The sequence below is a fragment of the Mesorhizobium sp. WSM4884 genome (assembly GCF_029625675.1).
Classification (GTDB): domain Bacteria; phylum Pseudomonadota; class Alphaproteobacteria; order Rhizobiales; family Rhizobiaceae; genus Mesorhizobium.
This window is the reverse complement of the sequence record NZ_JARTVO010000019.1, coordinates 57,178-105,424: the sequence shown is the minus strand read 5'-3', so window position 1 is coordinate 105,424 and position 48,247 is coordinate 57,178. Positions and strand designations below refer to the sequence as shown.

Annotated in this window: 49 protein-coding genes; 35 read left to right on the top strand and 14 right to left on the bottom strand. The window is 61.6% G+C overall.

Annotation, left to right across the window (positions count from 1 at the left end; all coding sequences use genetic code 11):
* Positions 1 to 457: 457 nt before the first annotated feature.
* The 5 genes from P9236_RS24720 to P9236_RS24700 all read left to right on the top strand — a co-directional run bounded on the left by P9236_RS24720 (position 458) and on the right by P9236_RS24700 (position 5,063).
* Complete coding sequence (locus tag P9236_RS24720) at positions 458 to 1,705, top strand: ABC transporter substrate-binding protein (RefSeq protein WP_278077229.1); 1,248 nt, start codon at positions 458 to 460, stop codon at positions 1,703 to 1,705.
* 19 nt (positions 1,706 to 1,724) lie between these two features.
* Entirely contained in the window at positions 1,725 to 2,696 is a 972-nt protein-coding gene (locus P9236_RS24715; protein WP_347405208.1) for a PQQ-dependent catabolism-associated beta-propeller protein, read from the top strand.
* A 77-nt stretch (positions 2,697 to 2,773) separates the two neighbouring features.
* Positions 2,774 to 3,562, top strand: a complete 789-nt coding sequence (locus P9236_RS24710; RefSeq protein WP_278077228.1) for an ATP-binding cassette domain-containing protein — start codon at positions 2,774 to 2,776, stop codon at positions 3,560 to 3,562.
* Positions 3,563 to 3,573: 11 nt separating this feature from the next.
* The gene (locus tag P9236_RS24705) at positions 3,574 to 4,434 is read left to right on the top strand and encodes an ABC transporter permease (RefSeq protein ID WP_278077241.1); all 861 of its coding nucleotides are present in this window, start codon (positions 3,574 to 3,576) and stop codon (positions 4,432 to 4,434) included.
* Positions 4,434 to 5,063 carry a hypothetical protein gene (locus P9236_RS24700; protein WP_278077227.1) on the top strand — a complete coding sequence of 210 codons (630 nt, stop codon included), beginning with the start codon at positions 4,434 to 4,436 and terminating at the stop codon, positions 5,061 to 5,063. The genes P9236_RS24705 and P9236_RS24700 overlap by 1 nt, the downstream gene beginning before the upstream one ends.
* 4 nt (positions 5,064 to 5,067) lie before the next feature.
* Here the strand turns inward: P9236_RS24700 and P9236_RS24695 are convergent, their stop codons facing one another.
* Positions 5,068 to 5,268, bottom strand: coding sequence for a hypothetical protein (locus tag P9236_RS24695; RefSeq protein WP_125001907.1), 201 nt, complete (start codon positions 5,266 to 5,268; stop codon positions 5,068 to 5,070).
* Between the two features lie 256 nt (positions 5,269 to 5,524).
* Positions 5,525 to 6,487: a LysR family transcriptional regulator gene (locus P9236_RS24690; protein WP_278077226.1), complete on the bottom strand. Its 963-nt coding sequence runs from the start codon at positions 6,485 to 6,487 to the stop codon at positions 5,525 to 5,527.
* 120 nt (positions 6,488 to 6,607) lie between these two features.
* Between P9236_RS24690 and P9236_RS24685 the strand changes: the two genes are divergently transcribed.
* Genes P9236_RS24685 through gph form a run of 10 tightly spaced genes read left to right on the top strand, consistent with a single transcriptional unit; the run spans position 6,608 to position 16,489 of the window.
* On the top strand, positions 6,608 to 7,657 hold the full coding sequence (locus P9236_RS24685; protein WP_278077225.1) for a class 1 fructose-bisphosphatase: 1,050 nt from the start codon (positions 6,608 to 6,610) through the stop codon (positions 7,655 to 7,657).
* 5 nt (positions 7,658 to 7,662) lie between these two features.
* On the top strand, positions 7,663 to 8,535 hold the full coding sequence (locus P9236_RS24680) for a phosphoribulokinase (RefSeq protein WP_278077224.1): 873 nt from the start codon (positions 7,663 to 7,665) through the stop codon (positions 8,533 to 8,535).
* Between the two features lie 10 nt (positions 8,536 to 8,545).
* Positions 8,546 to 10,552: a transketolase gene (gene tkt / locus P9236_RS24675; protein WP_278077223.1), complete on the top strand. Its 2,007-nt coding sequence runs from the start codon at positions 8,546 to 8,548 to the stop codon at positions 10,550 to 10,552.
* Positions 10,553 to 10,563: 11 nt separating this feature from the next.
* Complete coding sequence (gene fba, locus P9236_RS24670; protein WP_278077222.1) at positions 10,564 to 11,640, top strand: class II fructose-bisphosphate aldolase; 1,077 nt, start codon at positions 10,564 to 10,566, stop codon at positions 11,638 to 11,640.
* Positions 11,641 to 11,675: 35 nt separating this feature from the next.
* A complete protein-coding gene (locus P9236_RS24665) occupies positions 11,676 to 13,136 on the top strand; it encodes a form I ribulose bisphosphate carboxylase large subunit (protein WP_278077220.1) in 1,461 nt (486 codons plus the stop codon).
* Between the two features lie 10 nt (positions 13,137 to 13,146).
* A complete protein-coding gene (locus tag P9236_RS24660; RefSeq protein WP_278077219.1) occupies positions 13,147 to 13,566 on the top strand; it encodes a ribulose bisphosphate carboxylase small subunit in 420 nt (139 codons plus the stop codon).
* Between the two features lie 24 nt (positions 13,567 to 13,590).
* Complete coding sequence (gene cbbX, locus P9236_RS24655; protein ID WP_278077218.1) at positions 13,591 to 14,529, top strand: CbbX protein; 939 nt, start codon at positions 13,591 to 13,593, stop codon at positions 14,527 to 14,529.
* Positions 14,526 to 15,212, top strand: a complete 687-nt coding sequence (gene rpe / locus P9236_RS24650; protein ID WP_278077217.1) for a ribulose-phosphate 3-epimerase — start codon at positions 14,526 to 14,528, stop codon at positions 15,210 to 15,212. Before cbbX ends, rpe begins: the two co-directional genes overlap by 4 nt.
* Before the next feature lie 21 nt (positions 15,213 to 15,233).
* Positions 15,234 to 15,791, top strand: a complete 558-nt coding sequence (locus P9236_RS24645; protein ID WP_278077216.1) for a thioredoxin family protein — start codon at positions 15,234 to 15,236, stop codon at positions 15,789 to 15,791.
* Positions 15,788 to 16,489 (top strand): phosphoglycolate phosphatase, encoded by a 702-nt coding sequence (gene gph / locus P9236_RS24640; protein WP_278077215.1) that lies wholly within the window; start codon positions 15,788 to 15,790, stop codon positions 16,487 to 16,489. Before P9236_RS24645 ends, gph begins: the two co-directional genes overlap by 4 nt.
* Before the next feature lie 118 nt (positions 16,490 to 16,607).
* On the opposite strand, the gene P9236_RS24635 is transcribed toward gph, so the two are convergent.
* Positions 16,608 to 16,988: a cytochrome c family protein gene (locus tag P9236_RS24635; RefSeq protein ID WP_278077214.1), complete on the bottom strand. Its 381-nt coding sequence runs from the start codon at positions 16,986 to 16,988 to the stop codon at positions 16,608 to 16,610.
* Between the two features lie 266 nt (positions 16,989 to 17,254).
* Between P9236_RS24635 and P9236_RS24630 the strand changes: the two genes are divergently transcribed.
* The 4 genes from P9236_RS24630 (at position 17,255) to P9236_RS24615 (ending at position 20,006) form a co-directional block, all read left to right on the top strand.
* Positions 17,255 to 17,464 carry a hypothetical protein gene (locus tag P9236_RS24630; protein ID WP_278077212.1) on the top strand — a complete coding sequence of 70 codons (210 nt, stop codon included), beginning with the start codon at positions 17,255 to 17,257 and terminating at the stop codon, positions 17,462 to 17,464.
* A gap of 25 nt (positions 17,465 to 17,489) precedes the next feature.
* On the top strand, positions 17,490 to 18,479 hold the full coding sequence (locus P9236_RS24625; RefSeq protein ID WP_278077211.1) for an ABC transporter substrate-binding protein: 990 nt from the start codon (positions 17,490 to 17,492) through the stop codon (positions 18,477 to 18,479).
* 71 nt (positions 18,480 to 18,550) lie between these two features.
* On the top strand, positions 18,551 to 19,297 hold the full coding sequence (locus P9236_RS24620; RefSeq protein ID WP_278077240.1) for an ABC transporter permease: 747 nt from the start codon (positions 18,551 to 18,553) through the stop codon (positions 19,295 to 19,297).
* Positions 19,266 to 20,006 carry an ABC transporter ATP-binding protein gene (locus P9236_RS24615; RefSeq protein ID WP_278077239.1) on the top strand — a complete coding sequence of 247 codons (741 nt, stop codon included), beginning with the start codon at positions 19,266 to 19,268 and terminating at the stop codon, positions 20,004 to 20,006. Before P9236_RS24620 ends, P9236_RS24615 begins: the two co-directional genes overlap by 32 nt.
* A 182-nt stretch (positions 20,007 to 20,188) precedes the next feature.
* Here the strand turns inward: P9236_RS24615 and P9236_RS24610 are convergent, their stop codons facing one another.
* Positions 20,189 to 20,542: a hypothetical protein gene (locus tag P9236_RS24610; protein ID WP_278077210.1), complete on the bottom strand. Its 354-nt coding sequence runs from the start codon at positions 20,540 to 20,542 to the stop codon at positions 20,189 to 20,191.
* Between the two features lie 693 nt (positions 20,543 to 21,235).
* Between P9236_RS24610 and P9236_RS24605 the strand changes: the two genes are divergently transcribed.
* From P9236_RS24605 to P9236_RS24595, 3 genes are all read left to right on the top strand, one after another.
* On the top strand, positions 21,236 to 23,137 hold the full coding sequence (locus P9236_RS24605) for a methanol/ethanol family PQQ-dependent dehydrogenase (RefSeq protein ID WP_278077209.1): 1,902 nt from the start codon (positions 21,236 to 21,238) through the stop codon (positions 23,135 to 23,137).
* Positions 23,138 to 23,296: 159 nt separating this feature from the next.
* Positions 23,297 to 23,821 (top strand): c-type cytochrome, methanol metabolism-related, encoded by a 525-nt coding sequence (locus P9236_RS24600; RefSeq protein ID WP_278077208.1) that lies wholly within the window; start codon positions 23,297 to 23,299, stop codon positions 23,819 to 23,821.
* A 1-nt stretch (position 23,822) separates the two neighbouring features.
* On the top strand, positions 23,823 to 24,689 hold the full coding sequence (locus tag P9236_RS24595; protein WP_278077207.1) for a substrate-binding domain-containing protein: 867 nt from the start codon (positions 23,823 to 23,825) through the stop codon (positions 24,687 to 24,689).
* Here P9236_RS24595 and P9236_RS24590 read toward each other — a convergent pair.
* A complete protein-coding gene (locus P9236_RS24590; protein WP_278077206.1) occupies positions 24,632 to 25,099 on the bottom strand; it encodes a hypothetical protein in 468 nt (155 codons plus the stop codon). The two genes, P9236_RS24595 and P9236_RS24590, sit on opposite strands and share 58 nt — an antisense overlap.
* A gap of 45 nt (positions 25,100 to 25,144) precedes the next feature.
* Here P9236_RS24590 and pqqB point away from each other — a divergent pair, with 45 nt between their 5' ends.
* The 7 genes from pqqB to P9236_RS24555 all read left to right on the top strand — a co-directional run bounded on the left by pqqB (position 25,145) and on the right by P9236_RS24555 (position 32,911).
* Positions 25,145 to 26,083 carry a pyrroloquinoline quinone biosynthesis protein PqqB gene (pqqB, locus tag P9236_RS24585; RefSeq protein WP_278077203.1) on the top strand — a complete coding sequence of 313 codons (939 nt, stop codon included), beginning with the start codon at positions 25,145 to 25,147 and terminating at the stop codon, positions 26,081 to 26,083.
* On the top strand, positions 26,080 to 26,835 hold the full coding sequence (gene pqqC / locus P9236_RS24580; protein ID WP_278077202.1) for a pyrroloquinoline-quinone synthase PqqC: 756 nt from the start codon (positions 26,080 to 26,082) through the stop codon (positions 26,833 to 26,835). Before pqqB ends, pqqC begins: the two co-directional genes overlap by 4 nt.
* Positions 26,835 to 27,131, top strand: coding sequence for a pyrroloquinoline quinone biosynthesis peptide chaperone PqqD (gene pqqD / locus P9236_RS24575; protein ID WP_278077201.1), 297 nt, complete (start codon positions 26,835 to 26,837; stop codon positions 27,129 to 27,131). The genes pqqC and pqqD overlap by 1 nt, the downstream gene beginning before the upstream one ends.
* Entirely contained in the window at positions 27,128 to 28,270 is a 1,143-nt protein-coding gene (gene pqqE / locus P9236_RS24570; protein WP_278077200.1) for a pyrroloquinoline quinone biosynthesis protein PqqE, read from the top strand. The genes pqqD and pqqE overlap by 4 nt, the downstream gene beginning before the upstream one ends.
* 344 nt (positions 28,271 to 28,614) lie before the next feature.
* The gene (adhP, locus tag P9236_RS24565; protein WP_278077198.1) at positions 28,615 to 29,640 is read left to right on the top strand and encodes an alcohol dehydrogenase AdhP; all 1,026 of its coding nucleotides are present in this window, start codon (positions 28,615 to 28,617) and stop codon (positions 29,638 to 29,640) included.
* Positions 29,641 to 31,170: 1,530 nt separating this feature from the next.
* Positions 31,171 to 32,190, top strand: coding sequence for a lysylphosphatidylglycerol synthase transmembrane domain-containing protein (locus tag P9236_RS24560; RefSeq protein ID WP_278077197.1), 1,020 nt, complete (start codon positions 31,171 to 31,173; stop codon positions 32,188 to 32,190).
* Complete coding sequence (locus tag P9236_RS24555) at positions 32,174 to 32,911, top strand: rhomboid family intramembrane serine protease (protein WP_278077196.1); 738 nt, start codon at positions 32,174 to 32,176, stop codon at positions 32,909 to 32,911. Before P9236_RS24560 ends, P9236_RS24555 begins: the two co-directional genes overlap by 17 nt.
* Before the next feature lie 83 nt (positions 32,912 to 32,994).
* On the opposite strand, the gene P9236_RS24550 is transcribed toward P9236_RS24555, so the two are convergent.
* The 3 genes from P9236_RS24550 to P9236_RS24540 all read right to left on the bottom strand — a co-directional run bounded on the left by P9236_RS24550 (position 32,995) and on the right by P9236_RS24540 (position 36,544).
* A complete protein-coding gene (locus tag P9236_RS24550; RefSeq protein ID WP_278077194.1) occupies positions 32,995 to 33,675 on the bottom strand; it encodes a CBS domain-containing protein in 681 nt (226 codons plus the stop codon).
* Positions 33,672 to 36,077, bottom strand: coding sequence for a phosphoenolpyruvate synthase (gene ppsA / locus P9236_RS24545; protein ID WP_278077238.1), 2,406 nt, complete (start codon positions 36,075 to 36,077; stop codon positions 33,672 to 33,674). Before ppsA ends, P9236_RS24550 begins: the two co-directional genes overlap by 4 nt.
* Before the next feature lie 143 nt (positions 36,078 to 36,220).
* Positions 36,221 to 36,544 (bottom strand): SDR family NAD(P)-dependent oxidoreductase, encoded by a 324-nt coding sequence (locus tag P9236_RS24540; protein WP_278077192.1) that lies wholly within the window; start codon positions 36,542 to 36,544, stop codon positions 36,221 to 36,223.
* 397 nt (positions 36,545 to 36,941) lie between these two features.
* Between P9236_RS24540 and P9236_RS24535 the strand changes: the two genes are divergently transcribed.
* The 5 genes from P9236_RS24535 to P9236_RS24520 all read left to right on the top strand — a co-directional run bounded on the left by P9236_RS24535 (position 36,942) and on the right by P9236_RS24520 (position 40,110).
* On the top strand, positions 36,942 to 37,214 hold the full coding sequence (locus P9236_RS24535) for a hypothetical protein (RefSeq protein ID WP_278077191.1): 273 nt from the start codon (positions 36,942 to 36,944) through the stop codon (positions 37,212 to 37,214).
* A 342-nt stretch (positions 37,215 to 37,556) separates the two neighbouring features.
* The gene (locus tag P9236_RS24530) at positions 37,557 to 38,984 is read left to right on the top strand and encodes a PAS domain-containing sensor histidine kinase (RefSeq protein WP_278077190.1); all 1,428 of its coding nucleotides are present in this window, start codon (positions 37,557 to 37,559) and stop codon (positions 38,982 to 38,984) included.
* Positions 38,974 to 39,180 carry a response regulator gene (locus P9236_RS30885; protein WP_347405207.1) on the top strand — a complete coding sequence of 69 codons (207 nt, stop codon included), beginning with the start codon at positions 38,974 to 38,976 and terminating at the stop codon, positions 39,178 to 39,180. The genes P9236_RS24530 and P9236_RS30885 overlap by 11 nt, the downstream gene beginning before the upstream one ends.
* A 17-nt stretch (positions 39,181 to 39,197) precedes the next feature.
* On the top strand, positions 39,198 to 39,587 hold the full coding sequence (locus P9236_RS30880) for a LuxR C-terminal-related transcriptional regulator (RefSeq protein WP_347405206.1): 390 nt from the start codon (positions 39,198 to 39,200) through the stop codon (positions 39,585 to 39,587).
* A 124-nt stretch (positions 39,588 to 39,711) separates the two neighbouring features.
* A complete protein-coding gene (locus P9236_RS24520) occupies positions 39,712 to 40,110 on the top strand; it encodes a response regulator (RefSeq protein WP_278077189.1) in 399 nt (132 codons plus the stop codon).
* A gap of 151 nt (positions 40,111 to 40,261) precedes the next feature.
* On the opposite strand, the gene P9236_RS24515 is transcribed toward P9236_RS24520, so the two are convergent.
* From P9236_RS24515 to P9236_RS24500, 4 genes are all read right to left on the bottom strand, one after another.
* Positions 40,262 to 40,504 (bottom strand): hypothetical protein, encoded by a 243-nt coding sequence (locus P9236_RS24515; RefSeq protein WP_278077188.1) that lies wholly within the window; start codon positions 40,502 to 40,504, stop codon positions 40,262 to 40,264.
* Between the two features lie 80 nt (positions 40,505 to 40,584).
* Positions 40,585 to 41,709, bottom strand: coding sequence for an ABC transporter permease (locus tag P9236_RS24510; protein WP_278077187.1), 1,125 nt, complete (start codon positions 41,707 to 41,709; stop codon positions 40,585 to 40,587).
* Positions 41,710 to 41,713: 4 nt separating this feature from the next.
* A complete protein-coding gene (rbbA, locus tag P9236_RS24505) occupies positions 41,714 to 44,446 on the bottom strand; it encodes a ribosome-associated ATPase/putative transporter RbbA (protein WP_278077186.1) in 2,733 nt (910 codons plus the stop codon).
* Entirely contained in the window at positions 44,430 to 45,398 is a 969-nt protein-coding gene (locus P9236_RS24500) for an HlyD family efflux transporter periplasmic adaptor subunit (RefSeq protein ID WP_347405205.1), read from the bottom strand. The genes rbbA and P9236_RS24500 overlap by 17 nt, the downstream gene beginning before the upstream one ends.
* 564 nt (positions 45,399 to 45,962) lie before the next feature.
* Here P9236_RS24500 and P9236_RS24495 point away from each other — a divergent pair.
* Entirely contained in the window at positions 45,963 to 46,499 is a 537-nt protein-coding gene (locus P9236_RS24495; RefSeq protein WP_278077184.1) for an Hsp20/alpha crystallin family protein, read from the top strand.
* A 362-nt stretch (positions 46,500 to 46,861) separates the two neighbouring features.
* On the opposite strand, the gene P9236_RS24490 is transcribed toward P9236_RS24495, so the two are convergent.
* Positions 46,862 to 47,287, bottom strand: a complete 426-nt coding sequence (locus tag P9236_RS24490) for a DUF3775 domain-containing protein (RefSeq protein WP_278077183.1) — start codon at positions 47,285 to 47,287, stop codon at positions 46,862 to 46,864.
* Positions 47,265 to 48,182 carry a DNA-binding protein gene (locus tag P9236_RS24485; RefSeq protein WP_278077181.1) on the bottom strand — a complete coding sequence of 306 codons (918 nt, stop codon included), beginning with the start codon at positions 48,180 to 48,182 and terminating at the stop codon, positions 47,265 to 47,267. The genes P9236_RS24490 and P9236_RS24485 overlap by 23 nt, the downstream gene beginning before the upstream one ends.
* Positions 48,183 to 48,247: the final 65 nt, after the last annotated feature.

Here is a 48,247-nt window from a genome sequence, read left to right as displayed (position 1 = left end):
CATGATCTCAAGCGGCTTTCCAGCACCAACGGCAACTGCGGCTCGCGTTTTCATCAGGCATTCCTCCCAAGGCAGTCGAAGAATTTCCTGTCCCGGCGGGCTTGAGGCCTGCCTTGCAACAAAAAATTCCGTTTCCTGGTTGCCGTGAGGTCGCAATAATCGAACGATCCACCTCATAAGTCTATTCTACCAAGGTCCCCCTCCCTCACCCGCATCGAGGCAGCTGCGTTGTGGATGCGGTGCCGATCCCAAGGATCGATTCGGAAATTTCCCGTCAGTTCCGGCGAGCCGTAACGTCCGACCTCCTCGCCTGGGAATAGGACTAAAGCAGAGCCGTGACGCTCTGCTCGCGAGGTTGATAAATCCCGCGGGTTCACTAAGCTCACCTCGGGGCACCTTGACTTTGCGCCGGTCCGGCAACGATCGGGCTCAAGCGCAAGAATGGGTAATTCTGTCGATGACAAGCGCGGTGCCGGGCACCTTGGCGGCCCTTTTGTGCTTTCTGTCCCTGACCGCTGGAGCTCCGGGTGCGTTCGCCCAGCAACCGACCGTGCAGCCGGCCGGAGCGATCAAGCTGCAAGGACAGACAACCGAAATCAAGATCGGCTATTTGCGGGCCTACGCGCCGCGGCTGACGCTTTCCCTGCTCGACGTGCCGCCGCGTGACGAAGGGGTCGCCGGCGCCAATGTCGCCATCGGCGACAACAATACGACGGGCAAGTTCATCAAGCAGAAATTTAGCCTCGACGTCGCCGAGATAAAGCCGGAAGCCGATGCGGTCCAGGCATTCGACGACCTGATCGCCAAAGGCGACCGCTATGTGGTCGCGGACCTCTCGGCCAAGCAGTTGCTGTCGATCGCCGACATCGCGCGCGACAAGGGGGTGCTGATCTTCAACATCGGCGCCACCGACGACAGCCTGCGCGAAGAGAACTGCCGCATAAATGTCTTCCACATCGCGCCAACGCGAAGCATGCTCGCCGACGCGCTGGCGCAGTACCTCATGGTCAAGAAATGGCCGAACTGGGCGCTGCTCTACGGTTCGCATGATGAGGACCACCTCTATGCGGACGCGTTGCGCCGCGCGGCAACCCGCTTCGGCGGCCAGATCGTGGCGGAGAAGGAATTCAAGGACACCGGCACGGCGCGCCGCACCGATACCGGCGCCACGCAGATACAGCAGCAGATTTCGGTATTCACGCAAGACCTGCCGGAGCATGACGTGCTGCTTGTGGCCGATGAAAGCGAGGTGTTCGGGACCTACGTGCCCTACCGCACCTGGACGTCGCGGCTGGTCGCAGGCACGGCCGGTCTCGTGGCATCGTCATGGCACCCCGCGAGTGAGCAGTGGGGCGGCATCCAGATGCAGAGCCGCTTCCTGAAGACGACAGGCCGGCGAATGCTGTCCAAGGACATGTCGGCCTGGACGGCCGTGCGGGCCGTCGGCGAAGCCACCACGCGCACCAATGGCGACGATCCGAAAAAGATCAGCGATTACATCCGCTCGGACGATTTCTCGGTCGCCGCCTTCAAGGGACAGAAGCTGACCTTCCGCAAATGGAACCTCCAGCTGCGCCAGCCGATCCTGCTAGGCGATACCAAATCGGTCGTTTCGACATCTCCCCAGGAAGGTTATCTCCACCAGGTCTCCGAGCTCGACACCCTCGGCATCGATCAACCAGAAACGAAATGCGTTCTCAAGTAGCGCCAATCGGGAGGAATTCGTGCAGGGACGAGCTTGGGTACTCGCCATTGTCGCAACCGGCATCATGGCCGGCCCCGCATCGGCCTACACGGCCTATGTCTCCAATGAGAAGGACAATACGATGACCGTCGTCGACACGGCGACCATGCAGGTGGTCAAGACCGTCGACGTCGGCCAGAGGCCGCGCGGCATCACCATATCGCACGACGGCAAGTTCATCTATTTGTGCGCCAGCGACGACAATACGATCCAGATCATCGACACCGCAACGCTTGAGGTCGTCGGCACGCTGCCCTCCGGCGACGATCCTGAATTGTTCGTGCTTTCGCCCGACGGTAAGACGCTCTACGTCGCCAACGAAAACGACAATCTGGTCACCGCGATCGACGTCGACAGCAAGGAAGTCAAGACCGAGATTCCGGTCGGCGTCGAACCGGAAGGCATGGCCGTCAGCCCAGACGGCAAGACCATGGTCAACACCTCGGAGACCACCAGCATGGCGCATTTCATCGACACCGAGAGCCACGACGTAACCGACAATGTGCTGGTCGACACACGCCCGCGCTTCGCTGCGTTCAAGCCCGACGGATCGCAGGTCTGGGTCAGCGCCGAGGTCGGCGGCACCGTCAGCGTCATCGATAACGCCAAGCGCGCGGTGGTAAAGAAGATCAAGTTCGCGATTCCGGGATTAAGGGCCGAAACCATTCAGCCGGTAGGCATCGCCATCAGCGCCGACGGCAGGAGGGCCTATGTCGCGCTCGGCCCGGCGAACCATGTCGCGGTGATCAACACGGAAAGCTACGAGGTGGAAAAGTACATCCTCGTCGGCCAGCGCGTATGGCATCTGGACTTCACCCCCGATCAGAAAACGCTGATCACCACGAACGGCAATTCCAACGACATCACTTTCATCGACACGGCGACCGACGAGCCGGTTCAGTCGGTCACCGTCGGCCAGCAGCCCTGGGGCGTGGTCATATCGCCCCAATGAAGCAGCCGTAAGACTGGGCCTGCAACCAAGGCCAAAGGCGGCGAGCGCGCTAGATAAGCATCCGAAGAGAACCATCCATGCAGCACGCGAGGACGAGGAAAGCGGAAGATGAGGTGGCGGCGCTCGACGTCACCGGTGTCAGTCATTCCTATGGTCCGAAGCGAGCGCTCAACGACGTCTCGTTTTCGATCGCGCCGGCGACCTTTACCGCGCTCCTCGGTCTCAACGGTGCCGGCAAGACAACTCTGTTCTCGCTGATCAGCCACCTTTACGATACGCGCCGGGGATCGATCCGCATCTTCGGCCATGACGTCAGCCGTGCTTCCGGCGAGGCGCTCAGACGTGTAGGCATCGTGTTCCAGGCACGCACGCTCGATCTCGATCTGAGCGTGTACCAGAACCTCTCCTATCACGCTTCGCTGCACGGCATCGGTAGGCACGAAGCCCGACAGCGCATTGCCGCGCTGCTCGAAACAGTCGACATGGAGAGCCGCCAGAATGACAAGGCTCGCAGCCTTTCCGGCGGCCAGATGCGGCGCATCGAGATCGCCAGGGCGCTGCTCCACCGCCCTTCCCTGCTGCTGCTCGACGAGGCGACGGTCGGTCTCGACATCCAGTCGCGCGCGGGCATTCTCGCTACCATCCGCAAGCTGGTCGAAACCGAGGGCATCGGCGTGCTTTGGGCCACCCATCTGATCGATGAGGTCGATGACGGCGACCATGTCGTCGTGCTGCGTCAGGGTGACCTTGTCGCCAAAGGCAAGGTGGCCGACGTCGTCGAGGCAAGTGGCGCCGGTTCGATCAGCGACGCCTTTTCGAGGCTCAGCCGCAGCCAAGCAGCCGGCATCGCGGAGATCTCGCCATGAGCGCTTCCGCAATGCCGGAAAAGGTCGCCGCCGCCCCGCCGGCGGCGTCCGGCGCGTTCGGCCTTCGTCACTATCTCATCTGCCTCAAAGGTATCGTCGTACGGGAATGCCTGCGCTTCCTGCACCAGCGCGAGCGTTTCATCTCATCGCTGGTTCGACCGCTCGTCTGGCTGTTCATCTTCGCCGCCGGATTCCGGCAGGTGCTCGGCGTTTCGATCATCCCGCCCTACAAGACCTACGTGCTCTATGAGGTCTACATCACGCCAGGCTTATGCGGCATGATCCTGCTGTTCTCGGGCATGCAGTCTTCACTGTCGATGGTCTACGACCGCGAGATGGGCAATATGCGCATCCTGCTGGTCAGCCCATTTCCCCGCTGGTACCTGCTGCTGTCGAAGATGCTCGCCGGTGTTTCGGTATCGATCGCGCAGGTTTACGCGTTTCTGATCGTTGCCTGGTTCTGGGGCGTGAAGGCGCCGCCGCTCGGCTATTTGTTCGTGCTGCCGGCCCTGTTCCTGTCGGGCATGATGCTTTGTGCGCTCGGCATGCTTTTGTCCTCGATGATCAAGCAGCTCGAAAACTTCGCCGGCATCATGAACTTCGTCATCTTTCCCGGCTATTTCGCTTCTCCTGCGCTCTATCCTTTGTGGCGCATCCAGGAAGCGAGCCCGCTTCTCTACAAGCTCTGCCTCGCCAACCCCTTCACCTACGCCGTCGAACTGATCCGCTTCGCCTTCTACGGGCAGGTCGACTGGGTGTCGTTGGGCGTCGTGGCCGGCTGCACGCTGCTGTTCCTGGGAGGTGCCATCATCGCTTACGACCCTTCGCGCGGCCTGATAACCCGCAAACAAGGCACGGGAGGAAACGGTTGATGGAACGGATGAGGCTTGTTTGCAGCCTGGTTGCGGCTGCCATGCTCGTACCGAGCGCCGGCGCCACCGCCGCGAATACCGATCCGGACTGGCCCTGCGTGCAGCGCAAGGTGCCTCAACTTTCGCTTGGCCAGGTTTGGAACGGGCCGGATATCCCGGCAGCGGCGAAGGACTGGTCGGAGGACCCTTCGGTCTCCGCCTTGGTCGAGGAGGTGGCGGCTCGCAGGCTGCCGATTGCAGACGCACAGAAGAAGATCAGGGATTTCGCGGCCTCGCTGCCGGCCGGGCAGCTTGCGCCGAAAATGGCGATGCTCGAGCAGGGCATGTTCGACCACATGGACGCCGAGCGTTCGCATGTGATTTCCGGCATATCCCGCTACGCCCACAGGCAACTCGAAATGGCCGCCGAATTGCGCAAGGAAACGTCCGATGTCGATGCGTTGCGTGCAAAACCCGACGCGGATCAGGACGAGGTCGAGCGACGGACGGACCAGCTGAATTTCGCGACACGAATCTTCAACGAGCGTGCGCAATCGCTGACTTACGTCTGCGATGTGCCGACGATAATCGAGCAGCGGCTTTATCAGCTGTCCAAGACTGTCTCGGAAACGCTTGCCCCGAAGAAATAGTCCGTCAGGTTCCCCGGCCGGGCAGCACACGCCAGCGCTGCACGAAATAGCCAGGATGTGTCTCCAGCCAATGGGCGACCAGCGGCTGCGCCTGCATGAAGGCCACCCCGGGATTCATGGCTAGGCCGTCCGCCATTTCCTCGCGTTGCTCGCAAGTCTGCGGCACCGCCGTCATGCAGACCATCATCACGATTGTATAAAGCATTGCCCCTTCCCCTTCGATTCCCGAACCCCACGCCCGGGACGCATAGCGATTTGCATGCAGGGTTGGCTGCCCATCCGTCTTGTTTGCGAGTATGAAAGCGCGTGCCCCTGCCCTTTCGCACTGCAACATTACCATGCGAGCCAACCAACCGCCATCGATGGCGGTGCGTTTTCCACGCCCTTGTCGGCTTTTTTTCGCATGATTTCTTCGGCCGGTATGTCTGGCGCTTCACTCTCTGGCCGCTTTCCAGGCGCTCTCATTTTTGCCTCGGTGCTGCTTCATTCGCTTCGGCGTGCGGATATAGTTTGCCGAACAGGGGCAGATACGTTGCGCCCTTGCGCATCAGGAAATCGTTGAAGGTCGCCATCGCCGGCGAGATCACGTGATCGGTACGCATCACCGAAAACCATTGGCGACGGATCGGCATGCCGACCACGTCGAGAATGACGAGCCGGCCCGCTTCCGTTTCCGCGGCAATGGTGTGGGCGGAGATGAAGGCGATGCCGAGACCTGCCATCACCGCCTGCTTGATCGTCTCGTTCGAGCCCATCTCGACGCCGAGATCGTCGATCCGGCCGGGCACGTCGCTCAGGAATATCTCCAGCGAGATGCGGGTGCCCGAGCCCGGCTCGCGAATGATGAAATGCTCCTCGGCGATCCTTTCCTTGGAAATGTCGCGTGCCGACGCCAGCGGGTGTTCCGGCGGCGCGATGATGACCAGCGGGTGATCGCCGAAGACCGAAGCGCGCACCGAAACTTCCTTGGGCGGACGGCCCATCAGCGCGATGTCGATGTCGTGGTTCTTCAGGCTATCGATCGTTTCGGCGCGATTGCCGATGGCAAGCCGCATGTCGATGTCGGGATGCTCCTTCATGAAGCCGGCCATGAGCCGCGGCGCGAAATATTTGGCGGTGGAAACGACGCCGAGCCTCAGGCTGCCGGTGCGCACGCCCTTGATGGCGTCCATCTCGTCATCGAGCAGACGAAGCCGCTCCTCGATAGCCTGCGCCGCTTCGACGAAGGCCAGCCCTGCGGCGGTGGGACGCATGCCGTCCGACGTCCGGTCGAACAAGGCCAGCTGGAACTCCTCCTCCACCTGTCGCAACTGGATCGTCACCGCTGGGGGAGAAAGGCCTAACACCTTGGCAGCGCTGACGATTTTCCCGTGGCTGACGATTGCCTGAACGGTCTTGAATTGCTTGAGCGTGAGGTTTCTCATGCGACATACTAAATTATTTTTATTGCCTGAGTAAAGTTATTGAATTTTACTTAGTGCGCATCGTTTGGTTTCATCTCTCCATCCGGCCTCGAGGAGATACCGCCGGACCGGGAGGTTACGATGCCGGCGCCAACACTCGACGCTTTTCTGAACTCCTATCTCGGCGACCCGCCGGACGAACGCCGCTCCACGGTCGTTGCCACCATCCGTCAGCTCACGCAGGCCGCCACCAGGGTCCGCAATACCATTAACCAAGGGGCGCTCGGCACCGCTTTTGCCGGGACACGCGGCGCCAATCCCAACGGCGATGTCCAGACGGATCTCGACGTCTTCGCCGACGACATTTTCCTCGACGCCGTGCGTCACGCTCCGGTCGCGCTCTATGCCTCCGAGGAGCTGGAGCAGCCGGTCCTGCTCGACAGGCAAGCCCCCCTCGCCATCGCCATCGACCCGTTGGATGGCTCCTCCAACATCGACACCAACGTGTCGGTCGGAACGATCTTCTCGCTCCTCCCTGCAACTGGCGCGCCGGACGCCAATCCGGCCGCCTCCTTTTTGCAGGCAGGCGTGAGCATGCTGGGCGCCGGGTTCTTCATTTACGGCCCGCAGCTGGCACTCGTTCTGTCGCTCGGCAGCGGCACGCATGTCTTCGTGCATTCGACCAGGCTGGGCACCTTCGTCCAGGCCTACGAAAGCCGGATCATCCCGGAGCGAACCCAGGAATTCGCCATCAACGCCGCCAATTACCGTCACTGGGACGAGGCCGTGCGCCTCTATGTCGACGATTGCCTGGAAGGCACCGAAGGCCCACGGGAGAAGGACTTCAACATGCGCTGGATCGCCTCGCTTGTCGCCGACTGCTATCGCATATTGATGCGCGGCGGCGTGTTTCTGTATCCCGGCGACCAACGCAGGGGCTACCGCCAAGGCCGGCTTCGGCTCGTCTACGAGGCCAATCCGATTGCCTATCTGATCGAACAGGCGGCCGGTGCCGCGACCGATACGATTACCCGCATCCTCGAAATCGAGCCCGACAGCCTGCATCAGCGCATTCCCGTGGTCTTCGGATCCGCGCGGGAAGTCGCGCGGATCGCCCGCTATCACACCGAGCCCAGCGCTATCGGCGAGCGTGCGCCGCTGTTCAGCCGTCGCGGACTTTTCAGGGCCTGAGCGTCATGTCGGCAAAGCACCCCATCATCACCATCACCGGGTCGTCGGGCGCTGGCACGACCTCGGTCAAGCGCATCTTCGAATTGATCTTCCGGCGCGAGAACATCGAGGCCGCCTTCATCGAGGGCGACGCCTTCCATCGCTACGACCGCATGGCCATGAAGGCAGAGGTCGCCGCGCAGGAAAAGGCCGGCAACCCGAACTTCACCCACTTCCATGCCGAGGCCAACGAGCTCGGTATCCTCGAGGAGGTTTTCGAGGAATATGGCCGCCGGGGGACCGGAAGGACCCGCACCTACGTCCATGACGAGGACGAGGAGAAGCTCACCGGCACACCGCCGGGGAATTTCACCGACTGGCGCGAATTCGCGCCCAGCGACCTGCTCTTCTACGAAGGCCTGCATGGCTGCGTCGTCACCGACAAGATCAACCTGGCCAGGCATGCGGACCTCAAGATCGGCGTGGTGCCGGTCATAAATCTCGAATGGATCCAGAAGATCCATCGCGACCGCGCAACGCGCGGCTATTCCACCGAGGCGGTGATGGACGTGATCCTGCGCCGCATGCCGGACTATGTCCGCTTCATCGTCCCGCAATTCTCGCAGACCGCGATCAACTTCCAGCGCGTGCCGATCGTCGACACCTCCAACCCGTTCATCGCACGCTGGATTCCGACCCCCGACGAATCGATGCTGGTCATCCGCTTCGCCAATCCTCGCGGCATCGATTTCCCTTACCTGCTTTCCATGATCCACGACTCCTTCATGTCGCGGCCGAATTCCATAGTGGTGCCGGGCAACAAGCTCGACCTTGCCATGCAGCTGATCCTGACGCCGCTCATCCTGCAATTGATCGAACGCAAGAAACGTGTGTCGTGAGGAGGACGCCATGACCAGCCTGGCAGCATTGAAATCCGTCGCCGCCGCCGTCTCCGAGCGCGACATGGCGAACGCCATCCGCGCGTTGGCCATGGACAGCGTGCAGAAGGCCAACTCCGGACATCCGGGCATGCCGATGGGCATGGCCGACGTCGCGACGGTACTGTTCGGCCGCTTCATCAATATCGACCCGACAGCGCCGGACTGGCCAGATCGCGACCGCTTCGTGCTTTCGGCCGGGCACGGCTCGATGCTGCAATATGCGCTGCATTACCTGCTCGGCTACGAAGACATGCCGATCGAGGAATTGCAGCGGTTCCGTCAACTGGGCAGCCGTACCGCCGGACATCCCGAGCATGGCCACGCGCTTGGCATCGAGACGACGACCGGTCCGCTCGGACAAGGCATTTCGACCGCTGTCGGCATGGCGCTGGCGGAGCGCATGCTTGCTGCCCGCCACGGCGCCGATCTCGTCGACCACTACACCTACGTGATCGCCGGCGACGGCTGCCTGCAGGAAGGCATCAGCCACGAGGCGATCGACCTCGCAGGTCACCTCAAGCTCTCCCGCCTGATCGTGCTTTGGGACGACAACGCGATCTCCATTGACGGACCGACCTCGCTGTCGACATCGATGGATCAGCCAACCCGGTTCAAAGCAGCGGGATGGCTTGTCCAGTCGGTGGACGGCCACGATATGGAGGCCGTCGCCGCGGCAATCGAGACCGCGCGGCAGTCGGATCGGCCATCTCTGATCGCCTGCCGCACGGTGATCGGCAAGGGTGCGCCCAATCTGGGCGGGTCGGAAAAGACGCATGGCGCGCCGCTGGGCGATGCGGAGATTGCCGCGACGCGGCAAAACATCGGCTGGGCCTACGCACCGTTCGAGGTGCCGGACGATATCCTTTCCACATGGCGCGAGATTGCCGAGCGCGGGCAAGCGGCGCGGCGCGCCTGGGACCAGCGGCTTGCCGCCTCGCCGCGGCGCGAAGCCTTCGAGCGCGCGATCGGCGGCAAATTGCCCGATGCCGTGTTCGAGACCCTTGGCGCCTTCCGTAAGGAGCATGTCGAGAAGGCGACCAAGGTTGCAACGCGCAAGGCCTCCGAAATGGCGCTTGCCGCGATCAACGGCGCAACCGACCTGACGGTCGGCGGCTCCGCCGATCTTACGCATTCGAATCTGACGATCACCAAGGGTATGGATCGCATCGTGCCGGGTGGTTACGCGGGCCGCTACATTCACTACGGCATTCGTGAGCACGGCATGGCCGCGGCCATGAACGGCATCGCGCTGCATGGCGGGCTCGTGCCCTACGGCGGCACCTTTCTGTGCTTCGCCGACTATGCGCGCGGCGCGATGCGGCTCTCGGCGCTGATGGGCCAGCGTGTCGTCTATGTGATGACGCATGATTCCATCGGCCTCGGCGAGGACGGCCCGACCCATCAGCCGATCGAGCACCTGGCGATGCTGCGAGCGACACCGAACCTCAACGTCTTCCGTCCGGCCGACATTGTCGAAACGGCGGAGTGCTGGGAACTGGCGCTGAAGAGCGAGACCCGGCCGAGTGTGCTGGTGCTCTCGCGCCAGAACCTGCCGATGCTGCGCCAGGCACACAGCGACGAAAACCGATCCGGCCGGGGCGCCTACGTCTTGCGCGAACCATCCGCGCACCGAGCCGCGACGCTGGTCGCCACCGGTTCGGAGGTCGAGATCGCCGTTGCCGCCGCCGAACGGCTGGAGACCGAACACGGCATCGCCGCCGCGGTCGTCTCGATGCCGTGCTGGGAACTGTTCGAGGAACAGGATGGGGACTACCGCAAGTCCGTTCTCGGCTCCGCGCCGCGCGTCGCCGTGGAGGCGGCCGCCCGCCTCGGCTGGGACCGCTGGATCGGCGACACGGGCGCTTTTGTCGGCATGACCGGCTTCGGCGCCAGCGCTCCCGCGCCGGACCTCTACCGGCATTTCGACATCACGCCCGAAGCTGTCGCCGCAGCGGCGCTGAGGCTCATCGTCTAGGAGGACCGACAATGGCCCGCATCACCCTTCGCCAGCTTCTCGACCATGCCGCCGAGCACGGTTATGGCGTGCCGGCATTCAACATCAACAACATGGAGCAGGGCCTCGCCATCATGGAGGCGGCGAGCGCTTGCGACGCGCCGGTGATCATCCAGGCCTCGCGCGGCGCCCGCTCCTACGCCAACGACATCATGCTGGCCAAGATGATGGAGGCGCTGACCGAGATGCATCCTGCCATTCCGCTGTGCATCCATCAGGATCACGGCAACAGCGAAGCCACCTGCCTTTCGGCGATCCGCCACGGCTTCACCTCGGTGATGATGGACGGGTCTTTGATGGCGGACGCCAAGACCCCGGCCCCATACGACTACAACGTCGCCGTCACCGAACGCGTCGCACGCATGGCGCATTGGGTCGGCGCTTCCGTCGAAGGCGAGCTAGGCGTGCTTGGCTCGTTGGAAACCGGCCAGGGCGAGGCCGAGGACGGCCACGGCGCGGAAGGCGCGCTGTCGCACGACCAGCTCTTGACCGATCCCGATCAGGCGGTCGACTTCGTGCTCGCCACCCGCGTCGATGCGCTGGCGATCGCCTGCGGCTCCCACGGTGCCTACAAGTTCACGCGCAAGCCGGACGGCGACATCCTGGCCATGCAGGTGATCGAGGCGATCCACGAGAAGCTGCCGAACACGCATCTGGTCATGCACGGTTCGTCCTCCGTGCCGCAGGAACTGCAGGACATCATCAACAAGTATGGCGGCGAGATGCCCCAGACCTTCGGCGTTCCTGTCGAGGAGATCGAGCGCGGCATCCGCCACGGCGTGCGCAAGGTCAACATCGACACCGATTGCCGCATGGCCATGGCCGGACAGTTCCGCCGCGTCGCGACGCAGGATCCGCGCGAATTCGATCCGCGCAAATTTCTGAAGCCCGCCATGGACGCCTTGCGCGACCTTTGCCGTGATCGTTTCGAACGCTTCGGCACCGCCGGCAACGCCTCGAAGATCAAGGTCATCGCCATGGACGAGATGGCGAAACGTTACGCCGCGGGAAAACTCGACCCGCAAATCGCAACCGCAAAAGCCGCCTGAGCGGCGGTCCGCCAACAAGGGAAAGGACCAGCGTCATGCCCAACAAATCCGAAACCGTGACCGGCAAGGATCGCTACAGATCCGGTGTCATGGAATACAAGAAGATGGGCTATTGGGAGCCCGACTACGAGCCCAAGGATACCGACATAATCTCGGTGTTCCGCATCACACCGCAGGACGGCGTCGATCCGATCGAGGCCGCCGCAGCCGTCGCCGGCGAATCCTCGACCGCGACCTGGACGGTGGTCTGGACCGACCGGCTGACGGCGAGCGAGAAATACCGCGCCAAGGCCTATCGGGTCGACCCCGTGCCGAACGCGCCCGGACAGTATTTCGCCTATATCGCCTACGACCTCGACCTGTTCGAGCCGGGTTCCATCGCCAATCTTTCGGCATCGATCATCGGCAACGTCTTCGGTTTCAAGCCGTTGAAGGCATTGCGGCTGGAAGACATGCGTTTTCCCGTCGCCTATGTGAAGACCTTCCAGGGCCCGGCGACCGGCATCGTCGTCGAGCGCGAGCGCCTCGACAAGTTCGGCCGCCCGCTGCTCGGCGCCACCGTCAAGCCGAAGCTCGGCCTTTCCGGCCGCAATTACGGCCGTGTCGTCTATGAGGCGCTGAAGGGCGGGCTCGATTTCACCAAGGACGACGAGAACATCAACTCGCAGCCCTTCATGCATTGGCGCGAGCGTTTTCTCTACTGCATGGAGGCGGTCAACAAGGCGCAGGCCGAGACGGGCGAGATCAAGGGCACCTATCTCAACGTCACCGCAGCCACCATGGAGGACATGTACGAGCGCGCCGACTTCGCCAAGGAACTCGGCTCCAACATCGTCATGATCGACCTCGTGATCGGCTACACGGCGATCCAATCGATGGCGAGGTGGGCGCGCAGGAACGACATGATCCTGCACCTGCATCGCGCCGGCCATTCGACCTACACGCGCCAGAAGAGCCACGGCGTGTCGTTCCGCGTCATCGCCAAATGGATGCGGCTGGCCGGCGTCGATCACATCCATGCCGGCACCGTGGTCGGCAAGCTGGAAGGCGATCCGGCGACGACAAGGGGCTACTACGACATCTGCCGCGAGGACCATAACCCGATGAAGCTGGAGAACGGCATCTTCTTCGACCAGCACTGGGCATCGCTCAACAAGCTGATGCCGGTGGCGTCGGGCGGCATCCATGCCGGCCAGATGCATCAGCTCATCGACCTACTCGGCGAAGACGTCGTGCTCCAGTTCGGCGGCGGCACAATCGGCCATCCGATGGGCATCGCAGCCGGTGCCACCGCCAATCGCGTTGCCCTCGAATGCATGATCCTCGCCCGCAACGAGGGCCGCGACTATGTGCGGGAAGGACCGCAGATCCTGGAGAACGCGGCCAGGAACTGTCTGCCGCTGAAACAGGCGCTCGAGACCTGGAAGGACGTGACCTTCAACTATGCCTCGACCGACACGCCGGACTTCCTCCCCGTGGCAACGGCAGCCGAATAGGAGAACCGTCATGCGTATCACTCAAGGGGCCTTTTCCTTCCTGCCCGACCTGACCGACGACCAAATCCGCGCGCAGGTGCAGTATTGCATCGACAACAAATGGGCTATTAGCCTCGAGGTCACCGACGACCCTCACCCGCGCAACACCTACTGGGAGATGTGGGGGCACCCGATGTTCGACAATCCCGACGCGGCGGCGCTGATGATGGAGCTAAACGCATGCCGCAAGCTCTACGGCAATCGCTATATCCGCGTCGTCGCCTTCGATTCCTCGCATGGCTGGGAATCGGTGAAGCTCTCCTTCATCGTCAACCGTCCGGCCGAGGAACCCGGCTATCGGCTCGAGCGGCAGGAAGCCGCGGGCCGTATGATCCGCTACACCACCAAGCCCTACGCCGCCGACAAGCCGGCTGGAACGAGGTACGGCTGATCATCACGACGAGAGGAGAATGCCATGTCGGCGCCAGCCCTGGCCGAAACGGAAGTGCCTCAAAACGCCGTCCCGGCGGCGATCGACCTGCGTGAGGAATTCGAAACTTCCGGCGTCAAGGACGTCCTGGCCGAGCTCGACCGCGAGCTGATCGGGCTCGCCCCGGTCAAAAGACGCATCCGCGAAACGGCGGCGCTCCTGCTGGTCGAGCGGGCCCGCCGCCGCATGGGCCTCGCGCACGAGACGCCGACGCTGCATATGAGCTTCACCGGCAACCCCGGCACCGGTAAGACGACCGTCGCGCTGCGCATGGCCAACCTGCTGCATCGGCTGGGCTATATTCGCAAGGGCCATCTGGTTTCGGTGACGCGTGATGACCTGGTCGGTCAGTATATCGGCCACACCGCGCCCAAGACCAAGGAGATCCTGAAGAAGGCGATGGGCGGGGTGCTGTTCATCGACGAGGCGTACTATCTCTATCGGCCAGAGAACGAGCGCGATTACGGCCAGGAGGCGATCGAGATCCTGCTGCAGGTGATGGAGAACCAGCGTGACGATCTCGTGGTGATCCTTGCCGGCTACGCGCAGCGCATGGATCGCTTCTTCGAAAGCAATCCGGGATTCCGCTCGCGCATCGCCCACCACATCGACTTTCCCGACTATTCCGACGACGAGCTCCTAAGGATCGCGGAACAAATGCTCGAACAGCAAAATTATCTGTTCGACACGAAGGCAACCGCCGCAATGACCGACTACATCGCACGCCGCCGCTCGCAGCCGCATTTCGCCAATGCCCGCTCGATCCGCAACGCGCTCGACCGGGCACGGCTGCGGCAGGCCAATCGCCTGTTCGAGAGCGCCGAGGGACCGCTCGATGCAAAGGCACTGTCGACGATCTCGGCTGAGGACATCACCGCCAGCCGGGTGTTCGCGCTAAATCCTGGGCAAGGAGGCAGCAAATGACCGGAAAGACCATCATCGCCCCTTCCGTTCTGTCGTCCGATTTTTCGCGCCTCGGCGACGAGGTCGAGGCCGTCGCGGCAGCAGGCGCCGACTGGATCCACCTCGATGTGATGGACGGGCATTTCGTGCCCAACATCACCTTCGGCCCGCCGGTGATCAGGACAATCCGCGATCGAACGGACAAGGTCTTCGACTGTCATCTGATGATCGCACCGGCCGATCCCTATCTTGCCGCTTTCGCCGATGCCGGGTGCGACATTATCACGGTGCATGCCGAGGCCGGGCCGCATCTCGATCGTTCGCTGCAGGCGATCAGGAACCTCGGCAAGAAGGCCGGCGTGTCGCTCAATCCGTCGACACCGGAAAGCGTCATCGAATATGTTCTCGACCGGCTCGATCTGGTGCTTCTGATGACGGTCAATCCGGGTTTCGGCGGCCAGGCCTTCATTCCGGCGGTCATCGACAAGGTCAGGCGCGTCAAGGCGCTCGTCGGCCAACGTCCGATCGACATCGAGATCGACGGCGGCGTCACGCCCGAGACGGCTCCCCTGGTCACAGCGGCCGGCGCCAATGTGCTCGTCGCCGGCTCCGCAGTCTTCAAGGGCGGCACCGAGGCGGCCTATCGCGCCAATATCGGCGCGATCAGACAGGCGGCCGACGGAGCGATCCGGCGAGCCGCTTGAACTGCTTGGTCGGAGGATGACATGGCGGCGATCCCACCTGTTTGCGATTTCGGCTGGCAAGCCGTGGATGCCGTTTTGCCCGGCACCGACGGCAAATCGCATTCGATCTTCGGCCAAGCCGGCCCCAACGGGCTGGTCGTCGCTTTCATCTGCAATCACTGCCCCTATGTGAAGGCGGTGATTTCGCGCATCGTGCGTGACGCCAATGACCTCAAGGCCGAAGGGGTGGGCTTTGTGGCGATCAACTCCAATGATGCCGACACCTATCCAGACGATTCCTTCGACAACATGAAGCTATTCGCAAGGGCGAATGCTTTCACCTTCCCCTACCTGCACGACGAACAGCAGGCGGTGGCGCGCGCCTATGGTGCCGTGTGCACCCCGGATTTCTTCGGCCTCAACAGCGATTTGACCCTGCAATATCGCGGCCGGCTGGACGCATCGCGACGGGACGCCGGACCGCCCGGCCTGAGGCGCGATCTGTTCGAGGCGATAAAGCAGGTCGCTCGAACAGGTGACGGACCGCTGGACCAGATCGCTTCGATCGGCTGCTCGATCAAATGGAAGGAGGCCGCATGAACGTCGGTGCAAGCAGGCGGTTTCGGTCTCCGAGGGCGATCCTGTTCGATCTTGACGGCACGTTGATCGATTCGGCGCCCGACATAGCGGCGGCCGTCAACGAGCTGCTGGCCGGCCGCGACCTGCCGCCGTTACGCGTGGATCAGGTCAGGGCAATGATCGGTGGCGGCGTGAGAAAGTTGGTCGAGCGGGCTTTCACGGCTTCCGGAGCCCCGCTTCTCGCCGGCGCGCTCGACGAGGTCAACCGCGCCATGGCGCCGATCTACCGCAGACATCTGACCGGCCTGACGAGGCTGATGCCCGGCGTCAGGGAAGTGCTCACGCATTTCCACCTAAACGGAATAGCCATGGGCGTCGTCACCAACAAGCCGCAATTGGCGGCCCGCGAAATCCTGCTGCATTTCCACTTGACGGAGTATCTCGGCGCGATCGTCGGCGGAGACGCGGTGACATGCCTGAAACCGGCACCCGATGCCCTGCTGCTGGCGCTCAACCAGCTTGGTGTCGAACCCGCCGACACGCTGATGGTGGGAGACAGCGGCAGCGACGTCGGCGCCGCGCGCGCCGCCGGCACGCCCGTCGTTCTGCTGCGCGGCGGCTACACTCAGGCCCCCGTCGAAGAGCTTGGCGCAGACCTTGTCTGCGACAGCCTGCTCGATCTGCCTTCCGCGATGCGACGGCTGCATGCCGCTGCCTAAAGCGCGTCGCGTCGCATGTCATTCTCCCAAAAACGCGCTTTGGGCGACATGCAATACCGGCTGCGCCGATTGCGGAGGCAGTCGCCGGCCGATCGCAATCGAGCGGCCGGCGAGGCCGTTACTTCGAGAACTGCTTGAGGTAAGCGATGACGTTGGCTACGTCCTTGTCGTCCTTGAGGCCGGCAAACGCCATCTTCGTGCCTTTCACCATGGCCTTTGGATCATGGAGGTAGGTCGTCAGCGTTGGCTCGTCCCATTTCACGCCGGACTTTCCAGCCGCAATCATGGCCTGCGAATAGCTGAACCCCGGATGCGTGCCGGCCGTGCGGCCGATGACGCCGTTCAATGACGGACCGACCTTGTTCTGGTCCTTGTCCGCGACGTGGCAGACCTTGCATTTCATGAAGACCTTCTCACCCGCCGCGGCATCCTGCGCTTGGGATTGGTTCGTGATGAAAGTCGCTAAGAATACGACGGCGAAAAATGCGATAGCGCGCATGGCATTTCCTCATTGATCGTCAAGACGCCCCGGATGATTTGCATGCCATTGCTTTGACGAAGTCAACCATACGAAGGTCCACACCAACTGTCCTTTCGCCTTTGTTGACGGCCTCAGGGTGAACGCGTAACTTCAGGTCATTCTGGATTCTCATGGGCACCTCGAGAACCCGGTCAGGCTGCGTTTGTCCGGGCTGATATTTTCCCAGGCAATGGGGCGGGCAGAATTTCGCCAGAGCGGGCGTCTATGCGCGCAAGAGGTGCTGCATGAATATGGTCGACCTCATATTGACGGTTTGCCTGAGCGCCAATCCCGGCAATTGCAGGAATGAGCATCTCTATTTCGAGAACCGCGGCTCCCTGTTCCAATGCATGATCCTGGCGCCTAGCGAGATCGCGAAATGGTCGCAGGATCACCCGACCTTCAAGATCAGGCGCTGGAAATGCGCTTTCCCGACGAAGGACCGGGCGATCTGACCGGCCAATCCCGGGAGGAAACACCATGATTTCGCGGCGGGAAACGCTCCGTTTGACGGCTCTCGGGACGGCAGCGTTTCTTGGCTCGCACGCCATTGCCGCCTCCGCCGCGTCCAAGGTCCGCATTGGCGTGCTGAAGTTCGGTACGGTGAGCTGGGAGCTTGACACGCTGAAAAAGCGCAAGTTCGACGCGGCCAACGGGATCGATCTGGAAGTCATCTATTTCGCCGGCGAGGATGCGACCAATGTCGCCCTACTGGCCGGCGCGATCGACATGATCGTGACCGATTGGCTGTGGGTCTCGCGCCAGCGCTCGGCCGGCGGCGATGTCACGTTGGCCCCCTATTCGACGGCCGTCGGGGCGATCATGGTGAAGGACGCATCGCCGATGCGCACGATCGCCGACCTCAAGGGAAAGAAGATCGGCGTCGCCGGCGGGGCCCTCGACAAGAGCTGGCTGCTGATACAGGCGCTGGCCAGGCGCGATCACGGCCTTGACCTGCCGGCGATCAGCGATGTCGTCTTTGGCGCGCCGCCGCTGATTTCGGAAAAAGCAATCCAGGGCGAACTCGATGCGGTGCTCAATTTCTGGCATTTTTGCGCCCGGCTCGAGGCCAACGGCTTTCGCCGGCTGATCGGCGCCGACGATGCGGAAAAGGCGCTCGGCGCTGCAGGCCCGGTGTCCGCGCTCGGCTATGTGTTCCACGATAAATGGGCGAACGACAATCCGCAGGCAGTCCGCGGCTTCCTCAAGGCTTCCGCGCAGGCCAAGGATCTGCTGGCAAGGTCCGACGAAGAGTGGCTGCGCCTCGCGCCGATCGTCCGCGCGGATGGCAAGGAACTGGCAAAGCTGCGCGACCGCTATCGCGAGGGCATCCCCAGGCGGCCGGTCGCCGAGGAAGCGGCCGATGCCGGCAGGCTCTATCGTGTGCTGGCCGGGATCGGCGGCGAAAAGCTGGTCGGCAGCGCGCCGGACATGGCGCCAGGCACGTTCTGGCAGGAGCCTCCGAAATGACTGCAAGAGACGCCGGCGATCGCAAGCCTGGCGACACCGCTTCCAGCCGCTCCGGCCCTGCAGCGGCGCTGATGCCCGCGCTGACGGTGATATTCTCTCTGCTCGGGCTTTGCCTGCTGTGGGGCCTGGCGGCGAACGCCTGGCCGAGCCGAGCCCTTCCAGGGCCTGGACAGGTCTGGCAGGTATTGCTGAGAGAGGCGGCGAGCGGCGACCTTTTCTACCATCTCGGCGTAACCCTCGGCCGAGTTGCCGCGGCATATGTCGTTGCGATGATTGTCGGATCGGTGATCGGTATTCTCCTCGGCAGCTACCGCGGCGCGGACCGGTTCTTCAATCCCTGGGTGATCCTGTTCCTCAATATTCCCGCGCTGGTAATCATCGTGCTCGCCTACATCTGGTTCGGCCTCAACGAGGTGGCGGCGATAGGCGCGGTTGCCGTGAACAAGATCCCGAATGTCGTGGTAACCATGCGCGAGGGCGCCAGGGCGCTGGACCCGAGTTACGCCGAAATGGCGACCGTCTACCGGTTCGGTCCCCTCGACCGCGTTCGCCATATCCTGCTGCCGCAGCTGCAGCCTTATCTGGCCGCCGCCTCGCGTTCCGGCATCGCGCTCATCTGGAAGATCGTTCTGGTGGTCGAACTGCTCGGCCGCTCCAACGGTGTGGGCTTCCAAATCTATCTCTATTTCCAGCTTTTCGACGTCGCTGCCATTTTGGCCTACACGCTGGCTTTCGTGGCGGTGATGCTCGTCGTCGAACTTCTTCTGGTGCAGCCCGTTGAACGACATGCAACCCGTTGGCGCCGTCGCCCCGCTTAGGGTCGACATCGCCGAAAAGACCTTCAGGTCCGCGCAGGGCGTCTCGGTCACGGCGCTCAAGAACCTTTCCTTCGAGGTCCGGCAAGGCGAATTCGCTTGCCTGCTCGGACCATCGGGCTGCGGCAAGACCACGACGCTGCGTATTCTGCTTGGGCTCGACAAGCAGTTTTCCGGGTCCTTTCATCTGCCTGAAGGCGGCTCGAACCGCATAGCCGCCGTATTCCAGGAACCCACCCTGCTGCCCTGGCGGACGGTGGAGCAGAATGTCAGGCTGGCGCTGCCGAAAGACCTGCGAACGAAAAATCTCGACGGGCTGTTTGACACTCTCGGTCTCGCCGGCATGCGCTCGCTCTATCCGGCGGAGCTTTCGCTCGGCCTTGCGCGAAGGGCAGCAATCGCGAGAGCCTTCGCCACCGAACCGGCGGTGCTTTTCCTTGACGAACCCTTCGTCTCGCTCGACGGGCGGACCGCCGAGCAGCTCCGGCACCTGCTTCTTGCGGTATGGTCGGCCCGGCCTACGACCGCCCTGATGGTGACGCACAACCTGACCGAGGCCCTGACGCTGTCGGATCGCATCATCGTGCTCGCGCCGCGGCCCGCGCATGTGCTCGGCATTTTCGACGTAGCGCTGCCCCGGCAGCACCGCAGCCCGGAGGCGACGAGCGACCTTCTGCGGTCGTTCCAGCAGAAATTTCCGGGCGTGACCTGATCGCCCAGCGGGCGCGAAATGCCCTTGAAGAGCGACGCGTTAAAGCATGTCTCCCGAAAGTGGGAACCGGTTTCGGGACAAAGACATGCGTAAAATCAAAAGCTAAAGCGCATGGAGCGAATCCGAACGATCGCGACGCGCTTTAAAGCGTACGGAGCGAATCCGAAGGATCGCGACGCGCTTTAGAAGCAACGCACGTCGGCTTCCGCCTGCGCACGCTTCAACTCCGTACGCGCGGCTTTCGCCGGCGCGCTTTCGCGAAACAGGCCTGCATTCTCGCCTGTCGTCAGAGACATGCTCTTGAAGGTCTCGGCCCTCTCATAATGGTCGTAAGGCAGGATCGAGGCGATGACATCGATCGAGCAGGAACAACTCTCCAGCGCCTGACGTGTCTGGCCATTCGTCTGCATGCAGCCGAGCACATAGTCGACGACCGTCGCCGTCGGGTAGTCTCCCGCGGTGCCTGCTGGGTTTGCAAGGACCATTGTCGGCGAAAAGAGGAGCGGCAGGATCGAAAATCCAACATATCTGACCATGAGAAATTCCTCCGGTTGCCCGAGCGCCGTGCAGCGAGCCATCATCGTCGCGCCAAGTTGGCGACATGCCGCGAGCCGGGTCAACCTCTCATTGCCGCCGTATAGGACCAAAGGAGGAATGCCCTGCCCACCGGCAACAGCGGATCAGGGCAGCCTCGTGATCCCTCCCCGCACTCATCTTCCTGGCTTCTTTTCGGCCCTCGCTCACTACCGGGCAACCAAAGATGGCCTCGCCAACAAATTCAGTAAAATATGCTGAAATAAAGTTCAATCATATCATTCCATGAATATGGAAAGGTGAGAATTTTATATACAGCATGACATGGCTGAAGCCGTTCGGCGGACCGTTGCCGGGATTATTTTTTACCATTCTTCTTTATATTGCGTTGCAGCAAATTGATGACGCAATGCAATATGCCCACGGGGGTTTTTCCTTGCCTGGCATTTTGCGATGACATAGCCTTACCTTGTTTCCGGCTTCAAGGACGTCGCCGTAACAAGGGAGCGGCGGCAGTCTTTCGTAGGCCAATTGGGCGGGTGCAGGCTAGGCTGAATGGGTGGAGGGCAGAAATGTGCCTCTACTGGTTAGTTTAGGTCGTGACACGCTGCCGGAAATACTTCCCAAATGAATCGCTTGGACTGCCCTTTATGGGTTTAACAATCGATTCTCGTCGTTAACCTGGGAGGATATTGATGCGCGCACTTACGCAAGCTACCTACATTGTAACGGCCTCGACGCTACTGTCGTTCGGCGCGCTCTATGCGGCGTCAGCCAACGAAGAGCTCGCGAAGATGGCCGAAAACCCGAAAGACTGGGTGATGCAGACGGGTGACTACGCCAACACCCGCTATTCGAAGCTCAAGCAGATCACGAAGGAGAACGTGAAGAACCTGCAGGTCAAGTGGACCTTCTCGACCGGCGTGCTGCGCGGCCACGAGGGTGGACCGCTGATCATCGGCGATGTGATGTATGTTCACGCGCCCTTCCCGAACACCGTCTACGCTCTCGATCTCAACAAGGACGGAAAGATCCTCTGGAAGTACGAGCCCAAGCAAGACACGAACGTCATTCCGATCATGTGCTGCGACACGGTCAATCGCGGCGTCGCCTACGGAGACGGCAAGATCATTCTCAACCAGGCCGACACCACCGTCGTTGCGCTCGATGCCAAGACCGGCAAGGTCGTGTGGTCGGTCAAGAACGGCGAAAACACCGACGGCGGAAAGGGTGAATCCGGGACGTCGGCGCCCGTGGTCGTCAAGGACAAGGTTCTCGTCGGCGTCTCCGGCGCGGAATTCGGCGTCCGCGGCTGGTTGGCCGCCTACAATCTGAAGGATGGCAAGCTCGCCTGGAAGGCCTATTCGGAAGGTCCGGATGCAGACACCCTGATCGATCCCGAGAAGACCACTCAGCTTGGCAAGCCGGTGGGAAAGGACTCCGGCACGAACACCTGGGAAGGCGAGCAGTGGAAGACCGGAGGCGGCACGACCTGGGGATGGTATTCCTATGATCCGAAGCTGAACCTCGTCTACTATGGTACCGGCAATCCCTCGACATGGAACCCGGTCCAGCGCCCCGGAGACAATCGCTGGTCGATGACCATCTTTGCCCGTGATGCCGACACCGGCATGGCCAAATGGGTCTACCAGATGACCCCACATGACGAATGGGACTATGACGGCATCAACGAGATGATCCTCGTCGACGGCATGGAGGTCAAAGGCAAGAAGCATGACGTGCTGGTGCATTTCGACCGCAACGGCTTCGCCTACACCATGGATCGCGCCACCGGCGAACTTCTCGTCGCCAAGAAGTACGATCCGGCGGTGAACTGGGCGACGGAAGTCAACATGGACCCCAAGAGCAAGGAATATGGCCGCCCGCAGGTCGTGGCGAAATATTCGACCCAGCAGAACGGCGAAGACACCAACTCGACGGGCATCTGCCCAGCAGCACTTGGAACCAAGGACCAGCAGCCGGCCGCCTACTCGCCGAAGACCGGCCTGTTCTACGTGCCGACCAACCATGTGTGCATGGACTACGAGCCATATAAGGTGAGCTACACGGCCGGCCAGCCTTATGTGGGCGCCACGGTGTCGATGTATCCCGCGCCTGGCGGTAACGGCAATATGGGCAACTTCATCGCCTGGGATGCTGCCAAGGGCGAGATCGTCTGGTCGAAGCCCGAGCAGTTCTCGGTGTGGTCGGGCGCACTGGCGACCGCCGGTGACGTGATCTTCTACGGAACGCTCGAAGGCTATATCAAGGCAGTCGATGAGAAGGGCAAGGAACTTTACAAGTTCAAGACTCCGTCCGGCATCATCGGCAACGTCACTCCCTTCGAGCATGACGGCAAGCAGTACATCGCCGTTCTGTCCGGCGTCGGTGGATGGGCCGGCATCGGCCTCGCCGGCGGGTTGCTGTCACCCGATAACGCCGCTGCCTGGCATGGCGCCGTCGATCAGGGCCGCGCGCAAGGCGATCAGGCCGCGGTCGTTGGAACCGCCGGTCTGGGAGCAGTCGGTGGCTACGCAGCACTTGCCGACTATACGACGCTGGGCGGCCAGCTGACCGTCTTCGGTCTTCCGGACTGATATCCGGAAACGGCCTTAGGGACCGAAGACCTGAAAATACGAGAGCCCGGCTGCCCGGAGGTATTTCCGGGCTCTCGATTTGCCGCGCACCCGAAACATCGATCAGCGCCGCGGCGCGGCGGCAACCCTTTGTCCTTGGCAAAAAAAGGAAGCGTCTGAATGTTTGTTCGCATTGCAATTTCCGTTCTCGCCCTGGCTCTTCTGCCTCCGGCCGGCTCAAGTCTGGCGCGGGCTGAGGACAGCGCAGACAAAGCCAAGGCGGTGAAGGAAGAGGGCGGCAAGTATTTGGACGCGGATGGAAATCCAACCTACAAGATCGAAAACGGAACCGTGGATTGGTACACGTTCAGCGGTTATCGCCGCTATCACTCGGACTGCCATGTCTGCCACGGACAGGACGGAACAGGTTCGAGCTACGCGCCGGCCCTGGCGAACAGCTTGAAAAACATCGACTACCCCACTTTTCTCTCGATCGTCGCCCAGGGCCGCAAGAATACCGCCAACGGCAAGGAAAACGTCATGCCTGCCTTCGGCGACAACAAGAACGTCTATTGCTACCTGGACGATCTCTACGTCTATCTGCGTGCCCGCGCGGATGGCGCGGCACCCCGTGGAAGGCCGCCCAAGCACGAAGACAAGGCTCAAGCGGCGAAAGATGCCGAAAAATCCTGCATGGGTGGATGACATGAACGTCGGCGCATCGAAACGCGTTGTCTTGCTGATCCTCGGCGCGTTCGCCATGTCGCCGTCGAGCGCCCAGGCGCAAGGCGCGGGCCTCGGGGCAGCGGGCGAACTGGTCGATCCCGATACGCTGCGCGTCTGCGCCGATCCTTCGAACATGCCGTTCACCGACCAGAACGGCCAAGGTTTCGAAAACAAGCTGGCCGAGCTGGTTGCCCGCAAGACGGGAAGGAAGTCGGTCGCCTACACATGGTTTCCGACCGTCATAGGCTTCGTGCGCAACACGCTTGCCGCCAACCGATGCGACCTCATCATGGGCTATGCTCAGGGCGATGAGCTGGTGCAGAACACCAATGCTTACTATCGCTCCTCCTACGTTCTCGTGCATCCGAAGGGCGACGACCTCGAAGGTGTCGAGACGATCGAGGATCCGAAACTCACCGGCAAGAGGATTGGCGTCGTCGAACGCACGCCGCCGACTGCCAATATGGCCGCCAACAAACTCCTGCGAACGGCAAAAATCTACCCGTTGTCCGTCGACACGCGCGTCACCCCGTCGATGGGAGAGGTCGTGATCAAGGACATGCTTGCCGGCAAGATCGACGCGGCAATTTTATGGGGGCCGATGGCGGGCTACTATGCCAAGCAACTCAATGCGAATGTTGCGATCGTCCCATTGGTCAAGGAAAAGACCGGCTCGCGCATGTCCTACCGCATCACCATGGGGGTACGTCCATCCGATCAGGAATGGAAGCGTACGCTCAACAAGGTGATCCGAGAGAACCAGGCAGAGATCAACAAGCTCCTGCTCGACTACAACGTGCCGCTGATCGACGAGCATGACAACGCGATCACGGCGGCGCCAGGGTGACATATAGGTGTGAAACTGGACAGATGATGGAGAGAAGGAACGATCTTGAGATAGATAATTGTGCTTTGCTCATTTGCTTTTGGTTGTTTGAGAACCCATTGTTTCATTTGTCCATTTGTGAGGTGATGGACGAGCCATTGCGTTGCCCGCAATGGCGCAAACGACATGACCGGCCCCTTCGGGCTGGCAGAAGAGGAGAATGCCATGAAGAAGAAGAGCTGGAAGAAACCGACCATGTGCCAGGTTGCTGCGGGCTTCGAAATTTCGCGGTATCTGCCTGCTGAAATTCCTCCCAGGAAGTAGGCCGCAAAGGTGCATGTCCCTGGCAACAGGGGCATGCACCCCTTGCCGCGTGAGGTCTTGGCGACGGGCTTTGCCGTGGGAAACGCGGGCGCGAAGCCGTTTGCCATCGTGAATTTGCTGCCGGTCAAATGGGCCGCGGAGCAGGCATTGTCATGCGCGTGAAGATCATCGGATCGGCGGCGGGAGGCGGCTTTCCGCAATGGAACTGCAATTATCGCCTGAGCCGTGCGGCTCGCGCCGGAATGCCCGGCGTGCATTCACGAACCCAATCATGCATTGCCGTATCGGCGGACGGAGCAGGCTGGGTTCTCTTCAACGCGTCGCCCGACGTTCGCCAGCAGATTGCGCAGACGCCTGAACTGCAGCCCGCAGCCGACGCGCCGCCGCGTTCGACGCCTATCCGCGCGGTGGTGCTGACCAACGCCGACGTGGATCATATCGCCGGCCTGCTCAGCCTGCGCGAACGACAGCCTTTCGCAATCTATGCGACGGCGCAGGTGCTGGCGACGCTGGCGGCGAATTCGATTTTCAATGTTCTCGACCCAGCGATCGTGCCGCGGCGCCTCCTGGCGCCAACGGAGGAACTGGCGATCCGCGATGCGGACGGCCACGAGACCGGTGTGGTCGTCGACGTCTTTCCCGTGCCCGGAAAGATCGCGCTCTATCTCGAGCAAAGAGGCGATCCCAGCGCCGATTTCAGCTCCGACACGGGTGACACGATCGGAGTCCGCATCACCGGGGCCGGCAGCCGCGGCGCTGTCTTCTACATCCCCGGCTGCGCGCGCATCGATGCCTCCCTGCGTACTCGCGTACGCGATGCCGCCTGTCTTCTGCTCGACGGCACCGTCTACACGGACGACGAGATGATCGTTGCCCGCGTCGGCCAGAAAACCGGTGCGCGCATGGGGCACATCGCGATGTCCGGAGAAGCGGGTTCGATTGCCGGCTTGGCCGATTTGAGGATAGGCCGCCGCATCTTCGTCCATATCAACAACACCAATCCTGTTCTCGACGAGAATTCCGCCGAACACGCGGCAGTCAAAGCCGCTGGCTGGGAAGTCGCCAGCGATGGGATGGAGATGGAATTTTGAGCGATTTCCGCGATGCGGCCGCAGGTGGCCTGTCCAAGACCGAACTCGAGGCCGTGCTGCGGCGGGTCGGTGACGAGCGCTATCACAATCGTCATCCTTTCCATCACAGAATGACCAGTGGCGACCTGTCGAAGGCCGAAATGCAGGCCTGGGCGCTGAACCGCTATTGCTACCAGGCCGTCATTCCGCGCAAGGACGCCATGATCCTGGCACGTGCCGAGGATCCCGCGTTTCGCGCTGCTTGGCGCAAACGCATCGAGGACCACGACGGCGAGGACGGCTGGAGCGGCGGCATCGCGCGCTGGCTGCATCTGGCAACCTCGCTCGGGCTCGATGCCGAAGCCGTCAAGAGCGAAAGGCTGGCACTGCCGGCGACCCGTTTCGCTGTCGGTGCCTACCTTTCCTTCTGCACGAACCGGACGCCGCTCGAGGCGGTCGCGTCTTCGCTGACCGAGATGTTCTCGCCGCGCATCATCGGCGAACGGGTGCCGGCGATGCTGGCCAAATACGACTACGTCACCGAGGATACGCTGGCCTATTTCAGCCGGCGGCCCGAGCAGGCATCGCGCGATGCCGACTTCGCCCTCACCTATGTGCTCGGCCACGCCGATACGGCGGAACGCCAGCAGCAGGCGATCGATGCGCTGGTGTTCAAATGTGATATACTCTGGGCCATGCTCGACGCGCTTCAACATGCCTATGGCGCGCCGGGAAACATACCTCCCGGCGCCTTTCGCCCGGAGTCGGCCTGATGATGGCGCCGCGAGAAAGAGCCGTGGTGTCGTTGCAATCCATACCGTCGCTGCCGAAGCATGTGCGCATACAGTACGACCCTGTGAGGCAGGCCTTCGCCGTGCTTTCGCCAGAGAAGGTATTCTGGCCGAACGAGATCAGCCTCGACATACTGCGCCGCTGCGATGGGCGATCCACTGTCGGCCACATCATCGCCCACCTTGCCTCCGACTATGACGCCGATCAGGAGGCCGTGGCGGCCGACGTCATCGCCTTTCTGCAGGAATGGTCGGACAAGCTGCTGGTGAGGCTATGAGCGAGGCCGTTCTCCCTCCGATCGGCATGCTGGCAGAACTGACGCATCGCTGCCCGCTGCAGTGCCCTTATTGCTCCAATCCGCTTGAATTGCTGAAGGCCAATCGCGAGCTCGACACACCGACCTGGCTCGATCTCTTCTCGCAGGCCGCCGATCTCGGCGTTCTGCAGGTGCATCTGTCCGGCGGCGAGCCGACGCTGCGCCGCGACCTCGAGCAATTGATCGCCGGACTTTCGGCGCGCGGTGTCTACACCAACCTCATCACCGCCGGCATCAACATCGCCGATGGCCGCATCGAGGCCTTTGCCGAAGCCGGTCTCGACCACCTGCAACTTAGCTTTCAGGGTGCCCGCCCGGCGACCACCGACCGTATCGGCAATCATATCGGCAGCCATGAAAAGAAGCTGGAGACGGCACGCCGCGCCCGCGCGGCCGGGCTGCCGCTCACCATCAATGCGCCGATCCATCGTCACAACATCGAGGAAGTGCCGGAATTCATCGATCTGGCTCTTTCGTTGGGCGCGGAGCGGCTCGAGATCGCCAACGTGCAATATGCCGGCTGGGCGCTGGCCAATCGCAATGCGCTGATGCCCGAACGCGCCGCGGTCGACCGGCAGGCGGACGCCGTCGCGGCGGCGCAGGAACAGCTGGCCGGCGTCATCAACATCGATTTCGTCCCGCCTGACTATTTTGCCATCTACCCCAAGCCATGCATGGGCGGCTGGGCGCGCGATGCGTTCATGGTGGCCCCGGACGGCACGGTGCTGCCGTGCCATGCCGCGCAGACGATTCCTTCGCTTCGCTTCGAGCGCTTCGGAGAGCGCACGCTTGCCGAAATCTGGACCGATTCACCAGCATTCAATGCCTTCCGCGGCACCGAGTGGATGCAGGAGCCGTGCCGAAGCTGCGAGCGCCGCGAGGTCGACTGGGGCGGCTGCAGGTGTCAGGCGATGGCGATTGCCGGTGATGCCGCGGCTACGGATCCGGCCTGCATCAAGTCGCCGATCCACAAGCACATGACCGACGCCGCGCTGGCAGGGGCAGCGCCGGAGAGAAACGGCGCGGAACGCTTCATCTTCCGGCGGATCGGCGCCACAACCCGACCCGACAACGAAAGGCACGCTGCGCGCTCCCTGTAATGCAAGCTCACGCCGAAACCCTTCGCAAAGTCCGTACGGTTTCCGTTAAGAGTTTTCGTAAAACCAAATACTTATAGCGGTTCGGCGCTTCCTCGAATGGCAGCCTGAGCAGGATAGTGTCCTTGAGGTGATGTAGCTCGGCGGCGCCTTTGCCTGATGTCCACCGGGCCTTGTCCGAGACTGTTGTCGTGGGACAAGCAGCACGAAAGTTCCGTCGCCGGCTGACCGGCCCAGAAATCTTTCCGGCCTTGATCTGGCGACGCCGGCGACGGCGTTGACCTGCATCAAAGCCGTGCGGCCCGGCGCTTCTACTGTGCGATCGACCAATTCAACGGAGATCGATTATGGCAAAGACAATGAAGGCCGCGGTGGTCCACGCATTCGGCAAGCCGCTGACGATCGAGGAAATGCCGATCCCCGAGCCGGGGCCGGGAGAAGTCCTGATCAAGATCATTGCCAGCGGCGTCTGTCACACCGACCTTCATGCGGCGAGCGGAGATTGGCCGGTCAAGCCAACGCCTCCATTCATCCCGGGCCATGAAGGGGCCGGCATCGTCGCCGCCTTGGGGCCAGGCGTCACCGGACTTAAAGAAGGTGACCCTGTCGGCATCGCCTGGCTGCACGACGCGTGCGGTTGTTGCGAATATTGCGGCACCGGGTGGGAAACGCTGTGCGAGCACCAGCATATGAGCGGCTATACGGTGAATGGCAGCTTCGCCGAATACGCCATCGGCAGCGCTCCGTACGTGGCGCGATTTCCCAAGAATGTCGATTTCGCCGAGATGGCGCCGATCCTCTGCGCAGGCGTGACCACCTACAAGGGCATCAAGGAGACCGAAGCCAAGCCGGGCGAATGGATCGCTATTTCGGGGATCGGCGGTCTCGGGCACGTCGCGGTGCAATATGCCAAGGCAATGGGTCTGCATGTGGCCGCGCTCGATGTGACTGACGAGAAACTGTCCCTGGCGCGCCAGCTTGGAGCTGACGCTGTCATCAACGCGAAATCGCCCGACGCGGCGGCGCAGGTGGTCAAGGCGACCGGCGGCGGCGCTCACGGCGTGCTGGTTACCGCCGTTTCGGTGCCGGCCTTCTCACAGGCCCTGCAGATGGTCAGACGCAAGGGCACGATCAGCCTGAACGGCCTTCCGCCCGGCGAGTTTGGTACACCGATCTTCGACGTTGTGCTGAAGCGTATCACGATCCGAGGGTCCATCGTCGGTACGCGCAAGGATTTGGCGGAAGCCATTGAGTTCGCATCCGAAGGCAAGGTCAAGACACACATTCACAGGGCGAAGCTCGAAGACATCAATACGATCTTCGATAATCTCGGAGCCGGGAAGGTCGACGGCCGCATGGTGATGACGCTGTAGTTTTTGCCATGGGACGAGGCTGCGAAAGCCGTCTCGTCCCGAAATGTCCGCGATGGCAGATGTTCGACGAGATGTTCGTCGTCACTGGGCTTTCGCCGCAGTTTTCGAGCCTATCTCGTTAAGCCGCCAAGCCCGCCATTCCTCCGCGATCTGGTACCCGCTGCTTGGCCGCGGTGGCCCACTTTTTTTGCCGCCGGGTAGAAGCTTCGTCTCCAACCCGGGACAACACCGTCATGACCCATCAGCTTTTCGGCCCGCAAGCACAGGTCGCCACAGATCATAGGTCCGGTCTCCGGAAGGGATAAGCGAAGGCTGTGGAACCGCATCAAAATACGGCATCCGCGACGCGGCCCTCTCTCGGCGTTTCAAATCCGTACCGTGTTTTGATCTAGGACAAAGAAAACCGTGAGCAGCTTATGGTAAATAATTACCTAATTTGTTGTTTTGTAACATGGGAAAGGGCGTATTCATGTCAAGAGGAAAACAGATTCTCAAGGGCAGCAACCTAATTGCCTCGGTCGTTTTACTTGTGACGGTTGCCGGGTGCTCGCAGACCACTGGTTCGATTGACACCTCAAGCACCCCCCATACGAGCGGACCTCAATGTCACCGCTCGGTTCCACTCGGCGAATTCGATCCAGGCTGTGACGAGCCGCGACTTGGCTTCAAGAACTTTTCGCCGCCTCCAATCGTCACCGGCTTTTGACCAGGCGACTACCTGGAAGACAGCGCGCTTCTATCTTGACGATGGACGTGAACCAACGCTGCTTGGCACCCAGCTTCGCCTCTCAGCGAGATGAGACCGCAATCAGCGACTCCTTGTCCCTCGTCGTGCAGGTGTGGATCAAGGCTAGGAGTACAGTGTGGCTACCATCAGGACTTTAGCCCTGATGCCGGTCCGACTGAGCCTGGTTCCGATGCGAAGATGACTGATCCTTGACGCGCATCAATGATGTCGGCTGATCAGTGGCTATTCGTAACGCATGTGAGAGTTGGCGCCTGGGTCGACGAAAGCATGAAGTGCAGAGATGCATAGCGGGTACATTCGGAGGGCGAACAATTGCGGGAATATCGTCAGAAAGCGTGTGCGAGCTTCAATTGGAGGTGTCCTGATTTGGGGCCCCGGCCTGAGCTGACGATCGCCGTACTGGTCGACCTCGGCCTTTCGAACGAAAGGATTGGCCGCTACTTCAGGATGGCCCCTTCCAGGATCGAGGCCTTGCGCACGACGCTTGATCATTCGAATTCCTGTCTAACCGACGGCTTTCTCAGAAACTCCGGATGATCATCGATAAGGCTAATGTGGCGGCCAGGCGATGTTGCAGCACGCCCGCGCCGATCTTAGGGCCGGACAAGCCTATTGCTTGAGCGTGAGATGATTATGTCACACGAATCCGCCTTCCGAATTCGCAAGCAGAAAAAAACGGCGATGCGAGGAATCTCATTTTCTGAGGACGTGTCCTCTTGAGTGAGGAAGCTCTCCCGCAGCATCGGCAGGACCCTGCGCTCTCTCCCAAAGCGGAAGAGGCTATGGATCGCAAATCCGTGCCTGGCCTTCCTGAAATCGAGCTTCCGGGCATCGGCGCCGCGATCGGCTGGCTGGCCGGCCTGCTTCTATTGGGCGTGATTGTCAGCTTTGCGCTGCATTTCGGTGACGTTCAGGTTTTCCTGTCCACCTTGAAATCCGCCGATTCTCTCTGGCTTGCTGCGGCGGTGGCCTTCCAGATCGCCACCTATGCCTGCGCTGCTGCCGTCTGGTTCAGGATTCTTTCGCGCGCTGGAACCCGACAGTCGTTTGCTGGCCTGTTCAAGCTCGCGGTTGTCCAGCTTTTTGCCAATCAGGCGCTGCCCTCCAGCGGCTTGAGCGGCACTATGATCGTCGCGAAAGGACTGGCGCGGCGGGGAGTGGCCCCGCCGCTGGTCATGACAGCGCTCCTAGTGGACGGGTTCTCGTACTATGCGAGCTACCTGATGGTCGGTCTTTTGGCGTTCGTGATCTTGTGGCACAGCGGCGACATCGGCGCTGCCTGGCTTCCGCTTGCGATCGCTTTCGTCACCGTTCTTCTGGCGTTGGTGCTCGCCACCTTCCTCCTGATCCGGCGACAAGGACGAATTATCCCGAAGGCCGCGCTTCACTGGGCGCCGGCGGCAAAGATGGCTCAGATTCTCGGCAGCGCTCGCACAGACATTCTGCGCGATGGGAAACTCATTCTTGAAGCATTCTTTCTGCAGATTGGCGTCTTTCTGCTGGACGCGGGGACATTATGGATTGCTGCCCGCTCGGTCGGGCTCGCTGTTGATCCGGTCAGCGCGTTCCTGAGCTTCGTCCTGGCCTCGGGAGTGGCGACGCTCTCACCAATTCCCCTCGGCCTGGGCACTTTCGAGGGAACCTGCACAGGGCTGCTCCACGTTATGGGAAGCGGCATCGAAGGCAGTCTTGCCGCCACCCTGATCCTGCGCGGGTTCACACTCTGGCTGCCGATGGTGCCGGGGCTTTGGCTGTTGCGCAGCGAAATGGACGAGACGGCCCTGCATGATACCAATCTATGACACGGCTCCACGAGCCCGCCGGCCGCTCATCGTCTTTGGCCTGATTGCTATCAATTTTGCGATCTTCCTCTGGATGAGCGGGATGCCCGAACGCGACCTGAACCGAATTCTGGAGCACTTTGCCCTTATTCCATCGCGTTATTCGGCCCCACGAGCGGCAATCGCCGCAGGCCTCGACCCGAACAACTATTGGCCACTCCTCACCAACACCTTCCTCCACGGCGGCTGGCTGCACATTATTTTGAACATGTGGAGCCTCTGGATCTTCGGTCCAGCCATGGAGGGCCGATGCGGCCGCCTGGGGTTTCTCATCCTGTATGTGGCAGGCGCGGTGGCTGCCAGCGCCACGCACCTTCTTGCCTATTGGACGTCTTCGGAGCCTGCGCTTGGCGCCTCGGGGGCGATTGCCGCCGTTATCGCCGCCTATGCCGTGACCTACCCACGGGCGCAGGTCATTCTTCTTGTGCCGATCCTGTTCCTGCCCCTCCTCATCCCGGTATCTGCACTGTTCTTCGCTGCGTTCTGGTTCGCTGCCCAGATCCTGCAAGGGACGCAAGCACTGTTCGCCCACTCGATGGGCAGCGATATCGCGTGGTGGGCGCACATCGGCGGCTTCCTGTTTGGAATTGTCTTTGCAAAGGTCGCGAACGCTCTGGCGCTTGGCCGCAACATCGAGACCAGGCGGTGGTCGGGAACGGTGCCAAAGGTGCCGCGGCGATAGAGCACTTCAGCGCTTGTAGAATAGGCAATCTCTGATTTGCGCAGCGATGCGCAAGTGGCCTCGCGCCACCGCAAACCAGGCACTCAGGTATCCGTGACAACGCGAATATTGTCCCATACCCGAACTGTGCCAACTGCGTTCTCGGCAACCACCCGGACGGCGTCCTTTACATGGTCGGCCTTGACCGTTCCGTTCAGTGTGACCACGCCGTCGCGAACGAGGATATCAACCGTGGCGCTCGGCGCCCACGGCTGTCGCGCGATTTCGTCTGCAATATTCTTGCGAATTACCAGGTCGTTCAAAACTGATTGAGGCGGCTCGCCTGTCAGCCGGGCCAGGGTCGACAACAGATTGGCGCGGCTGACCATACCGATCACCTGTTCGTCGCGAACCACGGGAACCCGCTTGATCCTTCTGGTCTCCATGAGCTCCACGATCTCGCTGATGGAGGTATCCGGATCAACGCTCACTACGTCGCGGCTCATCACGTCTTCCACCTTGCGACCGTGCTCACGGGCATATTGCTTTGCCAACTTGTCCGCATTCAGCCAAAGATCGAGCCAACGCGAGCGACGGTCGGCGGTGCCGAGTTCCTTGCGGTGCAGCAGGTCATGTTCGGTGATCATTCCGACGAGCTTTCCGTGCGCCGTAACGACTGGCAAGCCGCTGATCGCGCGTTCGGCCATCAGGCGCGCCGCATGAGCGACGGTGCTGTCAGGACGCACTGTTATCGCGCCGATCGTCATTATGTCGCTGGCTTTCATTTTGCCTTCTCCGATTTCCTTGCTGCTTCGGTCGCAGCAATCTGGCGTTTTACGGTGATGAAACTGTCGGGGCTCACGGAAATCGAATCGATGCCGCACTCGACGAGGAAGGCGGCAAATTCGGGATGGTCGCTGGGTGCCTGGCCGCAGAGGCCGATCTTGGCGCCCGCCTTTCGTGCCGCTGCGATGACGCTGGAAATCATCCACTTCACCGCCTGATCCTGCTCATCGAACAGGGCTGCCAGGTCGGCCGAATCCCGGTCGACGCCGAGGGTGAGCTGCGTGAGATCATTCGAGCCGATCGAAAACCCATCGAAGCGTTTTGCGAACTCGGCCGCAAGGATCACATTCGACGGAACCTCGCACATGACGAAGACCTCGAGCCCGTCCTCTTCGCGGCGCAGGCCGTTCTCGGCCATGACTTCCAGCACGCGGTCGGCCTCGTGCGTCGATCGGCAAAACGGGATCATCACGACGACATTGCGGAAACCCATGTCGTTGCGCAGACGACGGACCGCGCGGCATTCGAGCGCGAAACCGTCCCGGTAGCGCGGCGAATAATAGCGGGCGGCGCCCCTGAAGCCGATCATCGGATTTTCCTCTTTCGGCTCGAACTCCGCGCCGCCAATCAGCCCGGCATATTCGTTCGTCTTGAAATCGCTCATGCGGACGATGACCGGTTTGGGATAAAGCGCCGCGGCAATTCGCGCCAAGCCGCGCGCCAGGCGATCGACGAAGTACTCAGCCTTGTCCGGGTAGCCGACCGTCAGCTCAGCAATTTCCCGTCTTGCGGCCTCATCCTTGAGTCCGTCGTAGCGCAGGAGCGCCATCGGATGGATCCGAATGTGGTTGCTCACCACGAACTCCATACGGGCGAGGCCGACGCCGTCCGCCGGCAGGCGCCACCAATGCATGGCCGCCGCGGGGTTCCCGAGGTTCAGCATCAGCTGCGTGCGGGTCTGCGGGAGATTGCCTACCTCGACCGTTTCGGCTTCGAACGTCGCCGTCCCTTCATAGACAAAGCCTTGATCTCCTTCCGCGCAGGAGACTGTCACCTCCTGCTCGTCATGGAGCAATGCGGTGGCGTTGCCGGCGCCGACGACCGCCGGCAACCCCAATTCACGGCTGACGATGGCCGCATGCGACGTGCGCCCGCCATGGTCGGTGACGATCGCGGCCGCCCTCTTCATCACCGGCACCCAATCTGGGTCCGTGGTGCGGGTGACGAGAACCGCACCGTCGACAAAGTTGCCGATGTCGCGGGGATCCTCTATCAGGCAGACACGGCCCGCTACCACCGCGTCCCCGACGGCGAGGCCGCTCAAAATCCTCCGCCCGGCTTTGACAATCCTGTAGGACTTGAACGCGGCCGCCTGACGACGCGACTGAACCGTCTCCGGCCTTGCCTGGACGATGAACATCTCGCCCGTCTCGCCGTCCTTGGCCCATTCCATGTCCATCGGGCAGGCATAATGGGCTTCGATCGCTGCAGCCCATCTGGCGAGCGTCAGGATTTCCGTTTCTTCGAGCACGAAGGCCATGCGCTCCGCCTTGGAGGTTGGGACATTGCGCGTCGGCTTTTCGCCGGCGGCGTAGATCAGCTTTTGCTCTTTGCTGCCACGCTTCTTGCCGATGATCGGCACCACGGCCGAATCCGCCAGCAGCGGCTTGAAGACCTGGTACTCGTCGGGATCGACGATGCCCTGCACGACATTCTCGCCAAGCCCCCAGCTGGCGTCGATCAGCACCACATCCTTGAACCCTGTCTCTGTATCGATCGAGAACATCACGCCCGATCCGCCGATATCCGAGCGGACCATCTGCTGAACACCGATTGAGAGGGCGACGCTCATATGGTCGAAGCCTTGTGCCTTGCGATAGCTGATCGCTCGGTCGGTGAAGAGCGAGGCGTAGCAGCGGCGGCAGGCAGCGAGCAGCGCCCGCTCGCCGCGAATATTCAGGAAAGTTTCCTGCTGGCCGGCAAAGCTGGCGCCCGGCAGGTCTTCGGCTGTGGCGCTGGAACGGACCGCGACGTCGATTTCCGGTCTGCCCGCGCGTTCGCAAAGCTGCCTATAAGCGGCAGCTATCTCGTCTGCTATTTGCTCGGGCCAGTCACCGTGCAAGAACAGCTCTCGAATGGCCTTACCCGCCTCCTCGAGGGAAATCTTGCCCTCGTTCAGATCGGTGAGAAGGCGCCGCATTCGCTCCTCGAGACCATTGACCTGGACGAATGTCCAATAGGCCTCGGCCGTCGTCGCAAAGCCCGGGGGCACGCGAATGCCTTGCGAACTCAGCGTTCGGACCAGTTCGCCCAACGAAGCGTTCTTGCCGCCAACACGGGCGACATCATTTCGTCCGATGTCTTCGAACCAGACGATCCGTGGACTGGATTGCGCAGCCATCACCTCACCTCCGAAATCGAAATCACTGTCCGGGTTCTCCCTTTGGGGACATTGATCCCCGTCAAGTTGAGCCGAAAAGGCATGGCGGCAATTTCGTATTTCAGTCCGTGGAAGACGCCGTTGAGATTCACATCGATAATTTTTTACCATTCCTCCAATGGGTATTCGACCGTGGTCTCGCTGGGTCCGCCAATGCCGGCGTTATTGACCGCGAGATGCAACCCTCCAAATGTCTTGACGGCGAAGCTCACCATTCGCTCGACCGATCTGGCATTCGCGACATCGACCTCGAAAGCGCGGGCGCTGCCGAGCCTCGACGCAATCTGCGTTACGGTGTCTTCCGCTGAGGAAAAATCCACATCGGCAACGACGACATGTGCTCCGCGAGTAGCCAATTCGATGGCGATAGCCGCGCCAATTCCCGATCCGGCCCCGGTAATGACGGCTGTTCTGCCTTTGAAATCCACGGTCGAAGCCCCATTGATCAACTGTCACAACTAGCGGTCGCCGAGCGCAACGCGTTTGTCGGGAACAGGCCTCCTTCGCGCTCGTTTTGACGAGGATCAATGATGGCTGCTCAGGCCGGTGCTTTGATGCCAAGCCTCGATAGGCCGAGCATGAACTGACGATGCGGGCGCGACGATCCGCGCCAAACGCGGAAATCGCGAAGCAATGGACCGGATCGGCGGGGACGCCTGTCGGGTGGGTCCGCTGGCCTCCGGTTCTGGCGCCTCGTGGCTGCGGCGTCAGTCGCCGGGCCTGTTGTGACCGTGTCGCACAAAGATCTTGGCATGGCGCCGTTAGGCAACTCTGGGAGCGCGATAGTCACCCTGCAAGTCGGGTAGTGATGACGTGGAGCTAAACATGACCATGGAGACCACTGAGCGCGTGATTGAATATGCGCGCGATCGATTCAAACATGAGGTCAAGGATTTGCTCGATGATCCGTCATGGTTGAGTTCGATGCCCGAGGAGTTGATTGCGAACTATTTCAACGAAGCGCGGCTACTTGCCGCTGATCTCGGCTTGGATTTCGATCTCCTCGTGGATGAGACCGGAACCGATCACCAGCGTGGCCGCCTGCGCAGGCTGGAAAACTCTGCAGCGATCGGCCCGCCCGATAGTGCCGATCTGTGATCGCCCTGCTGTCGCCTCGCAACAGCGCAAGAAGCGCTTCAAGCAGTACGCGGTCAAGATGCTCATGGAGCCAATTTTCGAGGCATGTCTCCTACGGGTTCCGGCCGGGCAGGAGCAGGCACTTACGTTGGGGCATGTCGGCGAAAACGACATGCGGGCATCTCAGTCCTTTTTCTCTGCAACAAGATAATTGTCGTACCAATCGGCTTCGCTTGAGAAATTTGCTTCAGATCAACGTTCAGTCGCGACTGCTTGCGGTAAGAAGGCTCTCCGGTCAACTCACCTGTAGGATCGAATGGCGTGCCGGTTCGGAATCGGTCGAACTCAGGACGAGAAACAGCTTTGCGCTATGCCATCGCCTTGGCGGCGGTCGCTGCCGCCTTCGCCGCGAGGTTTGTCGTGGCATCGGTTCTCAAGGATCAAGCTCCTTACCTCTTCTTCCTGCCCGCCGTGCTGCTCGCGGCGGGGGCGGGCGGCTTCGGTCCTGGCGTTCTGGCCACCAGCTTGAGCGTTCCCCTCGTTTTCTTTTTCATTGCCAATTACAGGGCAGTCGGTTGGACGGAGGTCGCTAATGGCGCTGTCTTTGTATTGATCGGGGTCGGGACGGCCTGGATCGGTGAACGGCTGCGGCAGGCGCGCATTCTGGCCTTGACGCGAGAGGCCCATCTCCAATCGATCATTGACATAGTTCCCGAAGCCACGATCGTCATCAACGAGCACGGCATCATCCAGCACTTCAGCGCGACCGCCGAGCGGATGTTCGGCTACACCGCGGCTGAGGCGATCGGGAGCAATGTGACGCTGCTGATGCCCTCGCCTTATCGAGAAGAACATGATGGTTATGTCAGGCGCTACCGCGACACCGGGGAGCGACATATTATTGGAACTGACCGTGTTGTTTCAGCGCGGCGCAAAGACGGCTCGACGTTTCCAATCGAACTGGCCGTCGGAGAGATATGGTCGGCGAGCGAGCGATTTTTCACGGGCTTCATCCGCGATCTGACGGAGCGGCAGGAAACCGAAGCACGACTTCAGGAGCTGCAGTCTGAACTCGCCCACGTGTCACGCCTAACTGAGATGGGCGGGATGGCATCGGCGATCGCTCATGAACTCAACCAGCCGTTGGCGGCCATAGCCAACTATCTGAAAGGTTCACGCCGTCTGCTCGACGGCAGCGCCGACGAGCGGCTGGCGATGCTTCGAGACGCGCTGGACAGCGCGGCCGATCAGGCGCTGCGAGCCGGTCAGATCATTCGGCGCATGCGCGATTTCGTCAGTCGCAGGGAGAGCGAAAGACAGGTCGAACACATTGCCAAGCTCGTCGAGGAAGCGTCCGCGCTCGCGCTTGTCGGCGCCAAGGACCAGGGCGTACGCGTGACGTTCGACTTCGATCCCCATGCCGATCTTATCCTGGCCGACAAGGTTCAAGTTCAGCAGGTTCTGGTCAACCTGATCCGAAACGCCATCGAGGCCATGGAGGAATCAAGTGAGCGGAATCTGACCGTTCGCACGAAGCCCGCAGACGATATGATGATTGTCGTGCAGGTCGATGATACTGGTTCGGGCATTTCGGAGGAAATGGCGGCGAGGCTGTTTCAACCATTTGCGACTACCAAGCCGCGCGGGATGGGAGTGGGCCTTTCGATCTCTCGGACAATTGTCGAGGCGCATGGCGGGCAGATCGAAGCCAAGCCGCGTCCAAGCGGCGGAACGACGTTCCGCTTTACATTGCCTGCGGTGACGAAGGAGGAGGCCATCGATGCCCACTGACAGTGTCGTCCATATCGTCGACGACGAGGCGGTGCGCCAGTCGCTCGCCTTTCTGCTTGGCACGGCCCAACTCTCGGTGCGCAGCTACGAAACGGCCGTTGCCTTTTTGGCGAACATCGAATGCGCCGAACGGGGATGCATCGTCACCGACCTGCGAATGCCGAAATCGACAGGCTTGAGCTGCTCCGGCGAGTAAAAAGCTTCCGCGTCGCCTTGCCGGTCATCATCATTACAGGCCACGGCGATATCGCGCCCGCGAGAAAAGCCTTGGAAGCCGGTGCGGTCGATTTTCTTGAGAAGCCCTTCGACGACGAGGCGGTATTGGCTGCGGTTCGGTCTGCGCTCAACCAGCATGAGCGGACGCAGGAAGCCAAATGTCTGGACGTTCAGGGCCGGCTTGCTCAGCTGTCCAATATTGAACGGCAGGTGCTCGAAGGCCTCATAGCCGGATTTTCGAACAAAACGATCGCGCACGATTTGAAAGTAAGCCCGCGGACCCTCGAGATTTACCTGGCACATGTGATGACCAAGATGCGGGCCACGAATCTGTCTGAACTCGTGCGTATGGCATTGATCCCGAGCGTGCTGAACGAGCGCTCATAGCAGTGCCACCTTCCCAAGATCGGCGACATCTGCAGGCCTTTTCGCTGTTTTTGCCCCAGGTCAAAGCGAAGTGTCTCTGGTAACGGCTTACTGGACCGTGAACGGATGCTTGGAGATCAATGCGATGGAAGCTGCGGATTCCATATCACGCGACAAACCGACAGTAATCGTGGTTGACGACGACCCGGCGATACTGAGATCACTCAAATTCTCGCTCGAGCTCGAGGGGTTTTCGGTCCGCACCTACGCCGATGCGACAGAGCTGTTGAACGAGGCGGCGCTGCCGCCCTTTGGTTGCCTGGTCATCGACTACAACTTGCCGGCAGTGAACGGGCTCGAACTACTGCAGCGACTACGGAACGGGCAGGTTCGGCTGCCGGCGATCATGATCACCTCGTCTCCGAGCAAGATGCTGCGGGAGAGCGCGGCCGCCGCCGGGATCCCTATCGTCGAAAAGCCGTTCTTCAATCACACCCTGAGTGACAGCATTCGGGTCGCCCTGGAGCATCAGGACAGGCATTGAACGAATGGCGTAAGCACGTCTGGGAGGGCCGTCAAAAATGTTGGGCGTGTCGGGATTGGAGGGTGCAGGGTCGGCGATCAGGCGGATTGCGACCACCGCCTTCCCGCTCGCGTGCGAACGAGTTCGTGCCGCTGCTTCGCCAGAACCATGCCTATGAGGAAGGATATCTCTTTCCGGCATTCGAGACGGCCGTGCCGATCAAGCGGCGCGGGCAGCTTCGATACGCCGCCTGAACGCCGAGCATGTCGAGGATGAACGCGCCGCCTGGGATCTGACGGATACTTTGCTTGCCATCGGACACGGCGGCACGGTCGTCAACGCCGAAGCGCTCGGCTTCATGATCAGAGGGGTCTTTGAAGCGCTGCGCCGGCACGTCGCCTTCGAGCAGGAGCAAGTGCTGCCGATAATCGCAGCAAACGAAGCCGCTGACAGGCCCAACTATGAGCGGCTACCACTCCGGAGCTTGCGCCGACCTCACATCATGGCGGCGCTGATCTTGCGGAAACGCATGATGGAGAGGGCGAAGAACACGCCGCCGACGATTCCGACGATAGCAAACTGCGGCCAGACCACGTCAATGCCGGCACCTCGATAGAGGATAGCCTGCGCGAAGCTTACGAAATGGGTCGAGGGTGATAACTGCATCACCGCGCGTAAGAACGCCGGCATGCTGTCGAGCGGCGTGTTGCCGCCGGACAGGATGTTCATTGGCAAAGCGACCAGGACGAACAGGAGCCCAAGCTGCGGCATCGAGCGAGCCACCGTGCCCAGGAAGATGCCGATGGCGGTTGCGAAGAACAAATAGATCGTGACGCCCGCCATGAAGAGCGGAACGGAACCGACGATCCGAATTCCGAGCAGCGTCTCTATCACCAACCAGAGTGACAGGCCGACCGCGACGGTGATCACCAGGCCATTCGCCCACACCTTCGCAGCCGCGATCTCGAAAGGCGTGAGCGGCATGATCAGCAGATGATCCATCGTGCCGCGCTCCCGCTCGCGGATGATTGCCGCACCCGCAAGTATGATGGCAAGCATGTTGACGTTGCCGATAATGGCCATGACCGCATTGAAGAGTTGCGTGGTGAGGTTGGGATTGAAGGCGACGCGAACGGCGAGATTCACGGGCTCGGCCTGCGAAGGTTCGGAAGCCGCAGCAGAGCGGGCGATTTCGCGAGCGATGATCTGCTGCAGATAGCCGGCGCCGATGCCTGCCTGCATCATGGCGGTGGCGTCGACATTGACCTGGATGACCGGTTGGCGGCCCGCCAGGATGTCGCGCTCGAAATGCGGTGGAATATCGAGGACGAACGTGCTGCGGGCGGTGTCCATCAGTTCGTCAACCTGACTGGCGACGATCTCGGTCGGGGAGCTGAAATAGGGTGGCAGCAGGGCTGCGGCAATCGCACGCGAGAGCGCCGAATGGTCCTCATCGACAATGGCGACGGAAGAGTTGTGGGCCTCTTGCGCTGGGCTCTCGGCCTGCGCATAGACCGCCAGCGTGAAGGAGTAGATGACGAAGCCAAAGAGCACGAAATCGCGCGAGAAGCTGCGCAGTTCCTTGGTGCCGAGCCAGAAGATGTTTGCCAGGTGCTGCATGACATCATGCCTCTTGGCGACGCAGGAATGCCAGGCTGATCAAGATGAGGATCGGGATGAAGACCGCGAGCGCCAACAGGCTTCCGGCAAGTTCCTGGAAGCCGAGGGCCTTGGTGAAGGTGCCGACCGAAATGCGCAGGAAATACATCGCCGGGAAGGTATGGGCCATGAAGGCCGGAAAACCCGCCAGCGAGGAGACGGGCGCCAACATGCCGGAGAACTGCACGGCGGGCAGCGAGGTCATGATCCCCGCGACGAAGAGCGCGGCAATCTGGGTTCGCGTGAATGCCGAGATCACCAAGCCGTAGCCGGTCATCGCCGTCACGTAGAGCAGCGCGCCGAGAAAGAGCACCCAGAAGCTTCCCTTCAGCGTCACGCCGAACAGCAAAACGGCCATTAGGAAGAGGGTAAGAAAGCTGATCAGGCAAAGGATGACGTAGGGCAGTTGCTTGCCCAGGAGAAATTCGAGCCGCGTCACGGGAGTGACGTAGAGATTGACGATCGAACCCAGCTCCTTCTCCCTGACGACGCCAACAGCCATCAACATTGCAGGCATGAATGCCAGCAGCATCGCGATCGTCCCCGGCACCATGGCGAAGATGCTCTTGAAGTCCTGGTTGTAGACGAATCGAGTCTCAATGACCGGCGACGCTGGCCGACTGCCGGCCGCGTCCGCGAGATCGGCGACATATTGCTGATGCAGGCCAGCGAGATAGCCGCGGACGGTTTCAGCACGGAAAGGCATGGCGCCGTCGACCCAAGCGCCAATCTCGGGCGCTGCCCCGCGCCGGATGTCGCGGCCGAAGCCCGGCGGCACCTCGATGGCCAATGCGAAGGCGGCGCTGCGCAGCGCCCGATCGAGATCGTCGTAGCTGGCCAGTGTTTTGCGTTCCGCAAAATAGGGCGATCCGCGGAACTCCTGCAGATAGGCACGGCTTTCCGGCGTGTTGTCGCGGTCAAGGACGGCGAAAGTTACCTGATTGACATCGGTATTGATGCCGAGTCCGAAGACGATCATGAGAAACGCCGTACCGAGGAGGGCAAAACCGAGCCGCACCGGATCGCGCCAAAGCTCCAGCGCCTCGCGCCACGAATAGGCGAAAAGCCGCCCCAGGCTGAAGCCGGCCCGCGGTGCCACGCGCGCGGAAGAAGAGGTCGCGGCGCGCTCAGGCTCTGGTGGACCGCTGACCGAGCTTGAGCCTTCGCCGCCTGCAGACTGGAGATAGGCCACGAAGGCATCCTCGAGATCGGCTGCACCTTTGGCTTCGGCCAGCTCGGTCGGCGTGCCGGTGGCCACCACCTTGCCGCCATGCATGAGCGCGACGCGATCGCACCGCGCCGCCTCGTTCATGAAATGGGTCGAGACGAAGATGGTGACGCCTTGCCTCCGCGAAAGCTCGACGAGCAGCTCCCAGAAGCTGTCGCGCGCAAGCGGGTCAACTCCGGAGGTGGGCTCGTCGAGGATAAGGACCTCCGGCTCATGCACGACGGCGACGGCGAGAGAGAGCCGCTGACGGATGCCGAGAGGCAGCTCCGATGCCCGCTGGTCCACATAAGGGCCGAAACCGAACCGCTCGATGAGCGCGGCAATGCGCGATTTCGCCCTGTCGGCGGCGATATGGAAGAGACGGGCATGCAGATCGAGATTCTGCCCGACGGTCAGCTCGGTATAAAGCGAGAAAGACTGGGACATGTAGCCGACACGCCTACGGAGACGCATGTTGGTGGCATCGATCGGCTGTCCCAACAGCCAGGCATTGCCGTCGGAGGCCGGCAGCAGCCCGGTCAGCATCTTCATCGTGGTGGTCTTGCCGCAGCCGTTCGAGCCGAGGAAGCCGAAGATCTCGCCGCGTTCGATGGCGAAGCTCACGTCATCGACTGCTACGAATTCGCCGAAGCGCCGAGTGAGGCCGCGAGCGACGATGACCGCCTCGTGTTCGCCCGATGGCCGCGGCGGAATGGAGAGCGCGCGACGCCCGGCGCGAACCGCCTCGGGCAAAAGCGCAATGAAGCTTTCCTCCAGGGTCCCCCGCCCTGTCAGCCGTTTCAGTTCAGCCGGCGTGGCCGAAGCGAAGATCCGCCCGGCATTCATGGCGATGAGCTCGTCGAAGCGCTCCGCCTCCTCCATATAGGCGGTGGCTACGACCACGCTCATGCCCGCCCGCCTCGCTCGCATGCGTTCGATCAACTCCCAGAATTGCCGGCGCGACAGCGGATCGACGCCGGTTGTCGGCTCGTCGAGAATGAGTAGGTCAGGGTCGTGAACGAGCGCGCAGCAGAGGCCGAGCTTTTGCCGCATGCCACCTGAGAGTTTCCGGGCCGGGCGGTCGGGAAAGGGCGCTAGGCCGGTCGCCTCGAGCAGCGCGTCAATGCGCCGGGAGCGCTCGCCGGCCGGCTCGCCGAAGAGGCGTCCGAAGAAATCGATGTTCTCCCGGACGCTGAGATCGGGGTAAAGGTTCTTGCCAAGCCCCTGCGGTAGAAAGGCGATGCGCGGACACACGGCAGAACGATGGAGCTGGTCGGCCATATCGCCGCCGAAGACCTCCACGCGTCCGGTCTGAATGCGTTTGGCTCCGGCGACCAGGCTGAGCAGGGTCGACTTGCCGACGCCGTCCGGGCCGATCAATCCGACCAGCGCGCCGGCCGGGACCCTGAGGCCCACGCCGTCGAGCGCGAGCGTGCGGCCGTAGGAGTGCGAGAGCCCCTCGACGGCGATGACGCTAGCGAGATGGCTCATCCGTCCGCCCTAGTGCAAGGAAGGTCGGCCACTCGGCACCGCCGTTGAGGTGCACATAGGCGAGCCCCGGAACCCCCGAGCTCACCTCCGCTGCATGGATGCGCAGGTAGTCGGGATCAACGCGCACGCGGACTCGGAACATCAGCTTGTCGCGTTCCGCCTTGGTCTCCACTGCCTTTGGCGTGAACTGTGCCTCCCCGGAGACAAAGACAACCTTAGCCGGGATCGGTGATTCAGGAGCGGCGTCAAGTACGATGCGCGCGGCGCTCCCTACGGTCGTGCGGCCGGCTTCCGCCGTAGGCAGGAAAATGTCCATATAGACATAGCCCGTGTCGATCATGGTCATGACCTTGCCGCCTGCCCCGATCACCTCGCCGATATTAGCGAGGCGATATTGAACGCGGCCGTCGCGAGGAGCGACGAGCGAATTGTCGGCGATATTGATCCGGTAGAGGTCGACATCGTGGTTGGCGGCCGCCAGCGTCTGTTCGGCTTGTCCGACGCGCGCATTGGCCGCGGCGAGCGCGGCATTGGCAGCGCTCATCTGCTGCTGACGCTGATCGAGAACCTCGGCTGTCGCATAACCTTTGTCGACGAGGACAATCGCGCGGGTGAGCTGCTGCTCGGCGAGCTTGGCCTGGGCATTCTGCTGCTCGACGCCGGCTCGCGCCTCGTCGAGCATCCGATTGGCCCCAAGCACCTGCGCCTCGGCTTTGCGGAGCGACATCTCGAGGTCTTGCGTGTCCATCCGCGCGACTACTTGGCCGGCGTGAACGACGTCACCCTCATCAACGAGAAGCGCGGCGATGCGACCGCTGAACTTGGCCGCGATGTCGATCTCGTCTGCCTCGACCCTGCCGTTGCCGAAAGCGATCCCGGTGGGCAGTGCGGGAGCGGCATGCAGCCACCAATATCCGCCTGCCGCCGCGCCGGCGATCGCAACCAGCGCCAACGCGAGCCAAAGCCGGCGGCGCCGTTTCACGGCGGCAGGAACGATCTCCGGGAGGCCGAGCTCTGGCTTATTCGGCACAAGCATTCGGCCCGCCGAACGGTCATTCGAGGGGAGCAACTCAGTGCCGTCATCGATGACCGTTGTGTTGGGCATTCGTCGATTCCTAATCGCCAGAGAAGACGACGGGCGCCAGCGCCTTATTCTTACCCTTGTCCGGATGCGGCGGACGGTCGTTGATCTGCGTCAAAGCATTGGTGTTGATCCGCATCAACCCGGCTATGTCTGGCCATGTTCCGCGATCAAAACTCGGCCGGCTGTAAGCGGAATCATTTCACCTCTCTTGATCTCAGATCGGCTCTTCTTCGGGCTTATTTGATGTTGATCAAGGATGGCCGATCAGCCTGGTGCTCCGATGCCAGCCTCGATGGGTCGAGCTTGAAAATGACAGCGAGGACACCTGTCGAGCGGGTCCGTTGGCTTCTCTTCTAGCGCCTCTTGGGAGACCTGATGTGGAAGAGCGGAGGCCGCGGCACTTGCTGATCAACCTGTCTTATGGAGAGAACCATGGCTGAAGCCGCTACCAAACTGCCCGTGAAAACCGAGAAGAATGCGCCCGCCGCCAGGTCGGATCACTGGACGGGGCCGTTCGAAAGCCTGCGTCGCGAAATCGACCGGCTCTTCGATGATTTCCATCCTTTCGATCTCCGTCTGCCCTCCACCCGCTCGTTTTTTGGCCGGGATTTCCCAGCGCTGCGCAGCGACTGGTCCGTCGCGCCGGCGATGGACCTGATTGAAAAGGCGAACGAGTACGAGATCACGGCCGAACTGCCGGGCATCGACGAAAAGAACGTCGAGATCAAGCTCGCCAACAACGTGCTGACGATCAAGGGCGAGAAGAAGGAAGAGAAGGAGGAAAAGGAGAAGGACTACTACCTCTCGGAGCGCCGCTACGGCTCCTTCCAGCGGTCGTTCCAGTTGCCTGAGGGGGTCGACGCCGACAAGATCGACGCCAGCTTCACCAAGGGTGTTCTGACCGTGAAGCTGCCCAAGACGGCCGAAGCCCAGAAGGCCGAGAAGAAGATCACCGTCAAGGCCGCATAGCGACGCAAATGACCGCTTCCTCAGCGCATCGGACGAGGCGCTGAGGAAGGAGCCTCTTTCCCGGCTTGGTAGCGCTCGCTGGACTTGCAGACATTAGGTGGCCGTCGATGAACCTTGCTCAACGCGAAGTGCCGCAGCCAGTGAGGATTCGCAAGGTGACATCAACGCGGAAGCCTCGCCCGCTGTCACGGCGATAAGGTCCGCCTCGAATTCCTTGCGATCTCCTGCACGAAAATCAGCCTCGGCGTTGCCGGTGCATCGATGTCCAGCTGAACCAGTATTGTCGTGTAGATGATACCGGACTCCGTCAGAAGCCGCAGACCATCACGGCCGAAAGTGGCCGGATCGGCGGCGCTGGCATGCTAGTCGCCGCAAGACAGGCCAATAGCGTCAAGGCCTGCCTCGAGGTGATCACCAAGAAGCGGATTGCCACAGAGGTAGTCAGCCGTGTGTCCGTTGTGGGCGTCGGCTGCCTGCTGGCGAACCTCTTGCCAATCTTCCGCCTGGCCATCATCCCTGCCGAGCCACATCAACGTCACGAGGTCGATCTGCTCGTCGATGGAAAGCTCCGAGATTAGGGAGCCAAGCTCTTCACGCACAGGGTCATCGGCATGGTCCTGAAGCACCGCAATCTCGTTGTCGTCCGTGGGATTGGATCCTGCGTCCGGCTCTGTGATGGCAACCTTGACATCGAATCCATGTGCCTTGGCGATTATGAAACAGACTTTCCGGACGGGAATTGCCAGCTCGGGCGCCTCGGCGTCTTCATTTCCGATTCCGCGTTTCATTCAATATCTCCTCTTCGTCTTCGGGACTTTCTCGCCCGCGGACGACGCGCTGCCCAAGCGATGGTCCGCGTGTAACTGTGACCACGGTACACCGACCGTCAGGCCGGCCGTCCTTGTGATAGTAGATGACGACCCAGTCAGCCGTTTTGTTGAGCTGGTGGGCGAGCAGCGTATTTGAGAACAGAGCTGTGAAATGCCAGTCGCCATGGCGGGCATGCAGGATAGGTAGCCAGGCGTCGCCGGTGGGATTGAAACGCTTCGGCGCTATCTTGCGTAGCTGCCCGGCGGCCGCGCGCTCGCGATACATCCGGTCCACCTGCAAAAGGAGTGTGACAGGCGGGCGGGCGACCGTGGTTTCGGAAACGAAAAGCGGCCGCCCGAGGCGTTCCGAGATGGCTGCGGCGATCATCCGCCGGCGTCGCGGCCCGATGCCCCTCACGACGACCTTGCCGAACCGAACGGCATGTTCGAGTTCCTCCAGACTCTCCAGCTGGCCATCTTTGGCAAGGCGATCGGCCAATTTCGCGCCGATGCCTGGGATGCTCCGGAACAGAACCTCCGGCGCAAGGTCTCCCCGCAGCCTGTCCATTTGCGACCAGCGCCCGGTGGTAACCATCTCGGCAATCGCGCTGGCGATACCCGTTCCGACGGCGGGCAGCGCAATCAATCCTTCACGACCCTCCTGCGAGAGAATCTCATCAACCGGCCGGTCGAGAGCTGTGATCACTTCGGCTGCGCGCTCAAAGGCTCTGGCGCGAAATCCATCCTCGCCTTGCTGGGTCAAGAGATCGGCGTAGTCACGCAGCCTGCCTGCGATCATCAAATTGATGGCCGGCAGGCTTTGGGAAGCGATAGTCGTTGCGGGAACAGTCTGAATGCCGGTCTCAATGGTCATCCTGAAGTACCTCGTCGGATCGGTCCAACAGGGCACCATACGCGAACGAGCGCCGGGCTCGTTGA

Excerpts from the sequence above, each read along its gene's own strand:
- P9236_RS24605 (WP_278077209.1), top strand. The coding sequence starts at position 21,236 with ATGCGCGCACTTACGCAAGCTACCTACATTGTAACGGCCTCGACGCTA.
- P9236_RS24495 (WP_278077184.1), top strand. The coding sequence starts at position 45,963 with ATGGCTGAAGCCGCTACCAAACTGCCCGTGAAAACCGAGAAGAATGCG.
- P9236_RS24550 (WP_278077194.1), bottom strand. The coding sequence starts at position 33,675 with ATGAAAGCCAGCGACATAATGACGATCGGCGCGATAACAGTGCGTCCT.
- P9236_RS24535 (WP_278077191.1), top strand. The coding sequence starts at position 36,942 with ATGACCATGGAGACCACTGAGCGCGTGATTGAATATGCGCGCGATCGA.
- gph (WP_278077215.1), top strand. The coding sequence starts at position 15,788 with ATGAACGTCGGTGCAAGCAGGCGGTTTCGGTCTCCGAGGGCGATCCTG.
- P9236_RS24720 (WP_278077229.1), top strand. The coding sequence starts at position 458 with ATGACAAGCGCGGTGCCGGGCACCTTGGCGGCCCTTTTGTGCTTTCTG.
- P9236_RS24645 (WP_278077216.1), top strand. The coding sequence starts at position 15,234 with ATGGCGGCGATCCCACCTGTTTGCGATTTCGGCTGGCAAGCCGTGGAT.
- cbbX (WP_278077218.1), top strand. The coding sequence starts at position 13,591 with ATGTCGGCGCCAGCCCTGGCCGAAACGGAAGTGCCTCAAAACGCCGTC.
- P9236_RS24555 (WP_278077196.1), top strand. The coding sequence starts at position 32,174 with ATGATACCAATCTATGACACGGCTCCACGAGCCCGCCGGCCGCTCATC.
- P9236_RS24635 (WP_278077214.1), bottom strand. The coding sequence starts at position 16,988 with ATGCGCGCTATCGCATTTTTCGCCGTCGTATTCTTAGCGACTTTCATC.
- fba (WP_278077222.1), top strand. The coding sequence starts at position 10,564 with ATGGCCCGCATCACCCTTCGCCAGCTTCTCGACCATGCCGCCGAGCAC.
- rpe (WP_278077217.1), top strand. The coding sequence starts at position 14,526 with ATGACCGGAAAGACCATCATCGCCCCTTCCGTTCTGTCGTCCGATTTT.
- P9236_RS24600 (WP_278077208.1), top strand. The coding sequence starts at position 23,297 with ATGTTTGTTCGCATTGCAATTTCCGTTCTCGCCCTGGCTCTTCTGCCT.
- P9236_RS24665 (WP_278077220.1), top strand. The coding sequence starts at position 11,676 with ATGCCCAACAAATCCGAAACCGTGACCGGCAAGGATCGCTACAGATCC.
- P9236_RS24610 (WP_278077210.1), bottom strand. The coding sequence starts at position 20,542 with ATGGTCAGATATGTTGGATTTTCGATCCTGCCGCTCCTCTTTTCGCCG.
- P9236_RS24630 (WP_278077212.1), top strand. The coding sequence starts at position 17,255 with ATGAATATGGTCGACCTCATATTGACGGTTTGCCTGAGCGCCAATCCC.
- P9236_RS24560 (WP_278077197.1), top strand. The coding sequence starts at position 31,171 with ATGGATCGCAAATCCGTGCCTGGCCTTCCTGAAATCGAGCTTCCGGGC.
- P9236_RS24680 (WP_278077224.1), top strand. The coding sequence starts at position 7,663 with ATGTCGGCAAAGCACCCCATCATCACCATCACCGGGTCGTCGGGCGCT.
- P9236_RS24490 (WP_278077183.1), bottom strand. The coding sequence starts at position 47,287 with ATGAAACGCGGAATCGGAAATGAAGACGCCGAGGCGCCCGAGCTGGCA.
- P9236_RS24705 (WP_278077241.1), top strand. The coding sequence starts at position 3,574 with ATGCCGGAAAAGGTCGCCGCCGCCCCGCCGGCGGCGTCCGGCGCGTTC.
- P9236_RS24700 (WP_278077227.1), top strand. The coding sequence starts at position 4,434 with ATGGAACGGATGAGGCTTGTTTGCAGCCTGGTTGCGGCTGCCATGCTC.
- P9236_RS24685 (WP_278077225.1), top strand. The coding sequence starts at position 6,608 with ATGCCGGCGCCAACACTCGACGCTTTTCTGAACTCCTATCTCGGCGAC.
- P9236_RS24690 (WP_278077226.1), bottom strand. The coding sequence starts at position 6,487 with ATGAGAAACCTCACGCTCAAGCAATTCAAGACCGTTCAGGCAATCGTC.
- P9236_RS24625 (WP_278077211.1), top strand. The coding sequence starts at position 17,490 with ATGATTTCGCGGCGGGAAACGCTCCGTTTGACGGCTCTCGGGACGGCA.
- P9236_RS24590 (WP_278077206.1), bottom strand. The coding sequence starts at position 25,099 with ATGGCAAACGGCTTCGCGCCCGCGTTTCCCACGGCAAAGCCCGTCGCC.
- P9236_RS24615 (WP_278077239.1), top strand. The coding sequence starts at position 19,266 with ATGCAACCCGTTGGCGCCGTCGCCCCGCTTAGGGTCGACATCGCCGAA.
- P9236_RS24620 (WP_278077240.1), top strand. The coding sequence starts at position 18,551 with ATGCCCGCGCTGACGGTGATATTCTCTCTGCTCGGGCTTTGCCTGCTG.
- P9236_RS24595 (WP_278077207.1), top strand. The coding sequence starts at position 23,823 with ATGAACGTCGGCGCATCGAAACGCGTTGTCTTGCTGATCCTCGGCGCG.
- rbbA (WP_278077186.1), bottom strand. The coding sequence starts at position 44,446 with ATGAGCCATCTCGCTAGCGTCATCGCCGTCGAGGGGCTCTCGCACTCC.
- pqqD (WP_278077201.1), top strand. The coding sequence starts at position 26,835 with ATGATGGCGCCGCGAGAAAGAGCCGTGGTGTCGTTGCAATCCATACCG.
- tkt (WP_278077223.1), top strand. The coding sequence starts at position 8,546 with ATGACCAGCCTGGCAGCATTGAAATCCGTCGCCGCCGCCGTCTCCGAG.
- adhP (WP_278077198.1), top strand. The coding sequence starts at position 28,615 with ATGGCAAAGACAATGAAGGCCGCGGTGGTCCACGCATTCGGCAAGCCG.
- P9236_RS24520 (WP_278077189.1), top strand. The coding sequence starts at position 39,712 with ATGGAAGCTGCGGATTCCATATCACGCGACAAACCGACAGTAATCGTG.
- ppsA (WP_278077238.1), bottom strand. The coding sequence starts at position 36,077 with ATGGCTGCGCAATCCAGTCCACGGATCGTCTGGTTCGAAGACATCGGA.
- P9236_RS30885 (WP_347405207.1), top strand. The coding sequence starts at position 38,974 with ATGCCCACTGACAGTGTCGTCCATATCGTCGACGACGAGGCGGTGCGC.
- P9236_RS24485 (WP_278077181.1), bottom strand. The coding sequence starts at position 48,182 with ATGACCATTGAGACCGGCATTCAGACTGTTCCCGCAACGACTATCGCT.
- P9236_RS24510 (WP_278077187.1), bottom strand. The coding sequence starts at position 41,709 with ATGCAGCACCTGGCAAACATCTTCTGGCTCGGCACCAAGGAACTGCGC.
- pqqB (WP_278077203.1), top strand. The coding sequence starts at position 25,145 with ATGCGCGTGAAGATCATCGGATCGGCGGCGGGAGGCGGCTTTCCGCAA.
- P9236_RS24695 (WP_125001907.1), bottom strand. The coding sequence starts at position 5,268 with ATGCTTTATACAATCGTGATGATGGTCTGCATGACGGCGGTGCCGCAG.
- pqqE (WP_278077200.1), top strand. The coding sequence starts at position 27,128 with ATGAGCGAGGCCGTTCTCCCTCCGATCGGCATGCTGGCAGAACTGACG.
- P9236_RS24710 (WP_278077228.1), top strand. The coding sequence starts at position 2,774 with ATGCAGCACGCGAGGACGAGGAAAGCGGAAGATGAGGTGGCGGCGCTC.
- P9236_RS24660 (WP_278077219.1), top strand. The coding sequence starts at position 13,147 with ATGCGTATCACTCAAGGGGCCTTTTCCTTCCTGCCCGACCTGACCGAC.